The sequence below is a fragment of the Pseudomonas sp. P116 genome, assembly GCF_020149425.1.
Taxonomy (GTDB): Bacteria; Pseudomonadota; Gammaproteobacteria; order Pseudomonadales; family Pseudomonadaceae; genus Aquipseudomonas; species Aquipseudomonas anatoliensis.
Map to the genome: position 1 here is coordinate 690,732 of NZ_JACVHB010000003.1, position 57,671 is coordinate 748,402.

The window sequence follows — 57,671 nt, forward strand, 5'->3', positions numbered from 1 at the left end:
CCATCACCCGAATCAAGCTTGAGTCCTACCATTGCAAATGCATCTATGCCGAACCCGACGGTGCCTTGGGTGAAGCCAGACTCAAATCGCCCGATAATCCCATGAGCCCATTCTTCAGCGTAACCATTGCCTGTGGGACTTGACTGGCCCTTTCGATTGTCACGATTGAAGTAGAGATTACGATTGAGAAGACTAAGGGAGCTCCCTTCAATGAACCCCTCAGGTTTTTGCTCAACGGCCACTGCAACTTGCCCCATGCTCATGCCAAGGGCAATGAGAGAAAGACCATAAAAGCTTTTATTGTTCATTTAACACTCCAGGCTTTTGCTTGGCAGAGTTTCTTTATGAAATATTTTTATCATTATAAAAAGCCACCGGCACATAGGGATTCCCTCTACGTGCCGACAGACATAATTTCATACAAAAGATAACTTCAGCGTGACCTGAAAATTACTTCTATGTCAGCGACCAGCAAGCATGCTTAAAAAGCGTAAATGAATGATTTGATGTAGACATGACCTTAAGGGGCTAACTCCCATGTGGGCAGTCGGTACCCATAATCTTGTATTCCACGGTATTAAGCTTGCCCGCCGAATCTTCATAGGTCATGCGCGAAGGCGCAACACTACAGTTTTTGTTGGCCTGTGTGACACTGATCACCTTCTGAATATCGAGGTTCATACCATATTCATAATGAACAACTTCAGGGACGGCCTTACCATTTCTTAAGGCATATTGCTCCATCGCCTGTTGGTTTTCTTGCATCATCCGACCATACACGCGGTCACCGCCTCCTTCAGCCATGGCTAATGAAGATAAGGTCAAAACCGAAGCGGCGCAAAACGCTTTCACTGCTGTCATTGCTTTCATGATTTTCTCCTAAGCTCAATTTTCTGAGTTAAAGAGTAACAAGTGAAAGCTTTCAGAAAGCTGCCGCGAAGGTTACTAATGTGAAAGGTGAACCCTACTCCGCGTTTACGCTTTCAAGCCAGATGGCATTTTTGTTATCACCAAAGGTTGGCAGACGCTGACGGAACACAGATGACCTCAAAAGCTTATTGGAACCGGTGGCCCCTCCCAATTCCTCGATACGCCGGTAGATCTGAGCAAGGCCTCCGCGTCGACTCCGGTTTTTTCCAGGCTTGTCAGATCCCACTCGAAGAAACTGGAAAATACCAGGAAAACCTTGCTTGCTACCGCTGAAGTCAATCTTACCGTCGAGTAATTCACCGGGAGCTTCATCCGGATGAGTTCAGAGACAGTCCATATCAAAGTTCTTAGACGGAAATGCCATACTGACTCTTGATGAATCTTTATCTGTTGATAAGTAAGGGGAAACCTCTGCTTGCGTAGATCCAGCTCATGAGGTAACGAACCTGGGAGTAGCGATTGCAAATTCCGAATATTCACTCTCTTCGGATCTTTCGTAACTTTATATAGCTCATCTACGCCCGCTTCGATAAGGGCCGCATACGCGCCGTCTCTTGAGTCGACAGACTTTTCGACCGTAACTGCAATTTTTTTAGGTGCACGGAGTTTTGCCATTAACCATGCGTTATCATGTTCTAGAATCCATTGCGTAGGTTTGTACGCCTTCTTCCAGAGGTACTCGACATCGGCGTCGTTACGTAGCGCTAAAAGCAACTCAATTTTTTGGCGATACCTAGTTTTTTGGCTAGGATGCGATTCTTCAACTTTGGACGCTCGCGGAGAAACAGAGGCACTCAGCAGAATAGACTCATTCTTCAGAGCCTCTTCAAAGTCATCTGCACTGGAAAACAAATGAAGAGCAATGATCAAATGCCTCGCGAGCGGCATATTTAGCTGACCTTTGTCTGATTTGAGCCGGATCCATTGCTCATGTTTCCCGGTGTTATAGGCTGGATCAATCTGCGACAAAAGCTCATCACCGTAAGCGCTTTGGATGCTGTCGAATAGTTTTGCGATACCTGCATTTTTTCCGAAAATATATCCGCGTTTCTTGCATTGGCGGACGTAGCAAGAACTTAATACCGTACTGCCTATCGGAGGAATATTGCGTTGCAAGATATCGTGTGCGAACAGGGCGACTTTCTGTTCCAGTTTTGAGCCCTTGTGAGTCGCTGCGCTGTTTAAGGGGCTCCAACCGCATGCGCATGGCTCAGTCAGATTGGGAAGTAGCTTCAATTTTCGGTAGAACGGGCGAGAGCACTCGGGGCAGGCATGGATCAATGTGTCGCCATGACGCCAACAGACGGCAACACCGGGTATTTGGTGAGATCGATGCCAGTAGGCAGAACCCCGATCAATCAAATCCTCCTGAACGCAGGTAGGACAAAGCTTAGCCTTGCCATGGGTGGACTCCTCTCTGCGGGGCACCCGTACCACCCCGTCATAACCCAGCGGACCTACGTTGTTCTCCGGACCCTGCTTAACCCCAAGAAAAGGCCGGTAAGCAGGAAAAGTGGTATTGCTACTGATCAGCTCTGCGAGATTGCTCTCCGATTGCCCCGGCAGTCTGTGGGCGAGCCTCTCGATCTGATTGGGTACGATGCCACCAATGCAAAAGGGTTTCGATGCGAACAAATCGCGGTAGGTTTCTGTCGCGGTTCTGTTGCCTGACAGATAGTGATATCGGGTGACACGAGAGTGCAGCATTTCATCCGGCATCGACACGGGGAAAAACAATAGATCAGACATCATTTACCGATTAAAGGTAGGGCTCGAAGAGAATATGCATCCGGGGGCAGTATATATGCAACCCGTCAAATTCTGTATCCGGTATCGATTTGGAAATGATACCCAGCCGCTCAACTTTTAACCGTAGTGAATTCATCTAAGCCCTGCCGCGATCGTACTCTTGAATACAAAACACGTATCGATAACCTGCGCAGGTCAGCCCATGGCAATTGCAAAACTATTTCTGTTGATCGCGGGTTAGTACGTTTTACTTGCTGATCGTGGTCATCCAGCGTATGCCGTAGCTATTCTGGAAGGTGCAAATATTCATTAACAGAAAAATAATGTGTTTACGTTGAATTAAATTCAGAACTTTTTTAGATCGAGGGAATGGCTGGCTGGATTACAGCGTGGGCCGAATGCTCGCGACCCTGTAAAGCGAAGAACGTGATATAGGCTTGCCCTCCGAGAGCAATTTGCTTCTAGCCCATCGCAGACGCCTATCGTGGAAGCCTTCGATTGATTCACATACTTTGTCGAGCATTGCTGCACAGAGAGGAAGCTTGCAGAGCTGCTTTTCGAAGCGAGACAGAACATGAAGCTCCCGGCCAATTCTGGTACGCGAGATGCGGACAGGCTTACCCGCAAGAGCATAAAGCGCTTCAGCACACTGACGGACTTCGCCGGCCAGTCTCGCATCGAGGGCAGCGAACATTTCGGCGCTATTTAGACGGGGCGTACGATGGGGGCTTGGGTTTACAGTTGACTCCGAAAGCCACCGCCTATCGTGGCGATACAGCCACGCATACCCCCTGCATGCATGTGCTTTGTAAAAACGATAATCAGCCTCGAAAGCCGTGCGTCTTGCGCATAGCTCAATGTGAAATCTTGCCTCACTCCAAGCACCTTGCCCGCCGGCTACATTTCGGATGTGACGATAGACATACGCCAATGAAACGCCTAGAACGGCAGCGATCTTTTTGGCATCAGCGCCCTCAAGAGCATGTTTCCACACAGCGGCTGACGAACAGTCCATGCCTTCACCGGGCATCACCGGAGAAAGGCGCGTGTGAAGTTGAATGTGAGCTATCGGACCACACGCCACCGCCTGTTTCACCGGGCGTTGACCATGCAGCAAGTTCACCATGTCAATGCCCAGAGCACCGGCCAATAAAATGTATTTGAGCGGGTGGTGGGAGGTTATTGGCGTACGAAGCAGCTTCGTGACCCACGAGGCGGGTGTACCTGCACGAACTTCTCCGAGTATGGAAAATTCCCATTCTTGCGGGAGTGCGGCAAAAAAATCGGCCATGTGCTGCGCCAGCATGTGCATGTGCAAGCGATGGTTATCAGAGGCAAGGTTAAGCTGCGTTGCCCTTTGTAAAAACGTGTAGCGCACCGCCTCCGCTGACAAAGCACTGACTTCAGACTCGATGACCTGAAGTGAGCGCAACGCTATTTCGTGAAGCGGCGGCATGCTCAGCGACGGGGTATCGAGACGTAACGTGTGAGCTTGCACATTCTCATCACTCGGCAGATTGAGTTGTCGAGAGCTGCGGCTGGACCAGCGAGGATCAAGGATACTAAGTGACGTCCCGTGATGCGGACATACCAGCACGCCTGGAAGCATGTGAACCCTGTGCCAGTAAGCAACTCCCCGTTGGGCCTGATCTTGGGCGATACATTCTGGGCATAACCGCACTCGGGAGGCGAATCCAATACGGCTCGCGTTGACGCCCAGCTTCAACATCAAACCCTTCCCATCGGCAGTCATCAGCGTCCGAGCGTGTTCTACCTGGCTCATAGTCAAAAACGGCGCATAGTAGGGTAATAGCGTGTGACGCATAAGGACCTCGGCTATCGATAGCTCGGTACCGCTGGGTAGCGCGTCGACAAACTCCCCTAAATGACTTGGGAATGCCACATTTTGCGAAAATGCTGCCGCCGATTTCAGGCCGGCAAATGCTGCTTGGCAATTACGAACACCGCAAAGACGGGCATAGCGAGATATCACGCTGTGCAGCGTCTCATCGGGGAACGCGGTGGGGAAGAAATGGAGTTTAAGGTGCACTTCGCCACCCCCCGACTCACGCTTTGTGATACATCGGTGAGAACTCAAACAAGTCCTCGTTGAGCCAGCCCGCAGCTCGCAGAGCATCGAGGGGAGCGTCCTGTTCGCTTAGGGCTTTAGCCTCTGAGTTTTCCACACCAGTTGCAATAGGCGATGGGTGATCCTTCGCAAGAATGGTTGGAGATTGGTCTGCCGGCTTCTCACGGGACACAACGCTTCGAAGCAAGGCGAGGCGATCCTCTCGTGCCAAACCGTCGAAGACCATCATTTCGCTCAGTTGATCCTCAATCGGCAGCAAATCGTCGAACTGCCGCATCCGCTTCGGATCTCGGCTACGCAGAGCTGAAAGGGCTGGCTTTAGAATCTGCATTTTTGAGTTGCTTACCTTCACCAGGACCTCGGCAGTCAAACACTCCGAGCCACTCTGGACCGCATAACGCTGACTCAATACCAGCAGCTTGACCAGGAAATCTGTGACGCCTTGAGTGTGCTCATACAGCGTGTCGAAAATCTCGTCAGTCAGCTCAGCAGTCTGCTTGCACCACTGATAGCTCCAGAGATTTTCGACTAACAACCGCCACTCCTCATCCTCTTTTTCGAATCGTTTGAATTCCAGCGTACCGGCACCACAGACTCGGCGGGCAGTCCGCATGGCTTCTGAGAACAGGCTAATCGTAGAGTTCGTGCCACTGAAAACGACCGGGATACCAATGTTGTTAACCAAGTGCAGAAAGAAATTCAGCATGCTCTCCTTACCACCGGTTTTCGCCAGGTGGAGGTTTTGCAGCTCGTCGATTAACAAGGCGCCGATGAAAAACGTGCTGGCCACCTGCTCCATCTGTTGCAGCGCATCATTGATATTTCGATGCCTGTAGCGCTTGTGATAGTCCTTGTCTCCTAGAGCGTCACCAACCGCATAAAAAAACTGCTGGCAAAATCCAGCCAGCGATCCATCCCGAGGGCAGTCAAGCTTCAGCCAAGTGATTTGGGTATGAACAAACTGCTTTCCCTCATAGCGCTCATGACGGATTGTCTGTGGATAAAGGCTCAAAATGGCGTGGAGTGCCGTCGACTTGCCAATACCGCTCAGGCCGACGACGGTAAACGTTTCAGCAGTGGACTTGAACGCATCGTGGTAACGCTGAGCCCCCGATAAAGAATGCAAATGCCGGACGGTAGCGGGCGACATCGGGTTACGCCCAACATACCCTCGACGGATGAGCAGTGAAAACAGGGCCTCCAGTTCCAGGTGTAACAAAAACGGCTGTACCACGGTTCTTAATCGGTCGATACAGTGAATTCGAGTGGATCCTTCGAGGGTCAGCTCTTTCGGATCCACCGGCTGAGGAAAATTCGAGATCAGCTCAATAGCCGCCGCCTCCGACAATATAGGAGGCAAAGCTTCGATAAGCGGATTGCCCGCATACTCACTTATGTCCTGTTTGACGTAATTGGCAAACGTCTGCGCACCTTTCATTTTGCCTGTCCTGGCCGAATTCTTTTGAGCAAATCGATAACTTGCGCAGTGCGCTCGCCGGCATATGAGTCATGCGCTTTCGGTGTCGATTCAGATTGAAGTGAAGCTGGCTCCGCCCTGACGCCTTCAGGAACAGCCGCATTTTCACGCTCACGGAGACGTTCTTCTGCGCGGTTCTCGCGGATGTTTCCAGTGGCCTCCGCCTTGGTGGGCGGAGCAGGTTCCAATTTTCGTTCTGCGAGCGCATGGCTGATGATCTGGTGGACCTGATCGCTAAGCTGCACACGGCTTTCCAGCTCGGCTCGCCGGTGAGTAGGCGGTTTTTGGCGATAGGCTTCGAGCAGATCAAAAATCTCGTCCGAGCGGTAATTCGCGTAACCGGCATCCGATCGTCGAAGATCACAGCGGATAAACTGCTTGGCCTCTCCCTGGATCCAGATGTGCGCCGCAGAGTTCGGATCGAACCAACACTCTATTGACCAAACGCCCCCTTTGCGAGCCTTGGCAAACCAATCTTTCTCTATGGCCATATCACAAACGTAGTGCATGCCGCGAAACATCACGCCGCCCTTTTGAACGGTCGCGCGCTCGCGCGGCAAGAGATGGAGGTAAACCAGCTCGTCGGGACGTTTGTTGGATTCGATCAGGTCGTTTTCGCAGGCCCAATTCCATATCCCGTTGGGCGTAGGTTCAACACCGTCATTCATCATCGCCTGAGTCAGTCGGTCAGGCTGTCGATGGTGCCGGTTATAGTGGAGCACGCAATTGATGAGGATCTGGGTGAACTCTTTGAGGTTTAGCGTGGCATCGAGCCGGTAATCTCGCTCGCCTCGCTCTTTGTCTCGCGCAGCTACCCCGCCAGGTAGCCATCTGATACCCGTCAAATCATTCAAAATGCCAAACCGACTTTCTACCATAGGCTTCCAATCAGGCCGATAAGGCGGAGCCGTGCCCATCTCAATTCCCAAGCCTGACGATAGCCCCTCTGCTGCCAGTGACAACATCTCTCCCCTGTCGGCGTAAATCTGGTGGGGCAGGTGGTGACAATTCCAATCATCTGAATTGATTTCAACGCCGTTCTGAGCGCAGAACTCGACTTTGGGGGTAAACGCGTTGAACAGCGCTTGCCTCGCCCCGTTCCAACTGGGACCTTCCAATCCTACATAGAGGCCAACAATCATTCCGGAGAAACTATCCACAACGATATAAACTACGGGCCGGCCAATAAGCATCCGTCTAGAGTAGCTATTGACCAAATAAATATCGGCAATAGTTGCGTCGATTTCAAACTGATGACACGGTCCACGCAGCCAATCGCGAACGGTACCTGAAAGCGGACGGCAGTCCTTTAACCACTTCCTCAACCCTTTACGGCCACGCTCGGTTTCAATTTCGTCGAAAAAAATCTGTCCCCAATATCTGAATTGCCTCAGGCTGGGCAGCTCTAAGCTAGGTAGCAAACGAAGCTCTTCTTCACTGTTTTTAGAGATGTCTCGAACCGAGTAGAATCTTCTCAACATTTCGTCATATGCGCTCGAAATAGAAGATTTCTTATCTTTTACATAAAGGGCATATCCAACTCGTATGCATCGTTTATCAACCGCACTGAGCATCTTGGAAGGCGCAGTGAGAACGCCTTGAAACGTAGGTTTTCGCCCTGGAGGCCTACTCGGATCATATTTTCTATCGGCAACTCCTACCGCCGAGTAATTATTAAGTAATGAGTTTCGAACTTGACCATAAAACCAATATCGGTAAAGAAGCCGATAGATCGTTTTTCGCTGAATTCCGAGCTCTGACGCCCGTTTGGTAACAAGCCGGCCTAACTCTCCCCGTACAAATATTTGTCCTGGATATTCAGGATCTAGCAGCGGGGCTATGACCGCCCACTTTTCGTCCCGGCCTTGCTTGGCTCTCTCATCCAGCTGGTCCTCAAGCACAAGCATAAACTCGGGTGTGGTAATGGCTGCTGGTTTCGTGTGACCAGACGCTAACGAACGACGCAACTCTTCGAGACCAATGGCGTAGGGCTGCCGGGGTGGGTCTGCTAGATCTATCACCACAGCCAAGTCATGCGTTTCATCTTGGTAAATGAGCCTAGCTATCGTAGCGATGACCGACAGATCGGTAACAGGCTCAAAAACCTCATTAACGAGGACAGTCATGACATTTTCTCCTTCAACGATCCTTGGACAGGGATCTGGAAAACTTCGAATTCAGGAACTAGACTAGTAAGGTGGAGAGGAGTGTTAATCAAATCTATTTTCAGTACCTTGTTCCAAACCAGATGGAAGAAAATTGCCTGAGCGTCTAGATAAGAGATGGACAGAAGGGACGCTATTTTTCTTAGACAGGTGGCCAAAGTCCACGAATATTCCCGGCTGTTTGCTAGGCACTCGATAAAACTCGAATGCAAAGGGACTTTCATTAAATCGCGAGGGAGCTTCGAGTATTTTCTGATTAGTCCAAGATTTTTTATCAAATCTCGTGTAAAAAATTCATCTGTGACGATTTTCCAATCAACACCTTGGCTTTGCCAAAAGCGCTTTTCAATCTCAAGTTTTTCAAGCGTGCGGTTACTTCCTTTGCCAACTAGGTCGGATCGATACTTCACCGTTCTAGCTACCGACTTAAAGTTTCCGCTCAAGTCCTTAACGGTTAGCAGGAAATCTGTTGTCATTACATAGGGCAGTGTCGTTCTAGGGTATCTGGGATAACGTACATCTATTGCCGACGCTATCGCTTGCGCGCGCTCTGTGGGTAGTAACGGATATTGCTCACGGATATCCACGACGTCTTCAGAAAATTCACACACAAGGAAGTACGAACGCTCGAGATCTGACAGTAGGTGATGAATCCTCTCGATCTTCACACCTTGGATTTTGTGCGAACGACCTATCGACGGGACATCTTGTACCCGCAGCCAAGGCACGTAGCTTGCCCCGGCGCCTTCGCCAAATCCATTTGCAATGTGCCGTTCAATGTCCTGCTGTGATGCAAACTTACGACCTCGCAACCCACGCCTCCTCAGTCGATGCGGACCGCTTCACCTCACGCCGAGAAAAGTCGTAGAAGAACACGACCGCCGTAGCGGCCATATTCAAAGCATTTTCTAGACTACACCCGCAGAGAGTTGAAGCGATGAATCCAGACCAAAGGGAAAGCCTGGAAAGGAAAAACCCCCGTAGATACGGGGGTTTGAGCCTTGTGTCAATCTATGTTCATGAGTGTCAAACTTTATTGTTTTGTGTCAATCTTTATTGTTTTGTGTCAATCTTTATTGTTCAAAGCCACCGGCTGCATCAGTTGTGGATAACTTATTCCACCGTCACCGACTTCGCCAGATTACGCGGCTGGTCAACGTCCGTACCCTTCAGCACAGCGACGTAGTAAGAAAGCAACTGCAGCGGAATGGTGTAGAGGATCGGAGAAAGAATGTCGTGGATGTGCGGCATCTGTACCACGTGGGTGCCTTCGCCGTTGGTCATCCCGGCTTTCTCGTCGGCGAAAACGACCAGTTCGCCGCCGCGTGCGCGGACTTCCTGCAGGTTGGACTTGAGCTTTTCCAGCAGTTCGTTGTTCGGTGCGACGGTGACCACGGGCATGTCGTTATCCACAAGCGCGAGCGGGCCGTGTTTGAGTTCGCCGGCCGGGTAGGCTTCAGCGTGGATGTAGGAGATTTCCTTGAGCTTCAAGGCACCTTCCATTGCTACCGGGAATTGCGCGCCGCGACCGAGGAACAGTGTGTGGTTCTTCTCGGCGAACAGCTCGGCGACTTTTTCCACGGTGCTGTCCATCGCCAGCGCTTCGCCCAAGCGAGCCGGCAGGCGACGCAATTCTGCCACCAGCGTGGCTTCAACGCCCGGCGCCAGAGTACCGCGCACTTGGCCCAGTGACAGGGTGAGTAGCAACAGACCAACCAGCTGCGTCGTGAACGCTTTGGTCGAAGCGACGCCGATTTCGCGACCGGCCTGGGTCAGCAAAGTCATGTCGGATTCGCGCACCAGCGAGCTGATACCAACGTTGCAGATCGCCAGACTGGCGAGGAAGCCAAGCTCCTTGGCGTTGCGCAATGCGGCCAGGGTGTCGGCAGTTTCGCCGGACTGCGAGATGGTGACGAACAATGTATCCGGCTGCACCACCACTTTGCGGTAGCGGAATTCGCTGGCAACTTCGACCTGGCACGGGATCCCGGCCAGCTCTTCGAGCCAGTAACGGGCAACCATGCCGGCGTGATAACTGGTGCCGCAGGCAACGATCTGTACGTTACGCACCTTGGCAAACAGCTCGGCCGCTTGTGGGCCGAAAGCTTGCACCAGCACTTGGTCGTTGCTCAGCCGACCTTCCAGCGTGCGCTGCACCACGGTCGGTTGCTCGTGGATTTCCTTGAGCATGTAGTGGCGGAATTCGCCCTTGTCGGCCGCTTCGGCGCCGTCGGTGTACTGCACGGTCTGGCGCTCGACGGCTTTGCCGTCGACATCCCAAATTTGCACGGTATCGCGCTGAATTTCAGCGATATCGCCTTCTTCCAGATACATGAAGCGATCAGTGACCTGGCGCAGAGCCAGTTGATCGGAGGCGAGGAAGTTCTCACCCAGACCCAAACCAATCACCAATGGACTGCCACTGCGCGCGGCAACCAGACGATCCGGTTGTTTGCCATTGATCACGGCCAGACCGTATGCACCGTGCAGTTCCTTGACGGTAGCCTTGAGGGCGACAGTCAGATCTGGCTGATCCTTGAGTTTGTGATTCAGCAGGTGAGCGATGACTTCGGTATCAGTATCCGAAGTAAACACGTAGCCCAGCGCTTTAAGCTGTTCACGCAAGGCTTCGTGGTTTTCGATGATGCCGTTGTGCACCACCGCGATGTCTCCGGAGAAATGCGGGTGAGCATTACGCTCGCACGGGGCGCCGTGGGTTGCCCAACGGGTGTGCGCAATGCCGAGGCGGCCAACCAGCGGGTGTTCAGCCAGCGCGACTTCCAGTTCGCTGACTTTGCCCGGACGGCGCATGCGCTCGAGGGTTTGCTCATTGGTGTACACCGCCACGCCAGCGCTGTCATAGCCGCGGTACTCGAGGCGTTTGAGACCTTCGAGCAGGATGGCGGTGATATTACGTTCAGCAACTGCGCCGACAATTCCACACATGCTTATTTCTCCTGACTGACAGCCGCGCAAATCACGGTGATACCGCGGGCCTGAATCTGATCGCGTGCATCAACAGGCAGGCGATCATCGGTAATGAGGGTATGGACGCTGCTCCAGGGCAGCTCCAGGTTGGGAATCTTGCGACCGATCTTGTCGGCCTCGACCATCACGATCACTTCACGCGTCACTTCAGCCATGACCCGGCTCAGGCCGAGCAGTTCGTTGAACGTGGTAGTACCGCGCGCCAGATCGATGCCATCGGCGCCGATAAACAATTGGTCAAAGTCGTAAGAGCGTAGTACTTGCTCGGCCACCTGGCCCTGAAAGGACTCCGAGTGCGGATCCCAGGTGCCGCCGGTCATCAACAACACCGGTTCGTGCTCAAGTTCACTCAAAGCGTTGGCGACGTGCAGGGAGTTGGTCATCACCACCAGACCCGGCTGCTGACCCAGTTCGGGGATCATCGCGGCGGTAGTGCTGCCACTGTCGATGATGATGCGCGCGTGCTCGCGGATACGTTTCACTGCGGCGCGGGCGATTGCCTGTTTGTATTTGGAAACGCTCTGCGCGGTTTCCGCGACGAGTTCCTGAGGCATGGTGATCGCTCCACCGTAGCGGCGCAGCAATAAACCGTGGCTCTCAAGCGCAGCCAAGTCCTTACGAATCGTAACTTCAGAGGTTTCGAAGCGCTTGGCCAATTCGTCCACACTCACCTCACCCTGCTCGTCGAGCAAGGCGAGAATGTTATGGCGGCGTTGGGGTGTATTGCGTTTCGACATGGCGGCGGCTTAAGTTTCGGTTCGAAAGATAACGTAAGCAATCAAAACCTATTGGCCACAAATCGTCAACCCGGCAAACAAAAAAAATCGCAGACCTCAGCAGCCCTTTGTAGGAGCTGCCGAATACTGCGATGTCATGATCTAAAAATGACTGTGGATAACTCAGTCTTTTTTGATCTTCTCCGGCCGCTTCCAGCCATCAATGTTCTTCTGACGCGCGCGGCCTACTGCCAACTGCGCGTTATCCACATTCTGCGTAATCGTCGAACCCGCCGCAGTGGTCGCGCCATTGGAGATATCCACAGGCGCCACCAATGAGTTGTTGGAGCCGATGAACACGTCCGCACCCAACACGGTTTTCCACTTGTTGGCGCCGTCATAGTTGCAGGTGATGGTGCCAGCTCCGATGTTGGTGCGTGCGCCGATCTCGGCATCGCCCAAGTATGTCAGATGACCTGCCTTGGCGCCCTCGCCCATGTGGGCGTTTTTCAATTCGACAAAGTTACCCACATGCGCCCGCGCTTCGAGCACGGTGCCAGGTCGCAGACGAGCAAACGGACCAGCATCGCTGCCTTCGCCAAGAATTGCGCCTTCGATGTGGCTGTTGGCTTTGATCACCACGCCTTTACGCAGGGTACTGTCCTTGATCACACAGTTGGGACCGATGACCACGTCGTCTTCGATAACAACGGCGCCTTCGAGGATCACGTTGATGTCGATCAGCACATCGCGACCAACCGTGACTTCTCCACGTACGTCGAACCGGGCCGGATCACGCAGGGTCACGCCTTGAGCCATCAGACGACGACCGGCGCGCAGCTGGTAATGACGCTCAAGTTCGGCGAGTTGCTTACGGTCGTTGGCGCCCTGCACTTCCATCGGATCCAGCGGTTGCTCAGTGGCGACCACAAGACCATCGCTGACAGCCATTTCGATCACGTCGGTCAGGTAATACTCGCCCTGTGCGTTGTTGTTCGACAGTCGGCTCATCCAGTCAGCCAGCCGACTGGCCGGCACTGCGAGAATGCCAGTATTGCCTTCGGTGATCGCGCGCTGCGCTTCGCTGGCATCTTTGTGCTCGACGATGGCGGCAACTTTGCCGTCAGCGTTGCGAACAATGCGGCCATAGCCCGTAGGGTCGTCGAGCTCGACGGTCAGCAAACCCATCTGTCCGGGAACGACATGCTTGAGCAGGCGTTGCAGGGTTTCGACTTCGATCAACGGCACGTCACCGTAAAGAATCAGCACAGTGTCGGCAGTAATGAATGGCACGGCTTGGGCAGTGGCGTGACCGGTGCCCAGTTGCTTGTCCTGCAACACGAAGTTCAGATCGTCGGCCGCCAGACGCTCGCGCACCACGTCGGCACCGTGGCCGATCACCACGTGGATGCGCTGCGGGTCGAGTTGCCGGGCGCTGTGGATAACATGGCCCAACATGGAATTGCCGGCAATCGGGTGCAGCACTTTCGGCAGAGCCGAGCGCATGCGAGTGCCTTGACCGGCCGCGAGGATGACGATTTCGAGAGACATGACTGGCTACCAATCCTGGAGGTCAGCAACTGCGACCGGGGTTCTGGAATTCGGAAAAGAAAAAAGGGTAGCCGAAGCTACCCTTTTTTATCAATCGCACAACAAGCGGATGACGGATTAACCGCCAAACTTCTTGCGGATCTGCTGGACGGTGCGCAGCTGAGCTGCAGCCTCGGCCAGACGTACGGACGCAGCGCCGTAATCGAACTCTGCGCCACGCTCATGCAAGGCAGCCTCGGCAGCCTTGAGAGCTGCTTGAGCCTGAGCTTCATCCAGGTCGGCGGCACGTTGCACGGTATCGGCAAGCACCTTGACCATGTTCGGCTGAACCTCGAGGAAACCACCGGAGATGTAGAACACCTCGGCTTCCCCGCCTTGCTTGATCAGGCGGATCGGACCTGGCTTCAGATTAGTGATCAGCGGCGCGTGACCCAGAGCGATACCAAGATCACCCAGTGCACCGTGCGCAATCACCATCTCGACCAGGCCGGAAAAGATTTCTCCTTCCGCGCTGACGATATCGCAATGGACTGTCATAGCCATCTGATTGCCTCAACCTAAATTAGCGCCCGTTGCCGGGCGCCGGGATTACAGTTTCTTGGCTTTCTCGATCGCTTCTTCGATGCCGCCAACCATGTAGAACGCTTGTTCTGGCAGGTGGTCGTAGTCACCGTTGAGGATGCCTTTGAAGCCAGCAATGGTGTCTTTCAGGGAAACGTATTTACCCGAAGCACCGGTGAAGACTTCAGCCACGAAGAACGGCTGGGACAAGAAGCGCTGGATTTTACGAGCACGGTTAACCAACTGTTTGTCGGCTTCCGAGAGTTCGTCCATACCCAGGATCGCGATGATGTCTTTCAGCTCTTTGTAACGTTGCAGAACGTACTGAACGCCGCGAGCGGTGTCGTAGTGGTCCTGGCCGATTACGTTCGGGTCCAGCTGGCGCGAAGTCGAATCCAGTGGATCTACCGCTGGGTAGATACCCAGGGAGGCGATGTCACGGGACAGAACGACGGTGGCGTCCAAGTGGGCGAAGGTGGTCGCTGGCGACGGGTCGGTCAAGTCATCCGCAGGTACGTATACCGCTTGGATCGAAGTGATCGAACCTTCCTTGGTCGAAGTGATACGTTCTTGCAGAACGCCCATCTCTTCAGCCAGGGTCGGCTGGTAACCTACTGCCGAAGGCATACGGCCCAGCAGTGCGGATACTTCAGTACCGGCCAGGGTGTAACGATAGATGTTGTCGACGAACAGCAGAACGTCGTTACCTTCGTCACGGAACTTCTCGGCCATGGTCAGGCCGGTCAGTGCTACGCGCAGACGGTTACCCGGCGGCTCGTTCATCTGACCGTAAACCAGTGCCACTTTGTCCAGAACGTTGGAATCCTTCATCTCGTGGTAGAAGTCGTTACCCTCACGAGTACGCTCACCCACACCGGCGAACACGGAATAACCGCTGTGCTCGATGGCGATGTTACGGATCAGTTCCATCATGTTTACGGTTTTGCCTACACCGGCACCACCGAACAGACCGACTTTACCGCCTTTGGCAAACGGGCAAACCAGGTCGATAACCTTGATGCCGGTTTCCAGCAGGTCGTTGCCGCCTGCCTGTTCAGCGAACGAAGGTGCTGGACGGTGAATGCCCCAACGCTCTTCGGTGTCGATTGGACCGGCTTCGTCGATCGGGTTGCCGAGGACGTCCATGATCCGGCCCAGGGTCGCTTTACCGACCGGTACGGAGATGGCTGCGCCAGAGTCGGTAACTTCCAGACCGCGCTTCAAGCCCTCGGTGGAACCCATCGCAATGGTACGAACCACGCCGTCGCCCAGCTGCTGCTGAACTTCCAGAGTGGTGCCGGCATCGCTTTGTACTTTCAAAGCGTTGTAGATGCTCGGTACGCTGTCGCGTGGAAATTCCACGTCGATAACGGCGCCGATGATTTGAACGATACGTCCGCTACTCATAGCTGGATCCTCTGAATATTTGAACCGTTAAACCGCGGCAGCGCCGCCGACGATTTCCGAGATCTCTTGGGTGATCGCAGCCTGACGCGCCTTGTTGTAGATCAGCTGCAAATCGCTGATCAAATCACCGGCGTTGTCGGTAGCGTTCTTCATCGCGATCATCCGCGCAGCTTGCTCAGCCGCGTTGTTCTCGACCACCGCCTGGTAGACCTGCGACTCGACGTAACGGACCATCAAGCCATCAAGCAGCTCTTTGGCGTCCGGTTCGTAGAGATAGTCCCAGTGGTGCTTGAGACCCTGATCCGGGGTTGCCACCAGTGGAATCAACTGCTCCACGGTAGGCTGCTGCGTCATGGTGTTGATGAACTTGTTGGACACCACGGACAGGCGATCAATACGGCCATCCAGGTAGGCATCCAGCATCACCTTGACGCTGCCGATCAGATCATTGATCGACGGCTCTTCACCCAGGTGGCTGATAGCTGCAACGACGTTACCGCCGAAGTTACGGAAAAAGGCCGCACCCTTGCTACCAACGACACACAGATCAATCTCGACGCCGTTTTCGCGGTTTACCGCCATGTCCTTGACCAGGGCCTTGAACAGGTTGGTGTTCAAGCCGCCGCACAAACCACGGTCACTGCTCACCACAACATAACCAACACGCTTGATTTCGCGGTCGATCATGAACGGGTGGCGGTATTCCGGGTTGGCGTTGGCCAGATGCCCAATTACCTGGCGGATACGCTCCGCATAAGGACGGCTAGCAGCCATGCGCATTTGTGCCTTGCGCATTTTGCTGACCGCCACTTTTTCCATGGCGCTGGTAATCTTTTGCGTGCTTTTGATGCTCGCAATCTTACTGCGAATCTCTTTTGCGCCTGCCATGTAACACCTATCAGGTTAGCAAGCGGGAGCCTCGCGGCTCCCGCTGCGGCTTACCAGGTTTGGGTGGCCTTGAACTTCTCGATACCGGCTTTCATGCCAGCGTCGATTTCGTCATTGAAGTCACCTTTAACGTTGATCTTGGCCATCAAATCGGCGTGATCGCGGTTGAAGTAAGCAATCAGCGCTTGTTCGAAGCTGCCGATCTTGGCGATTTCAATGTCAGTCAGGAACCCACGCTCAGCGGCATACAGCGACAGCGCCATGTCAGCGATCGACATTGGTGCGTATTGCTTCTGCTTCATCAGCTCGGTAACGCGCTGACCATGCTCAAGTTGCTTACGGGTCGCTTCGTCCAGGTCAGAAGCGAACTGGGCGAATGCCGCCAGTTCACGGTACTGAGCCAGAGCGGTACGGATACCACCGGAGAGCTTCTTGATGATCTTGGTCTGAGCGGCACCACCCACACGGGATACCGAAACACCGGCGTTCACTGCAGGGCGGATGCCCGAGTTGAACATGGCCGATTCCAGGAAGATCTGACCGTCGGTGATCGAGATCACGTTGGTCGGAACGAACGCGGAAACGTCGCCAGCCTGGGTTTCGATGATCGGCAGTGCGGTCAGGGAACCGGTTTTGCCGGTCACTGCGCCGTTGGTGAACTTCTCTACGTATTCTTCCGAAACGCGGGATGCGCGCTCCAGCAGACGGGAGTGGAGATAGAACACGTCGCCTGGGTAAGCTTCACGGCCTGGTGGACGGCGCAGCAGCAGGGAAATCTGGCGGTAAGCCACTGCTTGCTTGGACAGATCGTCATAAACGATCAGCGCGTCTTCACCGCGGTCGCGGAAGAATTCACCCATGGTGCAACCGGAGTACGGTGCCAGGAACTGCAGCGCAGGAGATTCCGAAGCACTGGCAGCCACGATGATCGTGTTGGCCAGGGCGCCGTTCTCTTCCAGCTTGCGAACCACGTTGGCGATGGTCGATTGTTTCTGACCGATCGCTACGTAGACGCAGAAAATGCCGCTGTCTTTCTGATTGATGATCGCGTCGATCGCCAGAGCGGTTTTACCGATCTGACGGTCACCGATGATCAGCTCACGCTGGCCACGGCCGACAGGAATCATGGCATCGACAGCCTTGTAGCCAGTCTGTACAGGCTGGTCTACCGACTTACGCCAGATCACGCCTGGAGCAACTTTCTCGACCGCGTCGGTCTGAGTGTTGCCCAGTGGACCCTTGCCATCAACAGGGTTACCCAGTGCGTCGACTACGCGACCCAGCAGTTCCTTACCAACAGGAACCTCGAGGATGCGGCCGGTGCACTTGGCGCTCATGCCTTCGGCAAGAGACTGGTAAGCGCCCAATACAACGGCACCTACGGAGTCTTGCTCCAGGTTGAGGGCCATACCGTAGACGCCGCCCGGAAACTCGATCATCTCGCCGTACATTACGTCGGCCAGACCGTGAATCCGCACGATGCCGTCAGATACGCTGACGACAGTGCCTTCGTTACGGGCTTGGGAGGTCACATCGAGCTTGTCGATGCGGCCCTTGATAATTTCACTTATTTCGGAAGGATTGAGTTGCTGCATTGCTCTGCTGCCCCTTCAAACTCAAGATTTCAATGCTTCGGCAAGTTTCGCGATTTTGCCGCGAATCGAGCCATCGATAACCAGGTCGCCGGCGCGGATGACAACACCCCCAATAAGGGCTTTATCTTCCTCGACTTGCAGGCGCACTTCCCGGTTGAGTCGTGCACTGAGAACCTTGGCGAGTTTGTCTTGCTGTTCTTGGTTCAATGCAAAAGCACTGGTCACTTCAACGTCTACCGACTTCTCTTGCTCGGCCTTGTACAGGTCGAAAAGAGCGGCTATCTCCGGCAGAAGCGGGAGACGGTCGTTTTCGGCAACGACATTGATGAAGTTCTGTGCCTTTGCATCAAACTTGTCGCCGCACACGTCAATAAACGTGGCGGCCTTTTCTGCGCTCGTCAGTCGCGGGGCCTTGAGCACGCGCTGCATGGTGTCGTCTTGCGACACCGCTGCAGCCAGGCCGAGCATGGCTGACCAATTGGCCAGTTGCTGGTGGGCCTGAGCGTGCTCGAAGGCCGCCTTAGCGTAAGGTCGGGCCAACGTGGTCAGTTCTGCCATGATCGCCCTCGCTTAGATTTCAGCAGCCAGTTGGTTAACCAGCTCTGCGTGCGCGTTTTGATCGATTGTGGCACCCAGGATCTTCTCGGCGCCGCCGACAGCCAGCAAACCCACTTGGGCGCGCAGCTTGTCTTTGACACTGTTCAGTTCCTGTTCGATCTCGGCTTGAGCCTGAACCTTCACACGGTCAGCGTCGACACGGGCCTTTTCAACGGCCTCTTCGACAATCTGGTTACCGCGTTTCTTGGCTTGCTCGATGATTTCAGCTGCCTGAGCTTTCGCTTCGCGCAGTTGCTGACCCGCTTTTTCTTGGGCCAACTCCAGGTCGCGAGCTGCACGGCTGGCAGCGTCCAGACCATCAGCGATCTTCTTTTGACGTTCGTGCAGAGCAGCAATGACCGGAGGCCAAACATACTTCATGCAGAACAGTACAAAAATCAGGAACGCAACGGACTGGCCAATCAGGGTCGCATTAATGTTCACGCCAACACCTCGCAGTTACGTTGTCCATCACATCAAATTACTCGGAAGAATCCGGGTAATTAGCCAGCGATCTGACCAACGAACGGGTTCGCAAAGGTGAAGAACAGAGCGATACCAACACCGATCATGGTTACGGCGTCGAGCAGACCGGCAACGATGAACATTTTAACTTGCAGCATTGGAACCATTTCTGGCTGACGCGCTGCGCCTTCCAGGAACTTGCCGCCCAGCAGGCCGAAACCAATTGCGGTACCCAGTGCGCCCAGGCCGATCAACAGTGCAACAGCGATAGCGGTTAGACCAACTACAGTTTCCATCTTTCCTCCCGACTTTTACGTCGTATGGTTTAGGTTTTTTAGATTAAAGCGGTAAAACAAATCGTTTCAGGTGCCCTGTGAAGAGCCCCTTCCCGTTTGACCGGGAAGGACATCAGACTAGTCGAGACTGGCCTTAATGGTTTTCTTCGTGCGCCATCGACAGGTAGACGATGGTCAGCATCATGAAGATGAACGCCTGCAGCGTGATGATCAGGATGTGGAACACAGCCCACGCCCACTGCAGAACAACGCCCAGGCCGCTCAGCCAGAGCAGACCGCTGCCGAACATCACAGCGATCAGAATGAACACCAGCTCGCCGGCATACATGTTGCCGAAAAGACGCAGAGCCAGAGAGATCGGTTTAGCGATCAGGGTCACGAATTCCAGCAGGAAGTTCACCGGGATCAGCAGGGCTTGAACGAAGATGTTCTTGCTGCCGAACGGGTGCAGGGTCAGTTCGCCGATGAAGCCGCCGATGCCCTTGACCTTGATGCTATAGAAAATGATCAGTGCGAAAACCGACAACGCCATGCCCAGAGTCGCGTTCGGGTCGGTAGTCGACACGGCGCGGAACGGGATGTGAGGGTCACCGGAGATCAGGATGGCCAACTGAGGAATCCAGTCGACCGGTATCAGGTCGACGGCGTTCATCAGGAACACCCAGACGAAGATGGTCAGTGCCAGCGGTGCAATCACCGGGCTACGGCCATGGAAGCTGTCTTTCACGCTGCCATCGACGAATTCGACCAATACTTCAACGAAGTTCTGCAAAGCACCTGGCTGACCCGAAGTCGCCTTCTTTGCCGCCATGCGGAAAAGAAGAACGAAGATCAGACCCAACGCGACCGACCAGCCGAGAGTATCGACGTGGAAAGCCCAGAAGCCCATTTCTTTGGCTTCTGCTGCGGTGTGGGCAAAGCCCCAGCCGCCGTTAGGTAGCTGACCGAAGGTCAGATTCTGCAAGTGGTGCTGGATATAGCCCGAAGCGGTTGTTTCTGCCATGGTTGCCTCAAACGCCCTAAGGTCTCGAAAGTCTTGTTCTCATCAGCAGGGGAGCGAACCAGCTGACCGACTGAGTCAGCACGAACACGCCGAATACTGCTATCGGCGCCAGTGGCTTCACACCTGCAAACACCAGTGCAAAAAGCACTGCTGTCAAAATCAGTTTGCCTGCCTCGCCGGCATAAAATGACCGGACGATGGACTGGGCTGCTCGGGCGCCGGAAAACCGAAATGCCTTATGAGCGAAATATACATTGGGCAGCAAGGCTATCAGGCCTCCGCAAAGTCCCGAGTATCCGGCAACGACTCCGTGCCATTGCCAGAGCGCCAAAGCGGCAATGAGCAAAATGACAAATTGAGCCATTAACACCGGAAAAACCGCCAGGCGATGGAACGGCAGGCGGTTTGGCTTGCGGGTTTCCATCAAGTTTGCTCTCCAATGGTCGGCTGCCAGAATTCAATAACTTGGCATAATTTGTGCCGACAAAATGCGCGCAGAGTATAGGGGCGGTTCTGCCCCTATTCAACTGTCAGGTAGTGATTTCCGACTGCCCGCTACATGAGGAAATGTTTCAGCGGATGTGAGCGAGCACACCTTGAAGCTCATCGAGGGAGTTGTAACCGATCACCAATTGCCCCTTTCCCTTCTTCCCGTGGCGAATCTGCACCGCAGAGCCTAGGCGCTCGGCCAGACGCTGTTCGAGACGGGCGATATCCGGGTCGGGTTTGGTCGCTTCCACAGGCTCCGGTTTGCCACTCAACCACTGACGAACCAGTGCTTCAGTCTGGCGCACGGTGAGACCTCGTGCGACAACATGTCGCGCCCCCTCAACCTGTTGATTTTCCGGCAGACCGAGCAAAGCACGGGCATGACCCATTTCCAGGTCGCCGTGAGACAGCATGGTCTTGATGACTTCCGGCAGCGCAATAAGCCGCAACAAGTTAGCCACAGTCACGCGGGACTTACCCACAGCCTCGGCAACTTGTTGCTGAGTCAGCTGGAATTCCTGCTGCAAGCGTTGCAGGGCGACCGCTTCCTCGATCGGGTTGAGGTCTTCGCGCTGAATGTTCTCGATCAGTGCGATAGCGATCGCCGTTTCATCCGGCACATCGCGGACCATCGCCGGGATGGTTTCCTGTCCGGCCTGCTGGCTGGCGCGCCAGCGGCGTTCACCGGCGATGATTTCGAAGCGGCCTTCACCAATCGGGCGAACCACAATCGGTTGCATCACGCCTTGTGCCTTGATCGACTGCGCCAGCTCTTCCAGCGCCTGCGGGTCCATGTCCCGACGAGGCTGGTATTTGCCGCGCTGGAGCAAGTCCAGCGGCAGGTGTTGCAGCTCACGCGTGTCAGCTTGCGCGGCTTGTTCTTCCAGCGAGCTGACAGTCGGACCACTCAGCAGTGCATCCAGTCCACGTCCGAGACCTCGTTTCTTGACGGCCATGGGGATTCCTTAAGTTGCCTGAGCGGCGGCAATGCGTGAATTTTTGCGCTGACGACGAACCATCTCGCCTGCCAGCGCCAGGTAGGCCAGCGCGCCGCGCGATTGCTTGTCGTACGCCAGAGCCGGCATGCCGTAGCTCGGCGCTTCGGCGAGGCGGATATTGCGCGGAATGACCGTGTCGTACAGTTGCTCGCCAAAGTGTTCCTTGAGCTGCGCCGAGACATCGTTCATCAGGCTCAGGCGCGGGTCGTACATGGTGCGCAACAAACCTTCGACTTTCAGATTCGGGTTAAGCAGCTCGGCGATACGCTTGATGTTATCCACAAGGTCGCTCAAACCTTCGAGCGCAAAGTACTCGCACTGCATGGGGATAATCACCCCGTCAGCGGCAACCAGTGCGTTCAGCGTGAGCATCGACAGCGATGGTGGGCAGTCGATCAGAATGTAATCGTAGTTTTCGCGGATCGGCGCCAGCGCGCTGCGCAGGCGGCTCTCCTTCATCTGCATTTCCAGCAGAACCACTTCAGCGGCTGTCAGGTCGCGGTTGGCCGGCAGCAGTTGATAACCGCCATGCTCGGAATAGTGCATGGCCTGAGCCAGATCGCATTCGCCGATCAGCAGGTCATAGACCGAGTTTTCCAGGCCGTGTTTATCCACACCGCTACCCATGGTGGCGTTGCCCTGTGGATCGAGATCGATCAACAGCACCCGGCGCTTGGTCGCGACCAGGGATGCTGCGAGGTTGATGCAGGTGGTGGTCTTGCCCACACCACCCTTTTGGTTCGCTATCGCGAATACCTTAGCCATTCTTGCTTGTGTTCCCAATCATGCCGTGCGGCGCAGTATCAGCAGATGGCGTTGGCCTTGGCAACCGGGTACGGCCAGGGCGTGTTCGCTATCGAGTTTGAAGTCTGCCGGCAATGCTACCAGCTCATCGGCCGGATGAACGCCCTTCATTGCCAGCCAGCGTGTATCGGCATCGCCGAGGTGGCGAGTCCAGTTGCTGAAGTTTTCCATGCTGCTGAACGCCCGGGAAATGATCCCGTTGAACGGCTCAGCAGGCTGGAAGGCTTCGACACGACTGTGGATAACTTGCAGGTTATCCAGTTTCAGTTCGAGTTTGACCTGAGTCAGGAAGCGGGTTTTTTTGCCGTTACTGTCCAGACAGGTCACTTGCGAGTCCGGATACAGGATCGCCAACGGGATCCCCGGCATACCGCCGCCACTGCCGACGTCGAGCCAGCGGCCGTTTTCGATGAACGACATCACGCTCAGACTATCGAGCAAGTGACGCGACACCATTTCGTCCGGATCGCGCACAGCCGTGAGGTTGTAGGCCTGGTTCCATTTGATCAACAAGGCCAGATAACCCAGCAGCAATTCGTGCTGGGTTTCAGTGAGATTGATCCCGAGCTCACGGGCTCCTGTGGATAACTCTTCGGCGTGTTGCGAAGTGACCTTAGAACTCAAGCGCTTTGCTCCAACTGACGGCCCGCGCCGCGTTTTTTCAAATGAATCATCAACAGCGAAATCGCTGCCGGGGTCACGCCCGGGATCCGTGAAGCCTGACCCAGCGTCTCTGGACGAGTGGCGCCGAGCTTGCTCTGGATCTCCTTGGAGAGACCGGAAATGTTGGTGTAATCGATATCCACAGGCAGTTTCGTGTCTTCGCTGGCGCGCAGACGAGCGATTTCGTCCTGTTGACGGTCAATGTAACCGGCGTATTTGGTCTTGATCTCGACCTGTTCGGCGACCTGTGGATCTTCGGCGCCGTGCCCGGTCACTTCGACCAGACCAGCGTAGTCGATTTCCGGGCGACTCAAGAGGTTGAGCAAGTTGTATTCGTGGGTCAGCGGCGTACCGAATTTTTCTGCGATGGCATCGCCCTGTTGCGTGCCCGGGCGGACCCAGGTGCTTTTCAGGCGCTGCTCTTCGAGTTCGATGCTTTCACGTTTCTTGCAGAAGGCCGCCCAACGCGCGTCATCGACCAGACCCAGCTCGCGACCTTTTTCGGTCAGGCGCAGGTCGGCGTTGTCCTCGCGCAGGATCAGACGGTACTCGGCACGGGAAGTGAACATGCGGTACGGCTCTTGGGTACCCAGGGTGATCAGGTCGTCGACCAGAACCCCGATGTACGCCTCATCGCGGCGCGGGCACCAGGCTTCTTTGCCCTTCGCACGCAGTGCGGCGTTGGCCCCGGCCAGCAAACCCTGAGCACCAGCTTCTTCGTAACCGGTGGTGCCATTGATCTGCCCGGCGAAGAACAGACCGCCGATGACTTTGGTTTCCAGGCTGTACTTCAAGTCACGCGGATCGAAGTAGTCGTACTCGATCGCATAACCGGGACGCACGATGTGCGCGTTTTCCATACCGCGGATCGATTGCACGATTTGCAATTGCACGTCGAACGGCAAGCTTGTGGATATCCCGTTCGGGTACAGCTCATGGGTGGTCAAACCTTCCGGTTCGATGAACACCTGATGGCTTTCCTTGTCGGCAAAGCGGTGAATCTTGTCTTCGATCGACGGGCAATAACGCGGGCCTATGCCTTCGATCTCGCCGGCAGCGGAATACATTGGCGAACGGTCGAGGTTCGCGGCAATGATTTCGTGGGTACGAGCGTTGGTGTGGGTGATCCAGCAGCTGACTTGCCGCGGATGCTGTTCCTTGTTGCCCATGAACGACATCACCGGGATCGGCGTATCGCCCGGTTGCTCGGCCATCATCGAGAAATCCACAGACCGGCCATCGATACGCGGCGGTGTGCCGGTTTTCAATCGACCCACACGCAGCGGCATTTCACGCAGACGGTGTGCCAGAGCAATCGACGGCGGATCACCGGCACGACCGCCGGAGAAATTCTGCAAACCGATGTGGATAAGTCCACCGAGGAAGGTGCCAGTGGTCAACACCACGGAATCGGCAAAGAAACGCAGACCCATCTGGGTGACAACACCGCGTACCTGTTCCTGTTCTACGATCAGGTCATCGGCAGCTTGTTGAAATATCCACAGGTTCGGCTGATTTTCCAGAATTTCGCGGACAGCCGCTTTGTACAAAACCCGGTCGGCTTGCGCACGAGTTGCCCGTACGGCTGGGCCTTTGCGGCTGTTCAATACGCGAAACTGGATGCCGCCCTTATCGGTAGCCATGGCCATCGCGCCGCCTAGGGCGTCGATTTCCTTGACCAGATGGCTTTTGCCAATGCCACCGATAGCGGGGTTGCAGCTCATGGCGCCGAGGGTTTCCACGTTATGCGTCAGCAACAGGGTTTTTGCCCCCATACGTGCTGACGCCAGTGCTGCCTCGGTACCGGCATGACCGCCGCCGATGACGATCACTTCAAAACGGGAAGGGAAATCCACCACGCACCTCGTGCCTGCTTAAGTAGGTAATTCAGGAATAGTTTGAGATCAGGTTCTGGACCTGGTCGACAAGTATAGGGACTTCGCCCTGCCTAAAGAACCCTCTGAACAAAAATTAACCAGCTGTGGAGAACTCGAGCTTAAAAGAATAAAAAAGAAAGAAATTTATAAAACCTTTGTTTTAATGCTTATTCTTACTGAGCACGTTTTCTGTGGATAGATCTCTACAGGCCTTATTATTCAATGTGTACAGAGATTTAAAACCCTGTGACCATGTGGCCATGAGCGGCTTGGATAACCGGTTTAAGCCTGTGGATGAAAGGGGTGGTTATCCACAGAGCGAGTTATATCCAGTTTTCAGGCCCTGTTATCAACTGACCTCAGTGGCAGTTATTCACAGGGCTTAATCCACAGAAATCTGATGAATGAGCAAATTGCGCGCAGGGGAAATTCGCTCAGGGAGCATCAATCTGCCCGGCACTTCTGGAATCAATTCAATGATGAGGGAAGCAGACGGGCCGCGAATGGGCCCGTCTGTGAACAGCAGGAGGGATTATTTACCGATGCAGAAGCTGGAAAAGATTCGTCCGAGCAGATCATCGGAGCTGAATGCACCAGTAATTTCACCCAGAGAATGCTGGGCCTGACGCAAATCTTCAGCCAGCAATTCACCAGCCCCGGCCAGCGTCAATTGCGCGCGACCGTGTTCCAGCGCCGCACTCGCGTGGCGCAAGGCTTCAAGATGACGGCGACGGGCGCTGAAGCTACTTTCTGAGGTTTGCTCGTAGCCCATGCAGGCCTTGAGATGTTCACGCAGCAATTCCAGGCCTTCGCCTGCAGATTTGGCGCTCAGACTGATGGTCACATGGCCGTCGTCGCTTGTTTCCAGAGCAATTGCTTCGCCTGTCAGATCAGCTTTATTGCGGATCAACGTGACTTTCGCCGGATCTGGGCGGATCTCGAGAAATTCCGGCCACAAGGCAAACGGGTCCAACGCTTCAGGCGCCGACGCATCTACGACCAACAGCACCCGATCCGCTTCAGAAATGGCTTTCAATGCGCGTTCGACGCCGATCTTTTCCACCTGATCGTCGGTATCGCGCAGACCTGCGGTATCCACAACGTGCAGCGGCATACCGTCGATGTGGATATGTTCGCGCAGGATATCCCGTGTGGTACCGGCAATCTCGGTCACGATCGCTGCCTCACGGCCGGCCAAGGCATTCAGCAGGCTGGACTTGCCGGCATTGGGACGGCCGGCAATCACCACGGTCATACCATCGCGAAGCAAGGCACCCTGGCCGGCTTCGCGCAGTACTGTGGATAATTCCTCACGCACTTTGTCGAGCATGCTCAATACGTGGCCATCGGCGAGGAAGTCGATTTCTTCTTCCGGGAAGTCGATGGCGGCCTCGACGTAGATACGCAGGCCGATCAATTGTTCGGTGAGGTTATGCACACGCTGGGAGAATGCGCCTTGCAACGAGCGCAGGGCATTGCGCGCCGCCTGTGCAGAACTGGCCTCGATCAGGTCGGCAATCGCCTCGGCCTGGGCCAGGTCGAGTTTGTCATTGAGAAACGCGCGTTCGCTGAATTCACCCGGGCGAGCTAAACGACAGCCCAGCTCCAGGCAACGCTTAAGCAACATGTCCAGAACGATCGGGCCGCCGTGGCCCTGCAATTCCAGCACGTCTTCCCCGGTAAATGAGTTCGGCCCGGGAAAATACAGCGCAAGACCTTCGTCGAGCACTTGCTGGTCATCACTGAAAAACGGGCCGTAATGGGCATAACGCGGTTTCAGTTCGCGGCCGGCGATAGCATTGGCCGCAACACTGGCCAGCGGACCGGAAATTCGGACGATGCCCACACCGCCGCGGCCTTGAGCGGTGGCGACAGCTGCAATGGTTTCACGAGGTGCGCTCATAAACCGTAATCCAGACAAAAGTGGCAGATAGCAAAACGCCCCACTAGGGGGCGTTTTGAGTGGTGTTATCCACAGAGCAAGTTACGCCTCGGCTTTTTTCGCAGCCGCTTCGATCTTACGCGTGATGTACCACTGTTGTGCAATCGACAGGCAGTTGTTCACTACCCAGTACAGCACCAGACCAGCCGGGAACCACAGGAAGAAGAAGGTGAAGATGATTGGCATCATTTTCATGACCTTCGCCTGCATCGGATCCGGAGGAGTCGGGTTCAGCTGCTGCTGGATGAACATGGTTGCGCCCATGATGATCGGCAGAATGAAGAACGGATCCTTGATCGACAGGTCAGTGATCCACAGCATGAACGGTGCTTGGCGCATTTCCACGCTTTCCAGCAGAACCCAGTACAGCGAAAGGAAAACCGGCATCTGCACGAGGATCGGCAAGCAGCCGCCCAGCGGATTGATCTTCTCTTTCTTGTACAGCTCCATCATGGCTTGCGACATTTTCTGCCGGTCATCGCCATGCTGCTCTTTCAGTGCAGCCAGTTTCGGCGCAACGGCACGCATACGCGCCATCGATTTGTAGCTGGCAGCCGACAGAGGGAAGAAAATACCCTTGATCAGCATGGTCAGGAAGATGATCGACCAGCCCCAGTTACCCACGATCGCGTGGATGTGTTGCAGCAGCCAGAAAATCGGCTGGGCAATGAACCACAGGATGCCGTAGTCGACAGTCAGTTCCAGACCTGGGGACAACTCTTTCAGCACGGCCTGGCTTTTCGGACCGGCGTACAGAACAGCACTGGTTTCAACTTTGGCACCTGGTGCAGCGGTCATTGTTGGACCGGTGTAACCGATGATGTAGTTGCCTTTGCTGTCTTTACGGGTCTGGACGATGTTGTTTTCGCCCTTCGCCGGAATCCACGCGGTCACGAAGTAGTGTTGCAGCCAGGCTACCCAACCACCGGTAACGGTTTCCTTGAGTTGCGCCTTGTCCATGTCCTTCATGGACACTTTCTTGTACGGCTCCGAACTTGTCCACAGGGCAGCGCCCAGGTAAGTCGCGGTGCCGGTAGCAGTTGTGGACGAAGGATCGCCACTGTCGTCGCGCTTCAACTGAGCGAACATCGCGCCATTCCAGGGCTGAGCGCTCTGGTTATCCACAATGTAGGAAACGGTTACGTCATACAGGCCGCGTTTCACCGTGAAACGCTTGATGTAATTGACGCCGTCCTTGCTGAACTTCAGATCAACGACCAGTTGGTCCTGACCGTCAGCCAGTTGATAAGTCTTCTTCTCGGCGGAGTAGACAGGGCGACCAGCCGGATTTGCGTCCGGGCCATTGGTACCGATCAGACCGCTTTGCGCCAGATAAATACGTTCGCCGCCGTTGTCGAACAGCTGGAACGGAACGTCTGGACGATCCTGACGACGCGGATACAGAGGCAAGGTCAGTTGAGCAACGTCACCACCTTGTGGATCGATCGCGAGATCGAGCACGTCGGTTTTGATCTGGATCAGATCCTTGCTGGCAGCCACCGGAGTTTCAGCTGGTGCGCTGGTATCGCTAGCGGAGCGCGGAATATCGTCACTGGCGGCAGCATTATTGCCAGTGGCGGTGTCCGGCAAACCGGATGTAGTCGTACTGGAAGCAACATTCTGAGTCGGCAGGGCAGCCTGGCCATAGTCCTGGTTCCATTTAAGAACCATAACGTAGGACACGATTGCCAGGGCGACGATCAGGATCGTGCGTTTGATATCCATGATTACTCGGCCATCGAAGAAGAACGGGAGGTAGGGATAGGTGGAACCGGGTCATAACCACCGGGATTCCACGGATGACAGCGACCTAAACGACGAAAGGTCAGCCAGCCACCGCGTAGAAGGCCATGATTTTCAATGGCTTCATACGCGTAGCAGGAACAACTGGGGTAGAAACGACAGTGGCTGGCCATCAAAGGACTAATGGCATAGCGATAAAACTGGATCGGAACGAGGGCCAGTTTACGCATCTGGACTGTCTACCCCTACAGTTTCGGTTTTGACTGCTGGAACTGGATTGTTACGGGCCAGACGCTTCCAGAGTTTGCCGAAATGCTGAATCAATTCGGGGTTTTCTACATCACCCAAACCTTTGCGCGCGACGATAACGATGTCCCAGCCGACCAGTGAATCCTGGTGCAGACGGAACGATTCGCGCATCAGACGTTTGAGGCGATTGCGCTCAACGGAGAGCTTTACGCTCTTTTTCCCGATAACCAACCCGAGACGGGGGTGATCAAGATCGTTGTTGCGCGCAAGGAGCAGGAGATTTTTCCCCGGAACCTTGCCGGTAGGGGAGTCAAAGACTGCCTTGAAATGCCGGGGGGTAAGCAGACGCTTTTCCCGACTGAAGTCCTGACTCACCTCCAGTACCGGATTATCAAACTGCCAGACGCGCACGACCTTTGGCGCGGCGACGCGACAGGACTGCGCGACCGTTCTTGGTAGCCATGCGAGCACGGAAACCGTGAGTACGAGCGCGTTTGATGGTGCTTGGTTGGAAAGTACGTTTCATGTCGTGTTACCTGGTTCGTCCACAACGGGCCGGAATGGCCCCCGTTTTAAGAGACCGGGGATTCTAGAGAAAGCAAGCCTTCAGGTCAATTTCCAACCAACGTTTCCTTATAAATAGATCTCAGGACCTTCTTTGGCTGAAAGCCTGTTCGCCTTACATAAAATTAAAGAAGGGAATTATTTAAAGCTTTTCTGTAAAGCTTATAAAAGCTAGGGACGCGATCTGCTGTGGATAACTACCTCTAGGCCATGTCTAACCTGATGTACAGAGAATGACAACTACAGTGGAAAACCGTGTTCAGCCTGTGCTGCACTGTCGGATAACCTGTGTGTGGAATGGGCTGTTATCCACAGGCAGGTTATCCACCGAGTTTAGCCCCCACTTGTCCAATGCCCTTAGAGGCGGTTATCCACAGAGCTTATTCACACACCGTTGGTCGCCTTTTTTCCGGTTAACGCAGCGATAAATCATGGATTCGGGGCAACCTGCATGTGGATAAGTGGACGGCCCGCCGCTACAATGGCCGCTTGTTTTTGCCTCACCGGCTTTCAACTTAGGGGATATCCGTGTCAGTGGAACTTTGGCAGCAGTGCGTGGAGCTTTTGCGCGAGGAGCTGCCTGCCCAACAATTCAACACCTGGATCCGTCCACTACAGGTCGAAGCCGAAGGCGACGAGTTGCGCGTCTATGCACCGAACCGTTTTGTGCTGGACTGGGTCAACGAAAAGTACCTTGGGCGCGTCCTCGAACTGCTGGATGAGCACGGCAACGGTATGGCGCCGGCGCTTTCCTTATTAATAGGTAGCAAACGCAGCTCGGCTCCGCGTGCGGCCCCGAATGCCCCGTTAGCCGCTGCGCAAGCGTCTCTGGCCCATGCCAACAACGCACCTGCAAGCGTGCCAGCGCCGGCCCCGGCGCCAACTTCGGCGAAGCGTTCGACGCAGAGAACTGCTGAAGTCAGCGAAGAGCCTTCTCGCGACAGCTTCGACCCGATGGCCGGTGCAGCGTCGCAGCAGGCGCCGGTTCGCGCCGAACAGCGCACTGTGCAGGTCGAAGGTGCGCTCAAGCACACCAGTTACCTGAACCGCACGTTCACCTTTGAAAACTTCGTCGAAGGTAAATCCAACCAGCTCGCCCGCGCGGCGGCCTGGCAAGTGGCGGACAACCCGAAGCATGGCTACAACCCACTCTTCCTATATGGTGGCGTTGGCCTGGGTAAAACTCACTTGATGCACGCGGTGGGTAACCATCTATTAAAGAAGAACCCGAATGCGAAGGTCGTGTACCTGCATTCCGAGCGTTTCGTGGCCGACATGGTCAAGGCGCTGCAACTGAACGCCATCAACGAGTTCAAGCGCTTCTACCGTTCGGTGGATGCCTTGCTGATCGACGACATTCAGTTCTTTGCCCGGAAGGAACGTTCCCAGGAAGAGTTTTTCCACACCTTCAACGCTCTGCTTGAAGGTGGCCAGCAGGTCATTCTCACTAGTGACCGCTACCCGAAAGAAATCGAAGGCCTTGAAGAACGTCTGAAATCCCGCTTCGGCTGGGGCCTGACCGTTGCCGTCGAGCCGCCGGAACTGGAAACCCGTGTAGCAATCCTGATGAAGAAGGCCGACCAGGCCAAAGTCGATTTGCCGCACGACGCAGCTTTCTTCATTGCCCAGCGCATTCGCTCCAACGTCCGTGAGCTGGAAGGCGCGCTAAAACGCGTGATTGCCCACTCGCACTTCATGGGCCGCGACATCACCATCGAGCTGATTCGCGAATCCCTGAAAGACCTGTTGGCGTTGCAAGACAAACTGGTCTCTGTGGATAACATTCAGCGTACCGTCGCCGAGTACTACAAGATCAAGATTTCCGATCTGCTGTCCAAGCGCCGTTCGCGCTCGGTGGCACGTCCGCGTCAGGTCGCCATGGCGCTGTCCAAAGAACTGACCAACCACAGCCTGCCGGAAATCGGTGATGTGTTTGGCGGCCGCGACCACACGACTGTTTTGCACGCCTGCCGCAAGATCAACGAACTTAAGGAATCCGACGCGGACATCCGCGAGGACTACAAGAACCTGCTGCGTACACTGACCACTTGATGAACACCAGCGCAGCTTATTAAGGCAAGGGACTAGACCATGCATTTCACCATTCAACGCGAAGCCCTGTTGAAACCCCTGCAACTGGTCGCAGGCGTCGTTGAGCGCCGACAGACCTTGCCGGTACTCTCTAACGTGCTGCTGGTTGTCGAAGGCCAACAATTGTCGCTGACCGGTACCGACCTGGAAGTCGAACTGGTCGGTCGTGTGCAACTTGAAGAGCCGGCTGAAACAGGTTCCATCACCGTGCCTGCGCGCAAGCTGATGGATATCTGCAAAAGCCTGCCCAACGATGCACTGATCGACATCAAGGTCGACGAGCAGAAGCTGGTGGTGAAGGCTGGCCGTAGCCGCTTCACCCTGTCGACCCTGCCTGCCAATGATTTCCCGACTGTGGAAGAAGGCCCGGGCTCGCTGACCTGCAGCCTGGAGCAGAGCAGACTGCGTCGTTTGATCGAACGCACCAGCTTCGCCATGGCCCAACAGGACGTGCGTTACTACCTCAACGGTATGCTGCTGGAAGTCTCCGAAGGCATCATCCGCGCAGTGGCCACCGATGGTCACCGTCTGGCGATGTGCTCGATGAAGGCCGATATCGGTCAGCCGGATCGCCACCAGGTGATCGTGCCGCGCAAAGGTATTCTCGAACTGGCTCGTCTGCTCACTGAGCCGGACGGCATTGTCAGCATCGTCTTGGGTCAGCATCACATTCGCGCCACCACGGGTGAATTCACCTTCACCTCGAAATTGGTCGACGGCAAGTTCCCGGACTACGAGCGCGTTCTGCCGAAGGGCGGCGACAAGCTGGTGCTGGGCGATCGTCAGGCGCTGCGTGAAGCGTTCAGCCGTACCGCGATTCTGTCCAACGAGAAATACCGCGGTATCCGTCTGCAACTGGCCAGTGGTCAGTTGAAGATCCAGGCCAACAACCCGGAGCAGGAAGAAGCGGAAGAAGAAGTGGGCGTTGAATACAACGGCGGCTCTCTGGAGATCGGCTTCAACGTGAGCTACTTGCTCGACGTGCTGGGCGTGATGACCACCGAGCAGGTTCGTCTGATCCTGTCCGACTCCAACAGCAGTGCGCTGGTGCAAGAGTCCGACAACGACGATTCGGCTTACGTTGTCATGCCGATGCGCCTGTAAACAGCTGATCCTGGATGTCCTTAAGTCGTGTTTCGGTCACCGCGGTGCGTAATCTGCACCCGGTGACCTTCTCCCCCTCCCCCCGCATCAACATCCTTTACGGCGCCAACGGCAGCGGCAAAACCAGTGTTCTGGAAGCTATTCACCTGCTGGGGCTTGCCCGTTCGTTTCGTAGCACGCGGCTGTTGCCAGTCATCCAGTACGAGCAACTTGCCTGCACCGTGTTCGGTCAGGTCGAATTGGCCGAGGGTGGCCACAGTGCTTTGGGAATATCGCGCGACCGTCAGGGCGAGTTCCAGATCCGCATCGACGGCCAGAATGCCCGTAGCGCGGCGCAACTTGCGGAAATCCTGCCGCTGCAGCTGATCAACCCGGACAGCTTCCGCTTGCTGGAAGGCGCGCCGAAGATTCGCCGGCAGTTTCTCGATTGGGGCGTGTTCCACGTCGAGCCACGGTTCATGGCCACTTGGCAGCGCTTGCAGAAGGCCCTGCGCCAGAGAAACTCTTGGCTGCGGCATGGTACACTTGACGCCGTTTCACAAGCGGTTTGGGACAGGGAACTGTGCCAGGCCAGCGCTGAAATCGATGAATACCGCCGCGCTTACATCAAAGCCTTGAAACCAGTCTTTGAACAAACCTTGAGCGAACTGGTTGAGCTCGAAGGTTTGACGCTCAGCTATTACCGAGGTTGGGACAAAGACCGGGAGTTGAGTGCCGTACTTGCTGGGTCCCTGCAACGTGATCAGCAGATCGGCCATACCCAGGCTGGGCCACAACGAGCTGATTTGCGTCTTAGATTGGGTGCACACAACGCCGCGGACATTTTGTCCCGGGGTCAGCAGAAGTTGGTGGTCTGTGCATTGCGGATTGCCCAAGGGCATCTGGTGAGCCAGGCCCGTCGCGGTCAGTGTATTTATCTGGTGGATGACTTGCCGTCCGAGCTGGACGAGAACCACCGTCGCGCGCTGTGCCGCTTGTTGGAAGACTTACGCTGCCAGGTTTTTATTACCTGTGTAGATCACGAATTATTGAGGGAAGGCTGGCAGACGGAAACGCCAGTCGCTTTGTTCCACGTGGAACAGGGCCGTATCACCCAGACCCACGACCATCGGGAGTGAAGGCATTGAGCGAAGAAAATACGTACGACTCAACGAGCATTAAAGTGCTGAAAGGCCTGGATGCCGTACGCAAACGTCCCGGTATGTACATTGGTGACACCGACGATGGCAGCGGTCTGCACCACATGGTGTTCGAAGTGGTCGACAACTCGATCGACGAAGCCCTCGCCGGCCACTGCGATGACATCAGCATCATCATCCACCCGGATGAGTCCATCACCGTTCGCGACAACGGCCGTGGCATCCCGGTAGACGTGCATAAAGAGGAAGGCGTTTCCGCCGCCGAGGTCATCATGACCGTCCTCCACGCTGGCGGTAAGTTCGACGACAACTCCTACAAGGTATCCGGCGGTCTGCACGGTGTAGGTGTTTCCGTAGTGAACGCACTGTCTGAAGAGCTGATCCTGACCGTTCGCCGCAGCGGCAAGATCTGGGAACAGACTTACGTGCACGGTGTTCCGCAAGAACCGATGAAAATCGTTGGCGACAGCGAAACCACGGGTACGCAGATTCACTTCCGCCCTTCCGATGAAACCTTCAAGAACATTCACTTTAGCTGGGACATCCTGGCCAAGCGCATTCGTGAACTGTCCTTCCTCAACTCCGGTGTCGGCATCGTCCTTAAAGACGAGCGCAGCGGCAAGGAAGAGCTGTTCAAATACGAAGGTGGCCTGCGTGCGTTCGTTGAATACCTGAACACCAACAAGACTCCGGTCAATCAGGTGTTCCACTTCAACATCCAGCGTGAAGACGGCATCGGCGTAGAAATCGCCCTGCAGTGGAACGACAGCTTCAACGAGAACCTGTTGTGCTTCACCAACAACATCCCGCAGCGCGACGGCGGCACTCACCTGGTGGGCTTCCGTTCCGCACTGACGCGTAACCTGAACACCTACATCGAAGCTGAAGGCCTGGCGAAGAAGCACAAAGTCGCCACCACGGGTGACGATGCGCGTGAAGGCCTGACCGCGATCATTTCGGTGAAAGTGCCGGATCCGAAGTTCAGCTCCCAGACCAAAGACAAGCTGGTCTCTTCCGAAGTGAAGACCGCCGTCGAACAGGAAATGGGCAAATACTTCTCCGACTTCCTGCTGGAAAACCCGAACGAAGCAAAGCTCGTTGTCGGCAAGATGATCGATGCAGCACGTGCCCGTGAAGCAGCGCGCAAGGCCCGCGAGATGACCCGCCGCAAAGGCGCGCTGGACATCGCCGGCCTGCCGGGCAAACTGGCCGACTGCCAGGAAAAAGACCCGGCGCTGTCTGAACTGTACCTCGTGGAAGGTGACTCCGCGGGCGGCTCTGCCAAGCAGGGACGTAACCGCAGGACCCAGGCCATCCTGCCGTTGAAGGGTAAGATCCTCAACGTCGAGAAGGCGCGCTTTGACAAGATGATCTCTTCCCAGGAAGTGGGCACCTTGATCACCGCGCTTGGCTGCGGCATCGGTCGCGACGAGTACAACATCGACAAGTTGCGCTATCACAACATCATCATCATGACCGATGCTGACGTCGACGGGTCGCACATCCGTACTTTGCTGCTGACCTTCTTCTTCCGTCAGTTGCCGGAGTTGATCGAGCGTGGCTACATCTACATCGCTCAGCCGCCGCTGTACAAGGTCAAGAAAGGCAAGCAAGAGCAATACATCAAAGACGACGACGCCATGGAAGAGTACATGACGCAGTCGGCCCTGGAAGATGCGAGCCTGCACCTGAACGAAGAAGCGCCAGGCATTTCCGGCCCGGCGCTGGAACGTCTGGTGAATGACTTCCGCATGGTGATGAAGACTCTCAAGCGTCTGTCGCGCCTGTACCCACAGGAACTGACCGAGCACTTCATCTACCTGCCGGCCGTCAGCCTTGAAAAACTCGGCGACCATGCTGCGATGCAAGACTGGCTGGCTCAGTACGAAGTCCGTCTGCGTACCGTCGAGAAGTCCGGTCTGGTCTACAAGGCCAGCCTGCGTGAAGATCGTGAACGTGGCGTGTGGCTGCCAGAGGTCGAATTGATCTCCCACGGCCTGTCGAACTACGTGACGTTCAACCGCGACTTCTTCGGCAGTAACGACTACAAAACTGTCGTCACCCTCGGCGCTCAACTGAGCACCCTGCTCGACGACGGCGCGTACATCCAGCGTGGCGAACGCAAGAAAGCGGTCACCGAGTTCAAGGAAGCTCTGGACTGGCTGATGGCCGAAAGCACCAAGCGCCACACCATCCAGCGATACAAAGGTCTGGGCGAAATGAACCCGGATCAGCTGTGGGAAACCACCATGGACCCAAGCTCGCGTCGCATGCTGAAGGTCACCATCGAAGACGCCATTGGCGCGGACCAGATCTTCAACACCCTGATGGGTGATGCGGTCGAACCTCGCCGTGAGTTCATCGAGAGCAATGCTTTGGCGGTATCCAACCTGGATTTCTGATCCCGGTCAGCACCAACAAAAAGGCCAACGCATTTGCGTTGGCCTTTTTTTGTTGGCGTGGTCAAAAGATCGCAGCCTTCGGCAGCTCCTACATTGATCTCGTGTAGGAGCTGCCGAAGGCTGCGATCCTTTGATCTTTATTCTTGTCCCGTCGCCACACTTTCCAGCCGATACCCGTACCCATAAATCGTCAGCAGCTGCCAGCCGCGATCCGCTGTCAGCCCCAGCTTGTTGCGCAGTCGATAGATGTGCGTGTCCAAGGGACGTGACGAGGCGACTTCTTCATGGGGCCAGAAGCGCTCATATAGGTAATCCCGCGACAGCGGTCGGCCGAGGTTGCTGAACAGGCATCGTGCGAGGCGGTATTCGCGTTCGGTCATGACGATCGGTTTGCCCTCACGGGTGACCGTCAGCTCGGCATCGTCGAACTTCAAGTCATTGAAGCTCAGCACTTCGTTCGCTGCGCTGCGTGGCTGGCTGTGCCGGCGCAATACTGCGGCGACTCTGGCTTTCAGTTCATTGGGCCGGAACGGCTTGCTGACGTAATCGTCTGCGCCAGCATTCAGGGCCTGGACGATATCGCTCTCGCCGTCACGGCTGGTAAGCATGATCGCCGCTGGTGGCGCCTCCATGTGTTCACGGGTCCAGCGCAACAAGGCCAGCCCGGTGAGGTCGGGCAGCTGCCAGTCGAGGATCAGCAGGTCGAAGGTTTCCCGGCGCAACTGTCGCAGCAGGTCTTCACCGCGCTCGAAGCTGTGCAGCGACCAAGGCTGTTCTCCGGCTTCGGCCATTTGCTGCAGGGTCTGCTCGACCCGGCGCAGTTCGGCAGGTTCGTCGTCCAGTATCGCAACGCGCATACGCGGTGGTTCCTTGTTGCTGGGGCAGTTGGCCGTCAACCATAGTCGCTCGGCGATTCTCAGGAAAGTAAGCGGCCCGCCGTTGGTCGACGTCCGCTATGATTCTTCGGGTCAAGTATCAGACCTGTGACCTATGAAACCATTCACACCACCCTGTCCTTTTTCCCATGAATGACCGCAGACGGCATGAAAGCCGCGAGCCAAGCCAGGTGCAGCGACTGTTTCGCCAGTTGGTGCGCGAGTGGTTGTGGATAAGTCTAGTGCTGTTGCCGCTGACTGCGCTGTTATCTTATCGAGCGCAGGTCAATCTGAATGACGCATCCCCGGGCCTTGGTGCATTACTCTCGGTGGGCCTCGTGGCTTGTGTTCTTGGGCTGCTGTTGTGGCGTCCTCGCCTGGCCCTTTGGATGACGCTGATCGGTATGGCCTGCGTGCTGCTGACCAGCGCCGGACTGGCGGAAATCCGCGAGTGGTGGTCGCCGACGCCAGCGGTGCTGGGGATGTTGTTCGGCTATCTGATCTGGAACTGGCGGCGCCTGAGTGTGGTGCTGACGTACTTCGGTTGGGAGCTGGCGCGGCTGGACAGCGAACCGAAAGTCTTTCCCGAACGCCGCCGCGCACAGTTCACCGGCGCTGATCACTTGCAGCGCCAGATCATGGCGCTCGAACAAGCCATGAGTCGTACCCGCGATACCCGGCGCTTTATCGCTGACGGGCTGGAATATTTACCCGTCGCCACGCTCATCAGCGACCCCAAGGGTCAGATCCTTTTGGGCAATCGCAAGGCTCGCGAGCTGTTCGATCATGCTTTGGTGGGTGACGACGTTCTCGATCAGCTGGCGCTGCTCGGATATCCAGAGTTGTCCACAGCCCCGCGTCCTCTGTTATCCGCACTGCCGTTGCTGGAATTTCGCGATCACAAGGAGCGCAGCCTGCGCCTTGAGCGTGCTGCGCTGCTGCCGGTGGACGGTGACACGCCAATCGGCTGGCTGCTGAGTTTGACCGACCTGAGTGCCGAGCGCGCCGCCGAGGAACAACGCGGCGTTTTGTTGCGCTTCCTCTCGCATGATTTGCGTGCCCCCCATTCGGCGATTCTTGCGTTGCTCGATGTGCATCGTCATCAGGCCGGAGCCGATGCGCCATTGTTCGAACAAATAGAGCGTCAGGTTCGCCGGGCTCTGGATCTGACCGACGGCTTTGTGTTGCTGGCGCGGGCTGAATCCGAGGCGTATCAGTTCCAGCCGACGTTGTTCGGGATGCTGGTGCTGGATGTGCTCGATCAGGCCTTGCCGATCGCTCAGCAGAAACGCATCGAACTGCTGCACGACATGGACGAGCAGTCCCAGGAACGGCTGGTGTCTGCTGACCAAGGCTTGCTGACCCGTGCGTTGTTCAATCTGCTGGAAAACGCCATCAAGTACAGCCCGGCTGACACCACGATTCAGTTGCGCGTCACGTGTCAGGACGATTGGCTGCGCTGCGAGCTGATTGATCAGGGCAAAGGCATTGCTGCCGCGGAACTGCCCGACCTGTTCAGCCAATACCGGCGCTTTTCTTCGGCTCAGGGCATTGATGGCGTTGGCCTGGGCCTGTCGATGGTTAAAGCCGTGGTCGATCACCATGGCGGCAGAATCGAATGCCGCAGTGTGGTCGATCAAGGCACGACGTTCAGGCTTGAGTTGCCGCTGTTCGTTGAATGAACAGGCACAAAAAAACCGGCTATATCAGCCGGTTTTTTTACATCCAAAAAAAACTTATGCACCTTTTACGGTGTTTTATGATCTTGAGAAATATATAAGTAAATCAGTAAGTTATATCTAATATTCAAGCTTTTTCAACAAAAGCGTACACAGGTTATCCACAAAATCTCAGACAGCGATCTGGTCACTTGCAGCGGGTGCCTGTGGCGCGGGTGGCAATGAACCCATTTCCCGTTGCGTCTGCTCGTTCCAGGCTTGCACCCGGTCATTCAACGCTGCAATGGCTCGCGGCCCAGTACCTTCGGCGTACATCGGTTCGCCAATGACCACAGTGATTACCCCAGACTTCTTCGCCCAACCGGTTTTTGGCCAGAATTTGCCAGCATTGTGTGCAATCGGCAGTACCGGAAGCTCGGCATTCACCGCCAAAGCGCTGCCACTGCGCGAGAATTTTCCGACAGTGCCGTAGGGCACGCGAGTGCCTTCCGGAAAGATCAGCACCCAGACATTGTCTTTGAGCAACTCATCGCCTTTTGCCGCGACTTGCTTGAGCGCGGCTTTCGGGTTGTCGCGATCAATCGCGATCGGTCGCAGCATGGCCATTGCCCAGCCGAAGAACGGCACGAACAGCAATTCGCGCTTGAGCACCTGGCTCAAAGGCGAGAAATAAGCGGAGAGAAAAAACGTCTCCCAAGTGCTCTGGTGGTTCGACTGAATCACGCAGGGCCGGTCTGGCACGTTATCCGCGCCTTTGATTTCGTAACGGATACCGAGGAACACCTTGGTCAACCACAAGGCGCAACGGCACCAGTACACGTTGATAAAACGATAACGCGCCTTGAACGGCAAAAAGGGCGCGATGAAAAAGCTCAGGCTGCACCACAACAGAGACGTGGTGCCCAGCAGCAGGTAAAAGAGGAAGATTCTGATGGCCCGCAGTATCGACATGGCGACGTTTACCGTTACGGGGCAATGCCCGTCTGTTCAAGCGCACTCCCGATCAATCCCTGGTCAGGAATTTCAGAAGTACTCTAGTTGTGGATAAGTTCTGCGGCAATCGCCGCGAGATCGTCAAAAATCAGAGTGCCAACCGGCAGGGTTTTGCCCTGAGTCTTTTCGCCTTTTCCGGTCTTTACCAAAACTGGCTGTGAATCGACGGCTTTGGCGGCCTCCAGGTCACCAAGGCTGTCGCCGACGAACCAGACATTGGTCAGCGGCACGTTGTAATGCTGCGCAATGGTTTTCAACATGCCCGGTTTCGGTTTGCGACAATCGCAACCCTCGTCCGGCCCATGCGGACAGTACACGATCAGCCCGACTTCACCGCCCTGCTCCGCCACCAATGCGCGCAAACGCGCGTGCATGGCGTCGAGGGTGGCGAGGTCGTAGTAACCGCGAGCGATGCCCGACTGGTTGGTGGCGATCGCTACCGTCCAGCCGGCCTTGCTCAACTGCGCAATCGCTTCGATCGAGCCGGGCAAAGGAATCCACTCCTCCACCGACTTGATGTAAGCGTCGGAGTCGTAATTGATCACTCCGTCCCGATCGAGAATCAGCAGTTTCAACAGCAATCCCTCAACCCAGCAGCGAAATGTCGGCAACACCCAGGAACAGGCCACGCAGACGCGCCAGCAGCGCGTAACGGTTGGCTCGCACTTTGGCGTCTTCGGCATTGACCATTACCGCGTCGAAGAACGCATCAACCGGCTCGCGCAGTGCCGCAAGGCGTGCCAGCGATTCGTTGTACTGACGCGCCGCAGCCATTGGCTGCACTGCCTGATCCGCTTGCTGGATCGCCGAGTACAGCGAGAACTCGTTGGCGTTGTCGAAGTACTTGGCTTCAACCACGCTTGGCACGGCGCCTTCAACTTTGCTCAGCAGGTTGGAAACCCGCTTGTTAACCGCCGCCAACGCTGCCGCTTCCGGCAGTTTGCGGAAGGCTTGCACCGCTTGCACCCGCTGGTCGAAGTCCAGCGCCGAACCCGGCTTCAGGGCACGTACCGACAGATAAGTGGCAACATCGACGCCTTCGTCTTCGTAACGCGCGCGCAGACGGTCGAAGATGAATTCCAGTACCGACTCATTCAGGCCGGCAGCCTTGACCTTGGTACCGAACGCATTCACGGCGAAAGCCACGGCGTCGTTCAGGTCCAGATCCAGTTGTTTCTCGATCAGGATACGCAGCACGCCCAGTGCCGCGCGACGCAGGGCATACGGGTCTTTGCTGCCGGTTGGCAGCATGCCGATACCGAAGATGCCGACCAGAGTGTCGAGTTTGTCAGCGATCGCAACAGCCGCACCGGTCAGGGTCGCAGGCAGTTCAGCACCGGCACCGCGTGGCATGTACTGCTCGTTCAGCGCCAGCGCGACGTCTTGCGGCTCACCGTCATTGAGGGCGTAGTAGTAGCCGGCGACACCTTGCATCTCCGGGAACTCGCCGACCATTTCGGTGGACAGGTCGCACTTCGACAGCAAGCCCGCGCGGGCAGCCCACGAAGCGTTGCCGCCGATGCGTGCGGCGATGTAAGCCGCCAGTTTCGATACGCGCTCGGCCTTGTCATAGACGCTGCCGAGTTTTTCCTGGAACACCACGTTCTTCAGGCGCTCGTTGAACAGTTCGAGTTTCTGCTTCTTGTCTTGCTTGAAGAAGAACTCGGCGTCGGTCAGGCGTGGGCGAACCACTTTCTCGTTACCGGCGATGATCTGCTGCGGGTCTTTGCTTTCGATGTTGGCCACAGTGATGAAACGTGGCAGCAACTTGCCGTCGGCATCCAGCAGGCAGAAGTACTTCTGGTTGTCCTGCATGGTGGTGATCAGCGCTTCTTGCGGCACGTCGAGGAAACGTTCCTCGAACGAGCACACCAGCGGCACCGGCCATTCAACCAGCGCGGTCACTTCGTCGAGCAGCGCCGGCGGAACGATTGCGGTGCCTTCCTGACGGGTTGCCAGCTCTTCAGTGCGCTTGCTGATGATCTCGCGACGCTCGTTGGCGTCGGCCAGAACATAAGCGGCACGCAGATCGGCGAGGTAGCTTGCCGGCGAACCGATGCGTACGTTTTCCGGATGGTGGAAGCGGTGACCACGGGAATCACGGCCAGCCTTCTGCGCGAGGATGGTGCAGTCGATGACCTGGTCACCGAGCAGCATCACCAGCCATTGGGTCGGACGCACGAACTCTTCTTTGCGCGCACCCCAACGCATGCGTTTCGGGATCGGCAGGTCGTTCAGCGAATCTTCGACGATGGTCGGCAGCAGGCTTGCGGTCGGCTTGCCGGCGATGCTTTGGCTGTAACGCAGCTTCGGGCCGCTCTGATCGATTTCGCTCAGATCGACGCCGCACTTCTTGGCAAAACCCAAGGCTGCCTGGGTCGGATTGCCTTCGGCGTCGAAAGCCGCCTGACGTGGCGGGCCGTCGAGGTTGATGCTGCGATCCGGTTGCTGGGTGGCCAGCGCGGTAATCAACACAGCCAGACGACGCGGCGCGGCGTAGACGGTTTTTGCTTCATAGCTCAGGCCGGCAGCTTGCAGGCCCTTGTCGATACCGGCGAGGAACGCATCAGCCAAAGTGTTCAGCGCTTTGGGTGGCAGTTCTTCGGTGCCCAGTTCAACCAGAAAATCTTGCGCACTCATTGTGCAGCCTCCAGCTTGGCCAGTACTTCGTCACGCAGGTCCGGGGTCGCCATCGGGAAGCCCAGCTTGGCACGCGCCAGCAGGTAGGCTTGCGCAACGGAACGCGCCAGGGTGCGTACGCGCAGGATGTATTGCTGACGCGCGGTCACCGAGATTGCCCGGCGCGCATCCAGCAGGTTGAAGGTGTGCGAGGCCTTCAGGACCATTTCGTAGCTCGGCAGCGGCAACGGCTGGTCGAGTTCGATCAGGCGCTTGGCTTCGCTTTCATAGAAGTCGAACAGTTCGAACAGTTTGTCGACGTTGGCGTGTTCGAAGTTATAGGTGGATTGCTCCACTTCGTTCTGGTGGAACACATCGCCGTAGGTGACTTTGCCCATCGGACCGTCAGCCCAGACCAGGTCGTAGACCGAATCCACACCTTGCAGGTACATGGCCAGACGTTCGAGACCGTAGGTGATTTCGCCGGTCACCGGGTAGCACTCGATGCCGCCCGCCTGCTGGAAGTAAGTGAACTGAGTCACTTCCATGCCGTTCAGCCAGACTTCCCAGCCCAGACCCCAGGCGCCGAGGGTCGGCGATTCCCAGTTGTCTTCGACGAAGCGAATGTCGTGAACCAACGGGTCCAGGCCGACATGCTTGAGGGAGCCCAAGTACAGTTCCTGGAAGTTGTCCGGGTTCGGCTTCAGGACGACCTGAAACTGATAGTAGTGCTGCAGACGGTTCGGGTTTTCGCCGTAACGGCCGTCAGTCGGACGGCGGCTTGGCTGCACGTAGGCGGCGTTCCAGGTTTCCGGGCCGATGGCGCGCAGGAAGGTCGCGGTGTGGAAAGTGCCGGCGCCTACTTCCATATCGTAGGGCTGAAGTACCACACAACCTTGCTCGGCCCAGTATTGCTGGAGCGCGAGGATCAAGTCTTGGAAGGTACGCACGGCTGGCGTAGGCTGGCTCACGAAATTCACCTGTTTCTTGGGCTGCGATTTAAAGAGCGGGAGTATACCCGATTCAGTCGCACCTCCACCCCCTGGAGCCTTATGCCACGCTGCTTTTGGTGTACCGAAGATCCGTTGTACATGGCTTATCACGATCAGGAGTGGGGCACGCCGCTACGCGATGCGCAGGGTTTGTTCGAGTTGCTTTTGCTCGAAGGGTTCCAGGCCGGGCTTTCCTGGATCACCGTGTTGCGCAAACGCGAGCGCTATCGTGAGGTGTTGTTCGGCTTTGATGTGCAACGTGTGGCGCAGATGAGCGACGCCGAAATCGAAGAATTGATGCTCGATCCGGGCATCATCCGCAACCGCCTCAAACTCAATGCCGCCCGGCGTAATGCCCAGGCCTGGCTGGCGCTGGAAGATCCGGTGACGTTTCTCTGGTCGTTCGTCGGCGGCCAGCCGATCATCAATCATTTCAAGGATCGCAGCGAAGTCCCGGCGATCACCCCCGAAGCGCTGGCGATGAGCAAAGGTCTGAAAAAGGCTGGCTTCACGTTCGTCGGTCCGACCATTTGCTACGCGCTGATGCAGGCCTCTGGCATGGTCATGGATCACACCCGCGACTGCGACCGCTACGCGCAGCTCGTCAACGGCGGTTAGAATGGCCGCCTCGCGCACAGCACAAGATCAGGAGTGACCTGTGGAAAAGTTTAAAGGCGCCTTGCTGGTAGGCGCTCTGCGGCTGTTTGCCCTGCTGCCATGGCGGGCGGTGCAGGCCGTGGGTTCGGCAATTGGCTGGATCATGTGGAAAACCCCCAACCGCTCCCGCGATGTAGTGCGGATCAACCTCGCCAAATGTTTTCCACAAATGGACCCGGCCGAGCGCGAGCGTCTGGTTGGCCAGAGTCTGAAAGACATCGGCAAGTCCCTGACCGAAAGCGCCTGCGCGTGGATCTGGCCGGCGCAGCGCTCCATCGATCTGGTGCGCGAAGTCGAAGGCCTCGACGTGCTCAAAGACGCATTGGCCTCGGGCAAAGGCGTGGTCGGCATCACCAGTCACCTGGGCAATTGGGAAGTGCTCAACCACTTTTATTGCAGCCAGTGCAAACCGATCATTTTCTACCGCCCACCCAAGCTCAAGGCTGTGGATGAATTGCTGCGCAAGCAGCGCGTGCAGTTGGGTAACAAGGTTGCCGCGTCAACCAAGGAAGGCATTCTCAGCGTCATCAAGGAAGTGCGCAAAGGTGGTGCAGTGGGCATTCCCGCTGACCCGGAACCGGCCGAATCAGCGGGGATTTTCGTACCGTTCTTCGCTACACAGGCGCTGACCAGCAAATTCGTGCCGAACATGTTGGCCGGTGGCAAAGCCGTTGGCGTGTTTCTGCATGCGCTGCGTCTGCCCGATGGCTCCGGCTACAAAGTGATCCTCGAAGCGGCGCCCGAGGCCATGTACAGCACCGATACCGCCGAGTCCTGCGCTGCCATGAGCAAAGTCGTCGAGCGTTACGTGGCAGCGTATCCAAGCCAGTACATGTGGAGCATGAAGCGCTTCAAGAAGCGTCCACCGGGCGAAGAACGCTGGTATTAACCGACTTGGCACACTCTGTGGATAACTTGTAGGAACTGCCGCAGGCTGTGATCTTTTGATCTTGCCTGTGGATATCCACGGAAGACGTTCAGCGAAGGGCGCATGAAGATGTCCGAACACCGCAAATCATTCCGCATCAAGATCACCCACGACAGCTTCGGCGAATGCTTGGGTGAGACCCGCAATCTGTCGCCCACCGGCGTCTATGTCCAGCATCCGCGCCTCGCATCGTTGCCCAAAGGCGCTGTGGTCTATGGCCAGGTGCAGGATTTACCCGCAGGCGCGCCGCGAGTGCGGATGGAAGTGGTGACGGTGGATGCCGAGGGCATCGGGCTTCGTTACTTGTGAATAAGATCCGCTGACTTACTGCGCCTGACGATCGAGCTTCTTCAGAAACACCGTCATTTCTTTCTCGGCCTGCTTGTCGCCATGGGCGCGGGCGGCTTCCAGACCGTGTTCCCACGCCTGACGCGCGGCGGCGTGATCGCCCAACGCCAGTTGCGCCTTGCCCAACAGTTTCCAGGCTGCCGAGTATTTCGGATCGAAGCCGACGCAGCGCTGGAAATGCTCGGCGGCCTTGGCATTTTCCCCAAGATCCAGATAACCCTTGCCCAAGCCGAAGCGCAGCAGGGAGTTATCCACACCCTTGGCGAGCATTTTTTCCAGGGATTCGAGCATGGGTTGAGTCCTTTTCGGGTGTGTCAGGGAAGATGTGTGGCGCCACCATCGCTGGCAAGCCAGCTCCCACAGGGATCTCTGGTGGGCATCACATTTGTGAACAACCAAAAACCTGTGGGAGCTGGCTTGCCAGCGATAGGGCCAGTCTGATCACCAGATAATCCGGATCAGAAGAAGCTCAACCCCACATGAAACAGCTTCTCCACATCACGAATATGCTTTTTATCCACAAGGAACAGAATCACATGGTCGCCCGCTTCGATCACCGTATCGTCGTGGGCAATGATCACTTGATCATTGCGGATCACCGCGCCGATGGTGGTGCCCGGCGGCAGGCCGATTTTCTCGATGGGCTTGCCAATGACCTTGCTCGACTTGGCATCACCGTGGGCAATCGCCTCGATCGCTTCCGCCGCACCGCGACGCAATGAGTGCACGCTGACGATATCGCCACGGCGCACGTGGGCCAGCAGCGTGCCGATGGTCGCCAGTTGCGGGCTGATGGCGATGTCGATGTCGCCGCCCTGGATCAGGTCGACGTAAGCCGGGTTGTTGATGATCGTCATCACCTTCTTCGCCCCCAGCCGTTTGGCCAGCAGCGACGACATGATGTTGGCTTCGTCGTCGTTGGTCAGTGCGAGGAAAATATCCGCGTCGGCGATGTTCTCTTCCATCAGCAAGTCGCGATCCGAGGCGCTGCCCTGCAGCACCACGGTGCTGTCGAGGGTGTCGGAGAGATAGCGGCAGCGCGCCGGGCTCATCTCGATGATCTTCACCTGATAACGGCTTTCAATGGCTTCGGCCAGCCGCTCGCCGATCTGCCCGCCGCCGGCGATGACGATGCGCTTGTAAGTCTCATCGAGACGGCGCATTTCGCTCATCACGGCGCGAATATCCTCACGCGCAGCGATGAAGAAGACTTCGTCATCGGCTTCGATCACCGTGTTGCCTTGCGGCAAAATCGGTCGGTCGCGGCGGAAAATTGCAGCGACGCGGGTCTCGACATTCGGCATGTGCTCGCGCAATTGGCGCAATTGCTGACCCACCAACGGCCCGCCGTAGTAGGCGCGCACGGCCACCAGTTGCGCCTTGCCTTCGGCGAAGTCGATCACCTGCAAAGCACCGGGATGCTGGATCAGGCGCTTGATGTAGTTGGTCACCACTTGCTCGGGGCTGATCAACACGTCGACCGGAATGGCTTCGTTCTGGAACAGCTGCTCTTCGCGGTTCAGATAGGACGCTTCGCGCACCCGGGCGATCTTGGTCGGGGTGTGGAACAACGTGTGGGCGACCTGGCAGGCGACCATGTTGGTTTCGTCGCTGTTGGTCACCGCCACCAGCATGTCGGCGTCGTCGGCGCCGGCCTGGCGCAGCACCGACGGCAGCGAGCCACGGCCCTGCACGGTGCGGATGTCGAGGCGATCACCGAGGTCGCGCAAGCGCTCGCCATCGGTGTCGACCACCGTGATGTCATTGGCTTCGCTCGCCAAGTGTTCAGCCAGCGAACCGCCGACCTGTCCTGCACCGAGGATGATGATTTTCATCCAGTCACTCCAATGAATCCGTTTAGCCGCGTGCGGCAGCGATCTTGATCAGTTTGGCGTAGTAGAACCCGTCATGCCCGCCCTGCTGGGCCAGCAGTTGGCGACCATGGGGCTGCTTGATCCCGGCGGTCGTGGCCAAGTCCAGCTCGCGTGCGCCAGGGGTGCGCTCAAGGAACGCGGCAATGACTTCGGTGTTCTCGGTCGGCAGGGTCGAGCAGGTGGCGTAAAGCAGGATGCCGCCGACTTCGAGGGTTTTCCACATCGCCTCGAGCAACTCACCTTGCAGTTGCGCGAGGGCGACGATGTCGTCGGGCTGACGGGTCAGTTTGATGTCCGGATGACGGCGGATCACCCCGGTGGCCGAGCACGGTGCGTCGAGCAGGATGCGCTGGAACGGTTTGCCATCCCACCATTTCTCGATATCACGACCGTCGGCAGCGATCAGCTCGGCGCTGAGGCCGAGGCGTTCGAGGTTTTCTCGCACGCGCACCAGACGCTTGGCTTCCAGATCCACCGCCACCACGCCGGCCAGTGCAGGCTCGGCTTCAAGGATGTGGCAAGTCTTGCCACCGGGTGCGCAGCAGGCGTCGAGCACCCGTTGGCCCGGCGCCAGATCGAGCAGATCGGCGGCCAGTTGTGCGGCTTCGTCCTGCACGCTGATCCAGCCTTCGGCGAACCCCGGCAGGCTGCGCACATCGGCAGCGGCTTCAAGAATGATGCCGTCGGCGCTGAAGACACACGGCGTTGCGGCGATACCGGCTTCAGTCAGTAGACCGAGGTAGGCGTCGCGGCTGTGATGGCGACGGTTGACCCGCAGAATCATCGGCGGATGCGCGTTGTTCGCTTCGCAGATCGCTTCCCACTGCTCTGGCCAGAAAACCTTCAGGGATTTTTGCAGCCAGCGTGGGTGGGCGGTGCGTACCACGGGATCGCGTTCCAGCTCGGCGAAAATCGTTTCGCTTTCACGCTGGGCATTGCGCAGTACGGCATTGAGCAGGCCCTTGGCCCAAGGCTTTTTCAGCTTGTCGGCGCAACCGACGGTTTCACCGATGGCTGCGTGGGCCGGGACGCGGGTGTAGAGCAACTGATAAAGACCGACCAGCAGCAACGCCTCGACATCGGCATCCGCAGCCTTGAACGGTTTCTGCAGGAGTTTTTCTGCCAGCGCCGACAGCCGTGGCTGCCAGCGCGCGGTGCCGAACGCCAGATCCTGAGTGAAACCGCGATCGCGATCCTCGACCTTGTCCAGTTGCGTCGGCAGAGAGCTGTTGAGCGAGGCTTTGCCGCTGAGTACGGCGGCGAGTGCCTTGGCGGCGGCCAGACGCGGATTCATTGCGCGTCCACCGTTGCGCCGAGAATGGTGCCGACGGCGAACTTCTCGCGGCGACTGTTGAACAGGTCGCTGAAGTTCAGCGCCTTGCCGCCGGGCAATTGCAGGCGGGTCAGGCACAGCGCTTGCTCGCCGCACGCGACGATCAAGCCGTCCTTGCTGGCGCTGAGGATTTCACCCGGTGCGCCGTTGCCCTGAGCTACAGTCGCCGCGAGCACTTTCAATGCTTCACCGTTGAGGGTGCTGTGGGTGATCGGCCACGGATTGAAAGCGCGAACCAGACGTTCCAGCTCGACGGCCGGGCGGCTCCAGTCGATGCGTGCTTCGTCCTTGTTCAGTTTGTGCGCGTAGGTGGCGAGGTCGTCGTTCTGCACTTCGCCTTCAAGAGTGCCAGCAGCCAGACCGGCAATCGCTTGCACCACCGCGGGTGGGCCCATCTCGGCGAGACGGTCGTGCAGTGTGCCGCCGGTGTCTTCGCCAGTGATCGGCGTGACGACCTTGAGCAACATCGGACCGGTGTCGAGGCCGGCTTCCATGCGCATCACGGTCACGCCGCTTTCGGCATCGCCCGCTTCGACGGCGCGCTGAATCGGCGCCGCACCGCGCCAGCGAGGCAGCAAGGATGCGTGGCTGTTGATGCAGCCCAGACGCGGAATATCGAGCACCACTTGCGGCAGGATCAGGCCGTAGGCGACCACCACCATCAAGTCCGGCTTCAATGCAGCGAGTTCAGCCTGAGCGTCAGCGTTGCGCAACGTCGGCGGCTGCAACACCTGGATATTATTTTCCAGCGCCAGCTGTTTAACCGGGCTCGGCATCAGTTTTTGCCCGCGACCGGCCGGACGATCCGGTTGGGTGTAGACCGCAACGATCTCGTAAGGGCTGCTCAGCAGGGCCTTGAGGTGCTCGGCGGCGAATTCCGGGGTGCCGGCAAAAACGATGCGCAGTGGCTCGGTCATTGAATGGCTCTCTATGGCAAAGCTTCATAAAAAGAAAAAGGCTTGCCGCAGCAAGCCTTTGAAGGAGGGCATCAAGCGTTCTGGCGATGGAGCTTTTCCAGTTTCTTCTTGATCCGGTCGCGCTTGAGCGTGGACAGGTAATCGACGAACAATTTGCCATTGAGGTGGTCGCATTCGTGCTGGATGCACACCGCGAGCAGGCCTTCGGCAATCAGTTCATAAGGCTTGCCGTCGCGGTCCAGCGCCTTGATCCTGACCTTCTGCGGGCGGTCGACGTTTTCATAGAAACCCGGCACCGAAAGACAGCCTTCCTGATACTGATCCATTTCTTCGGTCAGCGATTCGAACTCGGGGTTGATGAACACCCGCGGCTCGGAGCGGTCTTCGGAAAGGTCCATCACGACGATACGTTTGTGCACGTTGACCTGGGTCGCGGCGAGGCCGATGCCCGGCGCTTCATACATTGTTTCAAACATGTCATCGACCAACTGACGCACTTCGTCGTCCACTACAGCCACAGGCTTGGCGATAGTACGCAGACGCGGGTCCGGAAATTCGAGGATGTTTAAAATGGCCATAGGCTGATTGCTGCACGTGTTGAGTAAAGTCGGGTCGATGGCCTGGCAGGTCCGAAGATGCAGGCTACCGTTGTGAAGCGTAGCTTGTGCATTTTGCTCAAGCGAGCCACGGGGGCTCTGACGATTCACGCGAGCGCACATGATAAAGGGATTCACTGCATGAGGAAAACACTACTCGCCCTGCTGCTGTTGGCTTCGGCTGGCGCGGCGCACGGGCAAGTGCAACTCAGGGATGGTTTTCCACAGCAATACACGGTGGTTTCGGGGGACACCCTCTGGGACATTTCCGGTAAATACCTGCGCGAGCCCTGGCAGTGGCCACAACTGTGGCGGGCGAATCCGCAGATCGAGAACCCCAACCTGATCTATCCCGGCGACACGCTGACGCTCAGTTACGTCAACGGCCAGCCGCGCCTGACCCTCAATCGCGGCGAGTCGCGCGGCACCATCAAGCTCTCGCCACGCATTCGTACCAGCCCGGTGGCCGAGGCGATTCCGAGCATTCCACTCAAATCCATCAACAGCTTTCTGTTGAGCAATCGCATCGTCGACAAGGCCGAAGACTTCGACAAGGCGCCGTACATCGTCGCCGGCGATGCCGAACGGGTGCTCAGCGGCACCGGCGACCGCATTTTCGCTCGTGGCCACTTCGACCCGGATCAGCCGGTGTACGGCATCTTCCGACAGGGCAAGGTCTACACCGATCCGCAGACCAAGGAGTTTCTCGGGATCAACGCCGATGACATCGGTGGTGGCGAAATTGTTGCCACCGAGGGCGATGTCGCCACCCTCGCCCTGCAACGCACCACCCAGGAAGTACGCCTTGGGGACCGCTTGTTCAGCGGCGAAGAGCGCTCGATCAACTCGAGCTTCATGCCCAGCGCGCCGACCAGCGACATCAACGGCGTCATCATCGACGTGCCGCGCGGTGTCACCCAGATTGGTGCAATGGACGTGGTCACCCTGAACAAGGGCAAGCGTGACGGCCTGGCTGAAGGCAATGTGCTGGTGGTGATGAAAACCGGCGAAACCGTGCGCGACCGGATCACCGGTCAGCCCCTGAAAATCCCCGACGAACGCGCCGGCTTGCTGATGGTATTCCGCACCTACGACAAACTCAGCTACGGCCTCGTCCTTAACGCCTCGCGCTCATTGGCGGTGCTCGACAAGGTGCGAAATCCGTAAGCGTGCTTCACAAGTTACCAACAGAGTTATCCACAGCTTGCTCCGAATGGTTCGGAGCTTATAACGATCAAGGATTGATCCATTATGCTGTCAGCCTGTACGCCAGTTTCCCCTGCGGAACTGGAAGCGCGCCTGCGCCTGCATCGCTTGCCGACAATCGGTCCGAAGCGCTTCCTAAAATTGCTCGAAGCCTTTGGCTCGGCGTCCAAAGCCATCAGCGCCCCGGCCAGTGCCTGGCGTTCGCTGGGATTGCCGGCGGCGTGTGCCGAGTCGCGGCGATGTCCCGAAGTGCGCGATGGCGCCAGTCACGCAATGCGCTGGCTAGAGCGCCCCAATCAACATTTACTGATGTGGGATCAAGCGAACTATCCGGCGCTGCTCGCACAGATTCCGGATCCACCGCCGCTGTTGTTTGTCGCCGGCGATCCACTGATTCTTGAAAAACCGCAACTGGCGATGGTTGGCAGCCGCCGTGCTTCGCGTCCGGGAATGGACACCGCCGCAGCCTTCTCTCGCTGCCTGGCGGGCGCCGGTTTTGTCATCACCAGTGGTCTGGCGCTGGGCATTGATGCCGCCGCACATCAGGCCGCGCTGGATGTCGGCGGGCAAACCGTGGGTGTGCTGGGCACCGGCCTGGAAAATTTTTATCCACAGCGCAATCAGCGGCTGGCCGACGCGATGATTGCCTCGGGCAGCGCAGTGCTTTCGGAGTTTCCGCTGGATGCCGGCCCGAGCGCCAGCAACTTCCCGCGGCGCAACCGGATCATCAGTGGTTTGTCCCTTGGCGTGCTGGTGGTCGAGGCGAGTGTCGCCAGTGGTTCGCTGATCACCGCGCGGCTGGCGGCGGAACAGGGACGAGAGGTTTACGCCATTCCCGGCTCGATTCATCACCCCGGCGCACGGGGCTGTCACCAGTTGATTCGCGATGGCGCGGTGCTGGTGGAAACCATCGAACACATTCTTGAAGCCTTGCGCGGCTGGCAGCATTTACCGATGTCTACCGACACTCCTAAAGAGACTCATCCACTGCTTACGCTGCTGCACGCCGCACCGCATACCAGCGAGGGCTTGGCTGAAAGCAGTGGCTGGGCCTTGCCCAAAGTGTTGGCGGCCCTTACTGAACTGGAAATGGATGGCCGTGCGGTGTGTGAAAACGGTCGCTGGCTGGCCAGGACGAGCTAGGTTTTACAAGGAAGATCGGTAAACTGCGCGAAACCTGTTTGTGGAGAGTTTTTTCATGGTCAACAGTTGGCGTGTGCAACAAGCCGCGCGAGAGATTCGCGCCGGGGCGGTGATTGCCTATCCAACCGAAGCTGTCTGGGGGCTGGGTTGCGATCCGTGGAATGAAGAAGCGGTGGATCGGCTGCTGGCGATCAAGAATCGTTCGGTCGACAAGGGCCTGATTCTGGTCGCCGACAATATTCGCCAGTTCGACTTTCTGTTTGAAGACTTCCCGCAGGACTGGATCGACCGCATGTCCAGCACCTGGCCAGGACCGAACACTTGGCTGGTACCGCATCAGAACTTGTTGCCGGAATGGGTCACCGGGGTGCATGACACCGTCGCGCTGCGGGTCAGCGATCACCCGCAGGTGCGAGACTTGTGCTCAATGGTAGGGCCACTGATTTCGACCTCGGCCAACCCGCAAGGACGTCCGGCGGCGCGCACGCGTTTGAGGGTCGAGCAGTATTTCCGCGGACAGATTGATCTGGTCCTGGGTGGAGAACTGGGTGGGCGCAAGAACCCCAGCGTGATCCGTGACCTGGCCAGCGGTAACGTCATTCGTCCTGACTGACGTTCTGTTTCGAGCTTATATAGATACAGGTAGTACTCCTCGGCTTTCAAGGTGAGGAGTACTACATATGGCTGCGATTTTTCCTTCAACTAACCATCAAAATACAACAACTTTTTGTTTATATCTGTCTTTGCCGTGTCGGACTAATCGACGAATATTCAGTTTCAGTAACTTTTCCTACGTCATTATCAGAAATCGCGCAGTGGCGATATTTCTAAAAGCATCCATTATTTCAATGCGCTCAGAAAACTTCGATAAGTTAACGTCTGCGGAGAAGGAATGGATACTACGGATTTACAACTCACGGATTATCTGCAGGCACTTCAGGCGACATTAAAACGTCAGCATGAAGATTGTCGTGTGGTTACTCTTGAAGCCGGATCAGACACGCGAGAGTTCGAGCGGTTTATTGGTCGGCAGTTTCGGCTGCGACTGCAACATTACATGCTGACCTCCAGAGCCCGTTTGCTGGAAACCAGCTTGGCGATAACGGCCCGCAGCACTCACTTTCTGCTCTATCAACAAGACCGGTTGATGGCGGTATTGAGGGTGACTCCCTCACCCTTTGAATGGGCATCACTGGCGCATCAGCACCTTTCGCCAACACAGGCGCTGTCGCGTCATGTCGAGTTCAGCAGGTTGATCACCCTCTCCCATGGTCAGCTGCCGGTGTCGGTCAACTGCCTGCTGGCATCGGCCACCGAGTGGGCGATCAAGCGCGGTTATGAGGGCGTCATCGCCCTGTGCCGATCACCCCAACGACGACTGTTCCAGCGTTTCGGCCTGACATCGATCACCACCGACTCCCTGCATATCGAACAACGCGCACGCGCTGATTATTGGCTGCTCTCGGCGCAATGGCCGCAGATCCTCGCAGCCGTTCAGCAACCCGCCCACACAGCCCTGAATCCACCGGAGCATCACGATGACCGCGCACGCCAGTTTTGAACAACAGTTGATCCTGCTGGACGAACGAATCGAACAGTTATGGGCCGATATTCTCGATAACTCGCGCTTGGTGAAAGCCATCCGTGGCGGCAGCGTTTCGAAGGCCTTGTATGCGATTTACATGATCGAGACGTTTCACTACACCGCACACAATGCGCGAAACCAGGGTTTGGTGGGTGTGCGACATGCTGATAATCCGGTGTATGCAAAGTTTTGTTTTGAGCATGCGGCGCAAGAAGTTGGCCATGAAAAGATGGCACTGCATGACGTCATGAGTCTGGGCCTCAAGAATGAAGTCTTCGATATACCGACGGCACTTCCGGCAACCGAAGTGTTAATCGCCTATTTATACTGGATATCTTTTGCCGGTAATCCGCTGCAACGGCTGGGGTACAGTTATTGGGCAGAGAACGCCTATCAATTCATTAATCCGCTTATTAATAGTTTGAGTGAAACATTGTCGTTAAAACCGGCTCAGCTGACATTCTTTATTGCTCACTCCGATATTGATGTCGAACACTTCAACGAGATCAAACTCATCCTGCAGCGAACTTGCAAAGATCAATCCGATTGGGACGCCGTTGCTACCGTGATGGAAACCAGTTTGCGCCTGACCGGCAATATGCTTGAAGCCGTCTATGAGCAGTATGAGGCGTGGCAAAACGGCCTCGCGCCGCGCTATGACTTCCTGCACGCACTGGATAACTCATGAGTCCTTTACGGCGATTCTCCCGAATGACGCATGGGGGCAGGCATGGCTGACTATTTCGAGCGACTGAACTATGCGCTGGGGGATGAAGACACCGCACTGGAATACGCCATCTTGCCCCAGCGGGCCAGGCACGTGGTCGGCGTCGCGGGAAGTGGCGGGCGGCTGCTGCCGCTGCTGGCTCGCAACCCCGCACGCATGACCTGCATCGATATAAGCGCGCCGCAACTGGCGTTCACGCGACTGCGCTTTGCTCTGCTGGAACAGACCGACTACACATCGTTTATGGACTTTATGGGTTACCACCCAGGGATTTTGCCGTCGCGACGCCAATCCATACTTGAGCAACTGGATCTGCCGCGGGTCGATCGCCACTGGCTGGCGGAGCTTTTCCAGGCACGTCATTGGCAGGCGCCGATCTACATGGGGGCCTTTGAGCGGACTTTGCAGCGGTTGGCGAAGGTCAACCGATTGTTTACCGGCGAGGCAGGTAGAGAGATTTTTCAGTGCAGCGATCTCGGCGAGCAAACCGATTATTACCGCACCCGTTTTCCCCTCAGGCGCTGGCGGGCTGTGATCTCGCTGCTGGGCAACGCAGCAGTGCTCAATTCGTTGTTGTACAAGGGATCGTTTCCACCCAACAACCTGGGTATCAGCTCCCGCGCAGCGTATCTGGACATTTTTCACACCTTGTTCACCACGCAGATCGTTCGCGAGAGCTTCTTTCTGCAAATGCTGTTTTTTGGTGAGCTGCGCTATCCGCAAGGGTTCCCGCTGGAGTGCGATCCGCGGATCTTCAAGAGTGCCCGAGAGGCCATTGAGCAATGTGAGTTGCGCATCGTGCAGGCCGACATTATCGGCTGCGCCGCCAAACACACGGATGTCGATTTCGTATCGCTCTCGGACGTCCCTTCCTTCATGCCCCAAGCCGCTGGAGCGAGTGTCTTGCAGCAATTGCGTCCGTCCCTTGCCGATGAGGCGTTGCTGGTCATGCGCGGCCATTTGCACATCGTCGAACCCGATTGTGCAGGCTTCTGCGATATCACTGGCCAGTACCAGGATGCGATCGCACGAGAGAAAACCCAGCTCTGGCGCGTGCAGGTCTACCGCCAGACGACACCTTTGCAGGTATCCCGATGAACAATCAGCACCCAACCGTCAACTGGGTAAAAAACCGTGTGCGTCAGGCCCGTGACGATCAGCAGCAGTTGTTTGATGCCGGGCTAAATGGCCTGAAACTGGTCAGCCGTGAGGGCAAGACCATCGAGTTGAGCAGCGGGGAGCGGCTGACCGAGTTTCTCTCATGTTCTTACCTGGGACTGGAGTGCGACCCGCGTCTGATTGAAAGCGCGGTGAGCTCCGTGAAATCCTTCGGCGTGCAATTCGCCGCCGCACGAACCCGTGCGCTGCTACCGCCGATGCGCGAACTCGACGAGCAATTGCACCAGATATTCCAGGGCTACACGGTGACCTTCAACTCGGTGGGCAGTGCGCATCTGGGCTGCCTGCCGTTACTGGGCTCCGGCGAGTTACCGTCCTATCCGTTGCGTCGTGGCCCCGGCTGGATCGTTGACCGGGCGGCCCATGCCTCGATGCAGGTGCTACAAGGGATTCTGTGGCAGTTCGGCCCTGTACAGCGATGCGACTGCAATGACGTGGAGCAAGTCGAACAGGCTTGCTCCACAGCGGTAGCCGCTGGCCATACACCAATCATCCTTACGGACAGCATTGGCTCGATGCGGGGGTTGTATCCGATTAATCGTCTGTTGCAACTGGCGGAGCGCTTTGAAGGCTATCTGTATGCCGATGACGCCCACGGCACCTCGATTCACGGTGTAACAGGCGGAGGTTATGCGCTGGTCGCCGCCGATGAGCGACGGCGCGATCGTCTGATCCTTCTGTCCTCGCTGTCCAAGGCATTTGGTGCCACGGGCGGAGCGATCACTGTGTTTACCGAAGCCGACGCTGAAATGATCCGCCGCCATGCGTCGACCTATACCTTCGGCGGTCCATTGTCGATGGGTGGCGTCGGTGCGGCGGTAGCGTCTGCGGACATCCACCTTTCGCCGGAGCTGGGGCAGTTGCAGGCGGCTCTGTGGCGAAATGTTGCCCTGATCGACGACCTGCTCGGACCGGTTCTGGGCAACCATGAAGTCGCCTCGCCCATTCGTTTCGTCCGCGTTGGCGCCGAGCGTGATGCGATCAGTCTGGCGTTGCACCTGCGTCGAAAGGCCATCGCTGTTACCACCGCCGTGTTTCCAGTGGTGGCCAAAGGCGAAGCGATTCTGCGTTTGGCCGTCAGCGCGAATCACAACCAGGCCCAATTGGAGAGCCTGGCCAATGCCGTCCGTGGCGGTTTCGATGAATTGGGCATTCGCCAGGGTGGTCGTGACGATGAGCGATGATCCCGTGCTCGCTGCCAACCAGGCCTTTGCGCACAAATTGGCCCATGCGCAGTCACTGCCGTGGTTCTGTGCGCTGTGTCCGCAGATCCTGCAGGTGCACAGTCTGAAGGATTTGCAGCGCCTGCCGATTCAGGCCGTGGAGGACGAGCATGGCGGTGTGCTGTTTTCCGCGCTTGGCGAAGCGTCGCACCGTGCGCCGGGTGGCGGCCTGACCCTGACGTCGGGCGGCAGCACCGGCAGCCGCAAACACATCACCCATTCCTGGGCGTTCAACGCCAGCATCGTGCCGCTGGG

54 protein-coding genes (2 of these 54 cut by a window edge) are annotated in these 57,671 nt (G+C 56.7%); 16 read left to right on the forward strand and 38 right to left on the reverse strand.

What is annotated here, in order from left to right; genetic code table 11:
• The 28 genes from ICA15_RS13605 to rpmH all read right to left on the reverse strand — a co-directional run.
• Positions 1-308: the 5' end (the start) of an OprD family porin gene (locus tag ICA15_RS13605; protein WP_042556881.1), read on the reverse strand. Its footprint begins 1,018 nt before the window's first position; 308 of the gene's 1,326 nt are visible here — the first part of the coding sequence; the start codon lies at positions 306-308; its stop codon lies beyond the left edge, outside the window.
• 220 nt (positions 309-528) lie between these two features.
• Positions 529-861 carry a DUF2790 domain-containing protein gene (locus tag ICA15_RS13610; RefSeq protein WP_042561925.1) on the reverse strand — a complete coding sequence of 111 codons (333 nt, stop codon included), beginning with the start codon at positions 859-861 and terminating at the stop codon, positions 529-531.
• 186 nt (positions 862-1,047) lie between these two features.
• A complete protein-coding gene (locus tag ICA15_RS13615) occupies positions 1,048-2,679 on the reverse strand; it encodes a TnsD family Tn7-like transposition protein (RefSeq protein WP_224450881.1) in 1,632 nt (543 codons plus the stop codon).
• A 382-nt stretch (positions 2,680-3,061) separates the two neighbouring features.
• Positions 3,062-4,729, reverse strand: a complete 1,668-nt coding sequence (locus tag ICA15_RS13620) for a TnsD family Tn7-like transposition protein (protein WP_042556882.1) — start codon at positions 4,727-4,729, stop codon at positions 3,062-3,064.
• 16 nt (positions 4,730-4,745) lie between these two features.
• Positions 4,746-6,206 (reverse strand): ATP-binding protein, encoded by a 1,461-nt coding sequence (locus ICA15_RS13625; RefSeq protein ID WP_042556883.1) that lies wholly within the window; start codon positions 6,204-6,206, stop codon positions 4,746-4,748.
• A complete protein-coding gene (locus ICA15_RS13630; protein WP_042556884.1) occupies positions 6,203-8,371 on the reverse strand; it encodes a Mu transposase C-terminal domain-containing protein in 2,169 nt (722 codons plus the stop codon). The genes ICA15_RS13625 and ICA15_RS13630 overlap by 4 nt, the downstream gene beginning before the upstream one ends.
• A complete protein-coding gene (locus ICA15_RS13635) occupies positions 8,368-9,222 on the reverse strand; it encodes a TnsA endonuclease N-terminal domain-containing protein (RefSeq protein WP_042556885.1) in 855 nt (284 codons plus the stop codon). Before ICA15_RS13635 ends, ICA15_RS13630 begins: the two co-directional genes overlap by 4 nt.
• Positions 9,223-9,523: 301 nt before the next feature.
• Positions 9,524-11,356, reverse strand: a complete 1,833-nt coding sequence (gene glmS, locus ICA15_RS13640) for a glutamine--fructose-6-phosphate transaminase (isomerizing) (protein ID WP_210553268.1) — start codon at positions 11,354-11,356, stop codon at positions 9,524-9,526.
• Between the two features lie 2 nt (positions 11,357-11,358).
• Complete coding sequence (locus ICA15_RS13645; protein WP_210553267.1) at positions 11,359-12,135, reverse strand: DeoR/GlpR family DNA-binding transcription regulator; 777 nt, start codon at positions 12,133-12,135, stop codon at positions 11,359-11,361.
• A gap of 162 nt (positions 12,136-12,297) precedes the next feature.
• Positions 12,298-13,665: a bifunctional UDP-N-acetylglucosamine diphosphorylase/glucosamine-1-phosphate N-acetyltransferase GlmU gene (glmU, locus tag ICA15_RS13650; RefSeq protein ID WP_210553266.1), complete on the reverse strand. Its 1,368-nt coding sequence runs from the start codon at positions 13,663-13,665 to the stop codon at positions 12,298-12,300.
• 117 nt (positions 13,666-13,782) lie between these two features.
• Positions 13,783-14,208, reverse strand: a complete 426-nt coding sequence (locus ICA15_RS13655) for a F0F1 ATP synthase subunit epsilon (protein WP_042556889.1) — start codon at positions 14,206-14,208, stop codon at positions 13,783-13,785.
• 45 nt (positions 14,209-14,253) lie between these two features.
• A complete protein-coding gene (gene atpD, locus ICA15_RS13660; protein WP_042556890.1) occupies positions 14,254-15,633 on the reverse strand; it encodes a F0F1 ATP synthase subunit beta in 1,380 nt (459 codons plus the stop codon).
• Between the two features lie 27 nt (positions 15,634-15,660).
• Entirely contained in the window at positions 15,661-16,521 is an 861-nt protein-coding gene (gene atpG / locus ICA15_RS13665) for a F0F1 ATP synthase subunit gamma (protein WP_042556891.1), read from the reverse strand.
• A gap of 50 nt (positions 16,522-16,571) precedes the next feature.
• Entirely contained in the window at positions 16,572-18,116 is a 1,545-nt protein-coding gene (gene atpA, locus ICA15_RS13670; protein ID WP_042556892.1) for a F0F1 ATP synthase subunit alpha, read from the reverse strand.
• Positions 18,117-18,137: 21 nt separating this feature from the next.
• Entirely contained in the window at positions 18,138-18,674 is a 537-nt protein-coding gene (locus tag ICA15_RS13675; RefSeq protein ID WP_053125286.1) for a F0F1 ATP synthase subunit delta, read from the reverse strand.
• 12 nt (positions 18,675-18,686) lie between these two features.
• Positions 18,687-19,157 carry a F0F1 ATP synthase subunit B gene (locus ICA15_RS13680; RefSeq protein ID WP_003229781.1) on the reverse strand — a complete coding sequence of 157 codons (471 nt, stop codon included), beginning with the start codon at positions 19,155-19,157 and terminating at the stop codon, positions 18,687-18,689.
• 59 nt (positions 19,158-19,216) lie between these two features.
• Positions 19,217-19,474: a F0F1 ATP synthase subunit C gene (atpE, locus tag ICA15_RS13685; RefSeq protein ID WP_003097235.1), complete on the reverse strand. Its 258-nt coding sequence runs from the start codon at positions 19,472-19,474 to the stop codon at positions 19,217-19,219.
• A 133-nt stretch (positions 19,475-19,607) separates the two neighbouring features.
• On the reverse strand, positions 19,608-20,477 hold the full coding sequence (gene atpB, locus ICA15_RS13690) for a F0F1 ATP synthase subunit A (protein ID WP_042556894.1): 870 nt from the start codon (positions 20,475-20,477) through the stop codon (positions 19,608-19,610).
• 16 nt (positions 20,478-20,493) lie between these two features.
• The gene (locus tag ICA15_RS13695; RefSeq protein WP_008084411.1) at positions 20,494-20,901 is read right to left on the reverse strand and encodes a F0F1 ATP synthase subunit I; all 408 of its coding nucleotides are present in this window, start codon (positions 20,899-20,901) and stop codon (positions 20,494-20,496) included.
• Positions 20,902-21,049: 148 nt separating this feature from the next.
• Entirely contained in the window at positions 21,050-21,922 is an 873-nt protein-coding gene (locus ICA15_RS13700; protein WP_150603654.1) for a ParB/RepB/Spo0J family partition protein, read from the reverse strand.
• 9 nt (positions 21,923-21,931) lie between these two features.
• The gene (locus ICA15_RS13705; RefSeq protein WP_007911909.1) at positions 21,932-22,729 is read right to left on the reverse strand and encodes a ParA family protein; all 798 of its coding nucleotides are present in this window, start codon (positions 22,727-22,729) and stop codon (positions 21,932-21,934) included.
• Positions 22,730-22,747: 18 nt separating this feature from the next.
• On the reverse strand, positions 22,748-23,392 hold the full coding sequence (gene rsmG, locus ICA15_RS13710; protein ID WP_150616966.1) for a 16S rRNA (guanine(527)-N(7))-methyltransferase RsmG: 645 nt from the start codon (positions 23,390-23,392) through the stop codon (positions 22,748-22,750).
• Entirely contained in the window at positions 23,389-25,287 is a 1,899-nt protein-coding gene (gene mnmG / locus ICA15_RS13715) for a tRNA uridine-5-carboxymethylaminomethyl(34) synthesis enzyme MnmG (RefSeq protein ID WP_150603655.1), read from the reverse strand. Before mnmG ends, rsmG begins: the two co-directional genes overlap by 4 nt.
• Positions 25,288-25,840: 553 nt before the next feature.
• Positions 25,841-27,211 (reverse strand): tRNA uridine-5-carboxymethylaminomethyl(34) synthesis GTPase MnmE, encoded by a 1,371-nt coding sequence (gene mnmE, locus ICA15_RS13720; RefSeq protein ID WP_150616968.1) that lies wholly within the window; start codon positions 27,209-27,211, stop codon positions 25,841-25,843.
• Positions 27,212-27,292: 81 nt separating this feature from the next.
• Entirely contained in the window at positions 27,293-28,975 is a 1,683-nt protein-coding gene (yidC, locus tag ICA15_RS13725) for a membrane protein insertase YidC (protein WP_150603657.1), read from the reverse strand.
• A 2-nt stretch (positions 28,976-28,977) separates the two neighbouring features.
• Positions 28,978-29,223 (reverse strand): membrane protein insertion efficiency factor YidD, encoded by a 246-nt coding sequence (gene yidD / locus ICA15_RS13730; protein WP_010465488.1) that lies wholly within the window; start codon positions 29,221-29,223, stop codon positions 28,978-28,980.
• The gene (rnpA, locus tag ICA15_RS13735) at positions 29,216-29,617 is read right to left on the reverse strand and encodes a ribonuclease P protein component (RefSeq protein WP_042556900.1); all 402 of its coding nucleotides are present in this window, start codon (positions 29,615-29,617) and stop codon (positions 29,216-29,218) included. The genes yidD and rnpA overlap by 8 nt, the downstream gene beginning before the upstream one ends.
• 16 nt (positions 29,618-29,633) lie before the next feature.
• The gene (rpmH, locus tag ICA15_RS13740) at positions 29,634-29,768 is read right to left on the reverse strand and encodes a 50S ribosomal protein L34 (RefSeq protein ID WP_003213577.1); all 135 of its coding nucleotides are present in this window, start codon (positions 29,766-29,768) and stop codon (positions 29,634-29,636) included.
• Between the two features lie 566 nt (positions 29,769-30,334).
• Here rpmH and dnaA point away from each other — a divergent pair.
• From dnaA to gyrB, 4 genes are read left to right on the forward strand one after another with little or no spacing between them, the layout of a single operon-like run.
• A complete protein-coding gene (gene dnaA, locus ICA15_RS13745; protein ID WP_150616969.1) occupies positions 30,335-31,858 on the forward strand; it encodes a chromosomal replication initiator protein DnaA in 1,524 nt (507 codons plus the stop codon).
• A gap of 39 nt (positions 31,859-31,897) precedes the next feature.
• Positions 31,898-33,001, forward strand: coding sequence for a DNA polymerase III subunit beta (gene dnaN / locus ICA15_RS13750; protein ID WP_042556902.1), 1,104 nt, complete (start codon positions 31,898-31,900; stop codon positions 32,999-33,001).
• Between the two features lie 14 nt (positions 33,002-33,015).
• Positions 33,016-34,119 carry a DNA replication/repair protein RecF gene (recF, locus tag ICA15_RS13755; RefSeq protein ID WP_150595884.1) on the forward strand — a complete coding sequence of 368 codons (1,104 nt, stop codon included), beginning with the start codon at positions 33,016-33,018 and terminating at the stop codon, positions 34,117-34,119.
• A gap of 5 nt (positions 34,120-34,124) precedes the next feature.
• Positions 34,125-36,542: a DNA topoisomerase (ATP-hydrolyzing) subunit B gene (gene gyrB, locus ICA15_RS13760; protein WP_150603659.1), complete on the forward strand. Its 2,418-nt coding sequence runs from the start codon at positions 34,125-34,127 to the stop codon at positions 36,540-36,542.
• Positions 36,543-36,679: 137 nt separating this feature from the next.
• On the opposite strand, the gene ICA15_RS13765 is transcribed toward gyrB, so the two are convergent.
• The gene (locus ICA15_RS13765; protein WP_210553265.1) at positions 36,680-37,399 is read right to left on the reverse strand and encodes a response regulator transcription factor; all 720 of its coding nucleotides are present in this window, start codon (positions 37,397-37,399) and stop codon (positions 36,680-36,682) included.
• A gap of 167 nt (positions 37,400-37,566) precedes the next feature.
• Between ICA15_RS13765 and ICA15_RS13770 the strand changes: the two genes are divergently transcribed.
• On the forward strand, positions 37,567-39,099 hold the full coding sequence (locus ICA15_RS13770) for a sensor histidine kinase (RefSeq protein WP_210553264.1): 1,533 nt from the start codon (positions 37,567-37,569) through the stop codon (positions 39,097-39,099).
• 168 nt (positions 39,100-39,267) lie between these two features.
• On the opposite strand, the gene ICA15_RS13775 is transcribed toward ICA15_RS13770, so the two are convergent.
• The 4 genes from ICA15_RS13775 to glyQ form a co-directional block, all read right to left on the reverse strand.
• Positions 39,268-40,047 (reverse strand): lysophospholipid acyltransferase family protein, encoded by a 780-nt coding sequence (locus ICA15_RS13775; RefSeq protein ID WP_150616972.1) that lies wholly within the window; start codon positions 40,045-40,047, stop codon positions 39,268-39,270.
• Between the two features lie 83 nt (positions 40,048-40,130).
• Complete coding sequence (gene gmhB, locus ICA15_RS13780; protein WP_191626459.1) at positions 40,131-40,670, reverse strand: D-glycero-beta-D-manno-heptose 1,7-bisphosphate 7-phosphatase; 540 nt, start codon at positions 40,668-40,670, stop codon at positions 40,131-40,133.
• 4 nt (positions 40,671-40,674) lie between these two features.
• A complete protein-coding gene (gene glyS, locus ICA15_RS13785) occupies positions 40,675-42,729 on the reverse strand; it encodes a glycine--tRNA ligase subunit beta (protein ID WP_210553263.1) in 2,055 nt (684 codons plus the stop codon).
• Positions 42,726-43,679 (reverse strand): glycine--tRNA ligase subunit alpha, encoded by a 954-nt coding sequence (gene glyQ / locus ICA15_RS13790; protein WP_025112261.1) that lies wholly within the window; start codon positions 43,677-43,679, stop codon positions 42,726-42,728. The genes glyS and glyQ overlap by 4 nt, the downstream gene beginning before the upstream one ends.
• 81 nt (positions 43,680-43,760) lie before the next feature.
• Between glyQ and ICA15_RS13795 the strand changes: the two genes are divergently transcribed.
• The 3 genes from ICA15_RS13795 to ICA15_RS13805 all read left to right on the forward strand — a co-directional run bounded on the left by ICA15_RS13795 (position 43,761) and on the right by ICA15_RS13805 (position 45,594).
• Positions 43,761-44,318 (forward strand): DNA-3-methyladenine glycosylase I, encoded by a 558-nt coding sequence (locus ICA15_RS13795; protein WP_150603665.1) that lies wholly within the window; start codon positions 43,761-43,763, stop codon positions 44,316-44,318.
• A gap of 40 nt (positions 44,319-44,358) precedes the next feature.
• Complete coding sequence (locus ICA15_RS13800) at positions 44,359-45,246, forward strand: lysophospholipid acyltransferase (RefSeq protein WP_008084359.1); 888 nt, start codon at positions 44,359-44,361, stop codon at positions 45,244-45,246.
• Positions 45,247-45,354: 108 nt separating this feature from the next.
• On the forward strand, positions 45,355-45,594 hold the full coding sequence (locus ICA15_RS13805) for a PilZ domain-containing protein (RefSeq protein WP_150616975.1): 240 nt from the start codon (positions 45,355-45,357) through the stop codon (positions 45,592-45,594).
• A 15-nt stretch (positions 45,595-45,609) separates the two neighbouring features.
• On the opposite strand, the gene ICA15_RS13810 is transcribed toward ICA15_RS13805, so the two are convergent.
• From ICA15_RS13810 to def, 5 genes are all read right to left on the reverse strand, one after another.
• Positions 45,610-45,924: a tetratricopeptide repeat protein gene (locus tag ICA15_RS13810; protein WP_200616575.1), complete on the reverse strand. Its 315-nt coding sequence runs from the start codon at positions 45,922-45,924 to the stop codon at positions 45,610-45,612.
• Between the two features lie 167 nt (positions 45,925-46,091).
• Positions 46,092-47,468 carry a Trk system potassium transporter TrkA gene (gene trkA / locus ICA15_RS13815; RefSeq protein WP_150593319.1) on the reverse strand — a complete coding sequence of 459 codons (1,377 nt, stop codon included), beginning with the start codon at positions 47,466-47,468 and terminating at the stop codon, positions 46,092-46,094.
• A gap of 22 nt (positions 47,469-47,490) precedes the next feature.
• Positions 47,491-48,801 carry a 16S rRNA (cytosine(967)-C(5))-methyltransferase RsmB gene (gene rsmB / locus ICA15_RS13820; RefSeq protein ID WP_210553262.1) on the reverse strand — a complete coding sequence of 437 codons (1,311 nt, stop codon included), beginning with the start codon at positions 48,799-48,801 and terminating at the stop codon, positions 47,491-47,493.
• Positions 48,798-49,757, reverse strand: coding sequence for a methionyl-tRNA formyltransferase (gene fmt, locus ICA15_RS13825; protein ID WP_210553261.1), 960 nt, complete (start codon positions 49,755-49,757; stop codon positions 48,798-48,800). Before fmt ends, rsmB begins: the two co-directional genes overlap by 4 nt.
• A gap of 71 nt (positions 49,758-49,828) precedes the next feature.
• Positions 49,829-50,335, reverse strand: a complete 507-nt coding sequence (gene def, locus ICA15_RS13830; protein WP_042556915.1) for a peptide deformylase — start codon at positions 50,333-50,335, stop codon at positions 49,829-49,831.
• A gap of 159 nt (positions 50,336-50,494) precedes the next feature.
• Between def and ICA15_RS13835 the strand changes: the two genes are divergently transcribed.
• From ICA15_RS13835 to ICA15_RS13870, 8 genes are all read left to right on the forward strand, one after another.
• Positions 50,495-51,520, forward strand: a complete 1,026-nt coding sequence (locus tag ICA15_RS13835; protein ID WP_150603672.1) for a LysM peptidoglycan-binding domain-containing protein — start codon at positions 50,495-50,497, stop codon at positions 51,518-51,520.
• A gap of 81 nt (positions 51,521-51,601) precedes the next feature.
• The gene (gene dprA / locus ICA15_RS13840) at positions 51,602-52,702 is read left to right on the forward strand and encodes a DNA-processing protein DprA (protein WP_210553563.1); all 1,101 of its coding nucleotides are present in this window, start codon (positions 51,602-51,604) and stop codon (positions 52,700-52,702) included.
• A gap of 55 nt (positions 52,703-52,757) precedes the next feature.
• Positions 52,758-53,315, forward strand: a complete 558-nt coding sequence (locus tag ICA15_RS13845; RefSeq protein WP_150603674.1) for an L-threonylcarbamoyladenylate synthase — start codon at positions 52,758-52,760, stop codon at positions 53,313-53,315.
• A gap of 279 nt (positions 53,316-53,594) precedes the next feature.
• Complete coding sequence (locus ICA15_RS13850) at positions 53,595-54,263, forward strand: hypothetical protein (protein WP_150616978.1); 669 nt, start codon at positions 53,595-53,597, stop codon at positions 54,261-54,263.
• Complete coding sequence (locus tag ICA15_RS13855) at positions 54,241-54,975, forward strand: iron-containing redox enzyme family protein (protein WP_210553260.1); 735 nt, start codon at positions 54,241-54,243, stop codon at positions 54,973-54,975. Before ICA15_RS13850 ends, ICA15_RS13855 begins: the two co-directional genes overlap by 23 nt.
• 42 nt (positions 54,976-55,017) lie before the next feature.
• Positions 55,018-56,112, forward strand: a complete 1,095-nt coding sequence (locus tag ICA15_RS13860; protein WP_210553259.1) for a DUF3419 family protein — start codon at positions 55,018-55,020, stop codon at positions 56,110-56,112.
• Positions 56,109-57,377 (forward strand): aminotransferase class I/II-fold pyridoxal phosphate-dependent enzyme, encoded by a 1,269-nt coding sequence (locus ICA15_RS13865; RefSeq protein ID WP_210553258.1) that lies wholly within the window; start codon positions 56,109-56,111, stop codon positions 57,375-57,377. Before ICA15_RS13860 ends, ICA15_RS13865 begins: the two co-directional genes overlap by 4 nt.
• Positions 57,367-57,671 carry the start of a phenylacetate--CoA ligase family protein gene (locus ICA15_RS13870; RefSeq protein ID WP_210553257.1) on the forward strand. Its footprint extends 994 nt past the window's final position, so the window shows 305 of its 1,299 coding nt (coding positions 1-305); the start codon lies at positions 57,367-57,369; the stop codon falls past the right edge of the window. Before ICA15_RS13865 ends, ICA15_RS13870 begins: the two co-directional genes overlap by 11 nt.

What these genes read in the sequence shown, in the direction of transcription:
- atpE (WP_003097235.1), bottom strand. Translation starts at nt 19,474, where the DNA reads ATGGAAACTGTAGTTGGTCTAACCGCTATCGCTGTTGCACTGTTGATC.
- ICA15_RS13795 (WP_150603665.1), top strand. Translation starts at nt 43,761, where the DNA reads ATGCCACGCTGCTTTTGGTGTACCGAAGATCCGTTGTACATGGCTTAT.
- ICA15_RS13865 (WP_210553258.1), top strand. Translation starts at nt 56,109, where the DNA reads ATGAACAATCAGCACCCAACCGTCAACTGGGTAAAAAACCGTGTGCGT.
- ICA15_RS13850 (WP_150616978.1), top strand. Translation starts at nt 53,595, where the DNA reads ATGGATACTACGGATTTACAACTCACGGATTATCTGCAGGCACTTCAG.
- rpmH (WP_003213577.1), bottom strand. Translation starts at nt 29,768, where the DNA reads ATGAAACGTACTTTCCAACCAAGCACCATCAAACGCGCTCGTACTCAC.
- recF (WP_150595884.1), top strand. Translation starts at nt 33,016, where the DNA reads ATGTCCTTAAGTCGTGTTTCGGTCACCGCGGTGCGTAATCTGCACCCG.
- dnaN (WP_042556902.1), top strand. Translation starts at nt 31,898, where the DNA reads ATGCATTTCACCATTCAACGCGAAGCCCTGTTGAAACCCCTGCAACTG.
- atpD (WP_042556890.1), bottom strand. Translation starts at nt 15,633, where the DNA reads ATGAGTAGCGGACGTATCGTTCAAATCATCGGCGCCGTTATCGACGTG.
- ICA15_RS13705 (WP_007911909.1), bottom strand. Translation starts at nt 22,729, where the DNA reads ATGGCTAAGGTATTCGCGATAGCGAACCAAAAGGGTGGTGTGGGCAAG.
- glmU (WP_210553266.1), bottom strand. Translation starts at nt 13,665, where the DNA reads ATGTCTCTCGAAATCGTCATCCTCGCGGCCGGTCAAGGCACTCGCATG.
- glyS (WP_210553263.1), bottom strand. Translation starts at nt 42,729, where the DNA reads ATGAGTGCGCAAGATTTTCTGGTTGAACTGGGCACCGAAGAACTGCCA.
- fmt (WP_210553261.1), bottom strand. Translation starts at nt 49,757, where the DNA reads ATGACCGAGCCACTGCGCATCGTTTTTGCCGGCACCCCGGAATTCGCC.
- ICA15_RS13630 (WP_042556884.1), bottom strand. Translation starts at nt 8,371, where the DNA reads ATGACTGTCCTCGTTAATGAGGTTTTTGAGCCTGTTACCGATCTGTCG.
- mnmE (WP_150616968.1), bottom strand. Translation starts at nt 27,211, where the DNA reads ATGAGCGCACCTCGTGAAACCATTGCAGCTGTCGCCACCGCTCAAGGC.
- glmS (WP_210553268.1), bottom strand. Translation starts at nt 11,356, where the DNA reads ATGTGTGGAATTGTCGGCGCAGTTGCTGAACGTAATATCACCGCCATC.
- atpB (WP_042556894.1), bottom strand. Translation starts at nt 20,477, where the DNA reads ATGGCAGAAACAACCGCTTCGGGCTATATCCAGCACCACTTGCAGAAT.
- ICA15_RS13645 (WP_210553267.1), bottom strand. Translation starts at nt 12,135, where the DNA reads ATGTCGAAACGCAATACACCCCAACGCCGCCATAACATTCTCGCCTTG.
- ICA15_RS13675 (WP_053125286.1), bottom strand. Translation starts at nt 18,674, where the DNA reads ATGGCAGAACTGACCACGTTGGCCCGACCTTACGCTAAGGCGGCCTTC.
- yidC (WP_150603657.1), bottom strand. Translation starts at nt 28,975, where the DNA reads ATGGATATCAAACGCACGATCCTGATCGTCGCCCTGGCAATCGTGTCC.
- ICA15_RS13765 (WP_210553265.1), bottom strand. Translation starts at nt 37,399, where the DNA reads ATGCGCGTTGCGATACTGGACGACGAACCTGCCGAACTGCGCCGGGTC.
- ICA15_RS13855 (WP_210553260.1), top strand. Translation starts at nt 54,241, where the DNA reads ATGACCGCGCACGCCAGTTTTGAACAACAGTTGATCCTGCTGGACGAA.
- atpA (WP_042556892.1), bottom strand. Translation starts at nt 18,116, where the DNA reads ATGCAGCAACTCAATCCTTCCGAAATAAGTGAAATTATCAAGGGCCGC.
- rsmB (WP_210553262.1), bottom strand. Translation starts at nt 48,801, where the DNA reads ATGAATCCGCGTCTGGCCGCCGCCAAGGCACTCGCCGCCGTACTCAGC.
- ICA15_RS13625 (WP_042556883.1), bottom strand. Translation starts at nt 6,206, where the DNA reads ATGAAAGGTGCGCAGACGTTTGCCAATTACGTCAAACAGGACATAAGT.
- ICA15_RS13775 (WP_150616972.1), bottom strand. Translation starts at nt 40,047, where the DNA reads ATGTCGATACTGCGGGCCATCAGAATCTTCCTCTTTTACCTGCTGCTG.
- ICA15_RS13860 (WP_210553259.1), top strand. Translation starts at nt 55,018, where the DNA reads ATGGCTGACTATTTCGAGCGACTGAACTATGCGCTGGGGGATGAAGAC.
- yidD (WP_010465488.1), bottom strand. Translation starts at nt 29,223, where the DNA reads ATGCGTAAACTGGCCCTCGTTCCGATCCAGTTTTATCGCTATGCCATT.
- ICA15_RS13695 (WP_008084411.1), bottom strand. Translation starts at nt 20,901, where the DNA reads ATGGAAACCCGCAAGCCAAACCGCCTGCCGTTCCATCGCCTGGCGGTT.
- ICA15_RS13845 (WP_150603674.1), top strand. Translation starts at nt 52,758, where the DNA reads ATGGTCAACAGTTGGCGTGTGCAACAAGCCGCGCGAGAGATTCGCGCC.
- ICA15_RS13810 (WP_200616575.1), bottom strand. Translation starts at nt 45,924, where the DNA reads ATGCTCGAATCCCTGGAAAAAATGCTCGCCAAGGGTGTGGATAACTCC.
- ICA15_RS13770 (WP_210553264.1), top strand. Translation starts at nt 37,567, where the DNA reads ATGAATGACCGCAGACGGCATGAAAGCCGCGAGCCAAGCCAGGTGCAG.
- trkA (WP_150593319.1), bottom strand. Translation starts at nt 47,468, where the DNA reads ATGAAAATCATCATCCTCGGTGCAGGACAGGTCGGCGGTTCGCTGGCT.
- ICA15_RS13655 (WP_042556889.1), bottom strand. Translation starts at nt 14,208, where the DNA reads ATGGCTATGACAGTCCATTGCGATATCGTCAGCGCGGAAGGAGAAATC.
- ICA15_RS13615 (WP_224450881.1), bottom strand. Translation starts at nt 2,679, where the DNA reads ATGTCTGATCTATTGTTTTTCCCCGTGTCGATGCCGGATGAAATGCTG.
- ICA15_RS13610 (WP_042561925.1), bottom strand. Translation starts at nt 861, where the DNA reads ATGACAGCAGTGAAAGCGTTTTGCGCCGCTTCGGTTTTGACCTTATCT.
- ICA15_RS13835 (WP_150603672.1), top strand. Translation starts at nt 50,495, where the DNA reads ATGAGGAAAACACTACTCGCCCTGCTGCTGTTGGCTTCGGCTGGCGCG.
- ICA15_RS13805 (WP_150616975.1), top strand. Translation starts at nt 45,355, where the DNA reads ATGTCCGAACACCGCAAATCATTCCGCATCAAGATCACCCACGACAGC.
- atpG (WP_042556891.1), bottom strand. Translation starts at nt 16,521, where the DNA reads ATGGCAGGCGCAAAAGAGATTCGCAGTAAGATTGCGAGCATCAAAAGC.
- def (WP_042556915.1), bottom strand. Translation starts at nt 50,335, where the DNA reads ATGGCCATTTTAAACATCCTCGAATTTCCGGACCCGCGTCTGCGTACT.
- ICA15_RS13700 (WP_150603654.1), bottom strand. Translation starts at nt 21,922, where the DNA reads ATGGCCGTCAAGAAACGAGGTCTCGGACGTGGACTGGATGCACTGCTG.